51 protein-coding genes, 3 pseudogenes and 1 riboswitch (1 of these 55 running past the window's edge) are annotated in these 57,671 nt (G+C 39.7%); of the genes and pseudogenes, 10 read left to right on the top strand and 44 right to left on the bottom strand.

The window, feature by feature from the left end; translation table 11 throughout:
• The 25 genes from ACFQ19_RS10420 to ACFQ19_RS10300 all read right to left on the bottom strand — a co-directional run.
• Window positions 1–1,730: the 5' portion of a cation-translocating P-type ATPase gene (locus ACFQ19_RS10420; RefSeq protein ID WP_379592017.1), read on the bottom strand. Its footprint begins 919 nt before the window's first position; 1,730 of the gene's 2,649 nt are visible here — the first part of the coding sequence; its start codon is at window positions 1,728–1,730; the stop codon falls past the left edge of the window.
• Window positions 1,731–2,478: 748 nt separating this feature from the next.
• Window positions 2,479–3,093 (bottom strand): precorrin-2 dehydrogenase/sirohydrochlorin ferrochelatase family protein, encoded by a 615-nt coding sequence (locus ACFQ19_RS10415; RefSeq protein WP_379592016.1) that lies wholly within the window; start codon window positions 3,091–3,093, stop codon window positions 2,479–2,481.
• Complete coding sequence (locus ACFQ19_RS10410) at window positions 3,071–3,868, bottom strand: sirohydrochlorin chelatase (RefSeq protein ID WP_379592015.1); 798 nt, start codon at window positions 3,866–3,868, stop codon at window positions 3,071–3,073. Before ACFQ19_RS10410 ends, ACFQ19_RS10415 begins: the two co-directional genes overlap by 23 nt.
• An 89-nt stretch (window positions 3,869–3,957) precedes the next feature.
• Window positions 3,958–5,442 (bottom strand): uroporphyrinogen-III C-methyltransferase, encoded by a 1,485-nt coding sequence (gene cobA / locus ACFQ19_RS10405; protein ID WP_379592014.1) that lies wholly within the window; start codon window positions 5,440–5,442, stop codon window positions 3,958–3,960.
• 131 nt (window positions 5,443–5,573) lie between these two features.
• Entirely contained in the window at window positions 5,574–7,307 is a 1,734-nt protein-coding gene (cysI, locus tag ACFQ19_RS10400) for an assimilatory sulfite reductase (NADPH) hemoprotein subunit (protein WP_379592013.1), read from the bottom strand.
• Window positions 7,308–7,331: 24 nt separating this feature from the next.
• Window positions 7,332–9,161 carry an assimilatory sulfite reductase (NADPH) flavoprotein subunit gene (locus tag ACFQ19_RS10395; RefSeq protein WP_379592012.1) on the bottom strand — a complete coding sequence of 610 codons (1,830 nt, stop codon included), beginning with the start codon at window positions 9,159–9,161 and terminating at the stop codon, window positions 7,332–7,334.
• 109 nt (window positions 9,162–9,270) lie between these two features.
• Complete coding sequence (gene cysC, locus ACFQ19_RS10390; protein ID WP_379592011.1) at window positions 9,271–9,891, bottom strand: adenylyl-sulfate kinase; 621 nt, start codon at window positions 9,889–9,891, stop codon at window positions 9,271–9,273.
• Window positions 9,892–9,949: 58 nt separating this feature from the next.
• Window positions 9,950–11,026, bottom strand: coding sequence for an inorganic phosphate transporter (locus tag ACFQ19_RS10385; protein WP_379592080.1), 1,077 nt, complete (start codon window positions 11,024–11,026; stop codon window positions 9,950–9,952).
• Window positions 11,027–11,054: 28 nt separating this feature from the next.
• A complete protein-coding gene (gene sat / locus ACFQ19_RS10380) occupies window positions 11,055–12,200 on the bottom strand; it encodes a sulfate adenylyltransferase (RefSeq protein WP_379592010.1) in 1,146 nt (381 codons plus the stop codon).
• A gap of 48 nt (window positions 12,201–12,248) precedes the next feature.
• Window positions 12,249–12,962 (bottom strand): phosphoadenylyl-sulfate reductase, encoded by a 714-nt coding sequence (locus ACFQ19_RS10375; protein WP_379592009.1) that lies wholly within the window; start codon window positions 12,960–12,962, stop codon window positions 12,249–12,251.
• 116 nt (window positions 12,963–13,078) lie between these two features.
• A complete protein-coding gene (locus ACFQ19_RS10370) occupies window positions 13,079–13,222 on the bottom strand; it encodes a YezD family protein (RefSeq protein ID WP_379592008.1) in 144 nt (47 codons plus the stop codon).
• 319 nt (window positions 13,223–13,541) lie between these two features.
• The gene (locus ACFQ19_RS10365) at window positions 13,542–14,537 is read right to left on the bottom strand and encodes a TraB/GumN family protein (RefSeq protein WP_379592007.1); all 996 of its coding nucleotides are present in this window, start codon (window positions 14,535–14,537) and stop codon (window positions 13,542–13,544) included.
• Window positions 14,538–14,789: 252 nt separating this feature from the next.
• Complete coding sequence (gene sufB / locus ACFQ19_RS10360; RefSeq protein ID WP_379592006.1) at window positions 14,790–16,187, bottom strand: Fe-S cluster assembly protein SufB; 1,398 nt, start codon at window positions 16,185–16,187, stop codon at window positions 14,790–14,792.
• A 36-nt stretch (window positions 16,188–16,223) separates the two neighbouring features.
• Window positions 16,224–16,652, bottom strand: coding sequence for a Fe-S cluster assembly sulfur transfer protein SufU (gene sufU, locus ACFQ19_RS10355; protein WP_379592005.1), 429 nt, complete (start codon window positions 16,650–16,652; stop codon window positions 16,224–16,226).
• Window positions 16,639–17,862 (bottom strand): cysteine desulfurase, encoded by a 1,224-nt coding sequence (locus ACFQ19_RS10350; RefSeq protein ID WP_379592004.1) that lies wholly within the window; start codon window positions 17,860–17,862, stop codon window positions 16,639–16,641. Before ACFQ19_RS10350 ends, sufU begins: the two co-directional genes overlap by 14 nt.
• Window positions 17,862–19,172, bottom strand: coding sequence for a Fe-S cluster assembly protein SufD (gene sufD / locus ACFQ19_RS10345; protein ID WP_379592003.1), 1,311 nt, complete (start codon window positions 19,170–19,172; stop codon window positions 17,862–17,864). Before sufD ends, ACFQ19_RS10350 begins: the two co-directional genes overlap by 1 nt.
• 17 nt (window positions 19,173–19,189) lie before the next feature.
• Window positions 19,190–19,978, bottom strand: coding sequence for a Fe-S cluster assembly ATPase SufC (sufC, locus tag ACFQ19_RS10340; RefSeq protein ID WP_379592002.1), 789 nt, complete (start codon window positions 19,976–19,978; stop codon window positions 19,190–19,192).
• Between the two features lie 557 nt (window positions 19,979–20,535).
• Complete coding sequence (locus tag ACFQ19_RS10335) at window positions 20,536–21,357, bottom strand: MetQ/NlpA family ABC transporter substrate-binding protein (RefSeq protein ID WP_379592001.1); 822 nt, start codon at window positions 21,355–21,357, stop codon at window positions 20,536–20,538.
• Between the two features lie 67 nt (window positions 21,358–21,424).
• Window positions 21,425–22,093, bottom strand: coding sequence for a methionine ABC transporter permease (locus tag ACFQ19_RS10330; protein WP_379592000.1), 669 nt, complete (start codon window positions 22,091–22,093; stop codon window positions 21,425–21,427).
• Window positions 22,086–23,108 carry a methionine ABC transporter ATP-binding protein gene (locus ACFQ19_RS10325; RefSeq protein WP_379591999.1) on the bottom strand — a complete coding sequence of 341 codons (1,023 nt, stop codon included), beginning with the start codon at window positions 23,106–23,108 and terminating at the stop codon, window positions 22,086–22,088. The genes ACFQ19_RS10330 and ACFQ19_RS10325 overlap by 8 nt, the downstream gene beginning before the upstream one ends.
• A gap of 283 nt (window positions 23,109–23,391) precedes the next feature.
• A riboswitch (SAM riboswitch) is annotated at window positions 23,392–23,491 on the bottom strand.
• A gap of 108 nt (window positions 23,492–23,599) precedes the next feature.
• Window positions 23,600–23,920, bottom strand: a complete 321-nt coding sequence (locus ACFQ19_RS10320) for a thioredoxin family protein (protein WP_379591998.1) — start codon at window positions 23,918–23,920, stop codon at window positions 23,600–23,602.
• Window positions 23,921–24,061: 141 nt separating this feature from the next.
• Window positions 24,062–24,427 (bottom strand): toprim domain-containing protein, encoded by a 366-nt coding sequence (locus ACFQ19_RS10315; RefSeq protein WP_379591997.1) that lies wholly within the window; start codon window positions 24,425–24,427, stop codon window positions 24,062–24,064.
• Between the two features lie 202 nt (window positions 24,428–24,629).
• Window positions 24,630–25,010 (bottom strand): glycine cleavage system protein GcvH, encoded by a 381-nt coding sequence (gcvH, locus tag ACFQ19_RS10310; protein ID WP_379591996.1) that lies wholly within the window; start codon window positions 25,008–25,010, stop codon window positions 24,630–24,632.
• Between the two features lie 291 nt (window positions 25,011–25,301).
• Window positions 25,302–25,658, bottom strand: coding sequence for an arsenate reductase family protein (locus ACFQ19_RS10305; RefSeq protein ID WP_379591995.1), 357 nt, complete (start codon window positions 25,656–25,658; stop codon window positions 25,302–25,304).
• 16 nt (window positions 25,659–25,674) lie between these two features.
• Window positions 25,675–26,151: a DinB family protein gene (locus ACFQ19_RS10300; RefSeq protein ID WP_379591994.1), complete on the bottom strand. Its 477-nt coding sequence runs from the start codon at window positions 26,149–26,151 to the stop codon at window positions 25,675–25,677.
• Window positions 26,152–26,347: 196 nt separating this feature from the next.
• Between ACFQ19_RS10300 and ACFQ19_RS10295 the strand changes: the two genes are divergently transcribed.
• The gene (locus ACFQ19_RS10295; protein ID WP_379591993.1) at window positions 26,348–27,145 is read left to right on the top strand and encodes an ion transporter; all 798 of its coding nucleotides are present in this window, start codon (window positions 26,348–26,350) and stop codon (window positions 27,143–27,145) included.
• A 91-nt stretch (window positions 27,146–27,236) separates the two neighbouring features.
• Here ACFQ19_RS10295 and ACFQ19_RS10290 read toward each other — a convergent pair whose 3' ends face one another.
• The 3 genes from ACFQ19_RS10290 to ACFQ19_RS10280 all read right to left on the bottom strand — a co-directional run bounded on the left by ACFQ19_RS10290 (window position 27,237) and on the right by ACFQ19_RS10280 (window position 32,754).
• The gene (locus ACFQ19_RS10290) at window positions 27,237–29,021 is read right to left on the bottom strand and encodes an acyl-CoA dehydrogenase family protein (RefSeq protein ID WP_379591992.1); all 1,785 of its coding nucleotides are present in this window, start codon (window positions 29,019–29,021) and stop codon (window positions 27,237–27,239) included.
• 111 nt (window positions 29,022–29,132) lie between these two features.
• Window positions 29,133–30,308, bottom strand: coding sequence for an acetyl-CoA C-acetyltransferase (locus ACFQ19_RS10285; protein WP_379591991.1), 1,176 nt, complete (start codon window positions 30,306–30,308; stop codon window positions 29,133–29,135).
• A gap of 52 nt (window positions 30,309–30,360) precedes the next feature.
• Window positions 30,361–32,754: a 3-hydroxyacyl-CoA dehydrogenase/enoyl-CoA hydratase family protein gene (locus ACFQ19_RS10280; protein ID WP_379591990.1), complete on the bottom strand. Its 2,394-nt coding sequence runs from the start codon at window positions 32,752–32,754 to the stop codon at window positions 30,361–30,363.
• Window positions 32,755–33,350: 596 nt separating this feature from the next.
• Here ACFQ19_RS10280 and ACFQ19_RS10275 point away from each other — a divergent pair.
• From ACFQ19_RS10275 to ACFQ19_RS10260, 4 genes are all read left to right on the top strand, one after another.
• Window positions 33,351–34,100 (top strand): metal ABC transporter ATP-binding protein, encoded by a 750-nt coding sequence (locus tag ACFQ19_RS10275; RefSeq protein ID WP_379591989.1) that lies wholly within the window; start codon window positions 33,351–33,353, stop codon window positions 34,098–34,100.
• A 21-nt stretch (window positions 34,101–34,121) separates the two neighbouring features.
• The gene (locus ACFQ19_RS10270) at window positions 34,122–34,946 is read left to right on the top strand and encodes a metal ABC transporter permease (RefSeq protein WP_379591988.1); all 825 of its coding nucleotides are present in this window, start codon (window positions 34,122–34,124) and stop codon (window positions 34,944–34,946) included.
• A 14-nt stretch (window positions 34,947–34,960) separates the two neighbouring features.
• Window positions 34,961–35,374 carry a Fur family transcriptional regulator gene (locus tag ACFQ19_RS10265; protein WP_379591987.1) on the top strand — a complete coding sequence of 138 codons (414 nt, stop codon included), beginning with the start codon at window positions 34,961–34,963 and terminating at the stop codon, window positions 35,372–35,374.
• Between the two features lie 156 nt (window positions 35,375–35,530).
• The gene (locus ACFQ19_RS10260; protein WP_379591986.1) at window positions 35,531–35,989 is read left to right on the top strand and encodes an SH3 domain-containing protein; all 459 of its coding nucleotides are present in this window, start codon (window positions 35,531–35,533) and stop codon (window positions 35,987–35,989) included.
• A 162-nt stretch (window positions 35,990–36,151) separates the two neighbouring features.
• Here the strand turns inward: ACFQ19_RS10260 and ACFQ19_RS10255 are convergent, their stop codons facing one another.
• The 4 genes from ACFQ19_RS10255 to ACFQ19_RS10240 form a co-directional block, all read right to left on the bottom strand.
• Complete coding sequence (locus tag ACFQ19_RS10255) at window positions 36,152–36,958, bottom strand: VLRF1 family aeRF1-type release factor (RefSeq protein WP_379591985.1); 807 nt, start codon at window positions 36,956–36,958, stop codon at window positions 36,152–36,154.
• 147 nt (window positions 36,959–37,105) lie between these two features.
• Window positions 37,106–38,428, bottom strand: a complete 1,323-nt coding sequence (locus ACFQ19_RS10250; RefSeq protein WP_379591984.1) for a hemolysin family protein — start codon at window positions 38,426–38,428, stop codon at window positions 37,106–37,108.
• A gap of 303 nt (window positions 38,429–38,731) precedes the next feature.
• Complete coding sequence (locus ACFQ19_RS10245; RefSeq protein ID WP_379591983.1) at window positions 38,732–40,237, bottom strand: BCCT family transporter; 1,506 nt, start codon at window positions 40,235–40,237, stop codon at window positions 38,732–38,734.
• A 456-nt stretch (window positions 40,238–40,693) separates the two neighbouring features.
• Complete coding sequence (locus tag ACFQ19_RS10240; protein WP_379591982.1) at window positions 40,694–42,436, bottom strand: C40 family peptidase; 1,743 nt, start codon at window positions 42,434–42,436, stop codon at window positions 40,694–40,696.
• 411 nt (window positions 42,437–42,847) lie between these two features.
• Between ACFQ19_RS10240 and ACFQ19_RS10235 the strand changes: the two genes are divergently transcribed.
• Window positions 42,848–43,912 (top strand): aromatic acid exporter family protein, encoded by a 1,065-nt coding sequence (locus tag ACFQ19_RS10235; protein WP_379591981.1) that lies wholly within the window; start codon window positions 42,848–42,850, stop codon window positions 43,910–43,912.
• A 73-nt stretch (window positions 43,913–43,985) separates the two neighbouring features.
• Here ACFQ19_RS10235 and ACFQ19_RS10230 read toward each other — a convergent pair whose 3' ends face one another.
• The 4 genes from ACFQ19_RS10230 to ACFQ19_RS10215 form a co-directional block, all read right to left on the bottom strand.
• Window positions 43,986–44,378: a hypothetical protein gene (locus tag ACFQ19_RS10230; RefSeq protein WP_379591980.1), complete on the bottom strand. Its 393-nt coding sequence runs from the start codon at window positions 44,376–44,378 to the stop codon at window positions 43,986–43,988.
• Between the two features lie 118 nt (window positions 44,379–44,496).
• A complete protein-coding gene (locus tag ACFQ19_RS10225) occupies window positions 44,497–45,111 on the bottom strand; it encodes a DedA family protein (RefSeq protein ID WP_379591979.1) in 615 nt (204 codons plus the stop codon).
• A gap of 113 nt (window positions 45,112–45,224) precedes the next feature.
• Window positions 45,225–46,160, bottom strand: coding sequence for an MsnO8 family LLM class oxidoreductase (locus tag ACFQ19_RS10220; RefSeq protein ID WP_379591978.1), 936 nt, complete (start codon window positions 46,158–46,160; stop codon window positions 45,225–45,227).
• The gene (locus ACFQ19_RS10215; RefSeq protein WP_379591977.1) at window positions 46,157–46,735 is read right to left on the bottom strand and encodes a DUF1836 domain-containing protein; all 579 of its coding nucleotides are present in this window, start codon (window positions 46,733–46,735) and stop codon (window positions 46,157–46,159) included. The genes ACFQ19_RS10220 and ACFQ19_RS10215 overlap by 4 nt, the downstream gene beginning before the upstream one ends.
• A gap of 169 nt (window positions 46,736–46,904) precedes the next feature.
• Here ACFQ19_RS10215 and trhA point away from each other — a divergent pair, with 169 nt between their 5' ends.
• Window positions 46,905–47,549 carry a PAQR family membrane homeostasis protein TrhA gene (trhA, locus tag ACFQ19_RS10210; RefSeq protein WP_379591976.1) on the top strand — a complete coding sequence of 215 codons (645 nt, stop codon included), beginning with the start codon at window positions 46,905–46,907 and terminating at the stop codon, window positions 47,547–47,549.
• A gap of 62 nt (window positions 47,550–47,611) precedes the next feature.
• Here the strand turns inward: trhA and ACFQ19_RS10205 are convergent, their stop codons facing one another.
• Both ACFQ19_RS10205 and ACFQ19_RS10200 read right to left on the bottom strand, forming a co-directional pair.
• On the bottom strand, window positions 47,612–48,205 hold the full coding sequence (locus ACFQ19_RS10205) for a TetR/AcrR family transcriptional regulator (protein ID WP_379591975.1): 594 nt from the start codon (window positions 48,203–48,205) through the stop codon (window positions 47,612–47,614).
• Between the two features lie 12 nt (window positions 48,206–48,217).
• On the bottom strand, window positions 48,218–48,889 hold the full coding sequence (locus ACFQ19_RS10200) for a YqeB family protein (protein WP_379591974.1): 672 nt from the start codon (window positions 48,887–48,889) through the stop codon (window positions 48,218–48,220).
• 220 nt (window positions 48,890–49,109) lie between these two features.
• On the opposite strand from ACFQ19_RS10200, the gene ACFQ19_RS10195 reads away from it, so the two are divergent.
• A complete protein-coding gene (locus ACFQ19_RS10195) occupies window positions 49,110–49,265 on the top strand; it encodes a YfhE family protein (RefSeq protein ID WP_379591973.1) in 156 nt (51 codons plus the stop codon).
• Between the two features lie 306 nt (window positions 49,266–49,571).
• Here the strand turns inward: ACFQ19_RS10195 and ACFQ19_RS10190 are convergent, their stop codons facing one another.
• The 5 genes and pseudogenes from ACFQ19_RS10190 to ACFQ19_RS10170 form a co-directional block, all read right to left on the bottom strand.
• On the bottom strand, window positions 49,572–50,201 hold the full coding sequence (locus ACFQ19_RS10190) for a hypothetical protein (protein ID WP_379591972.1): 630 nt from the start codon (window positions 50,199–50,201) through the stop codon (window positions 49,572–49,574).
• A 578-nt stretch (window positions 50,202–50,779) separates the two neighbouring features.
• Window positions 50,780–51,890: pseudogene (locus ACFQ19_RS10185) on the bottom strand (IS3 family transposase).
• Between the two features lie 146 nt (window positions 51,891–52,036).
• Entirely contained in the window at window positions 52,037–52,543 is a 507-nt protein-coding gene (locus ACFQ19_RS10180) for a hypothetical protein (RefSeq protein WP_379591971.1), read from the bottom strand.
• Between the two features lie 195 nt (window positions 52,544–52,738).
• Window positions 52,739–53,558 (bottom strand): annotated as a pseudogene (locus tag ACFQ19_RS10175) (IS5/IS1182 family transposase); the annotation flags it as partial.
• 537 nt (window positions 53,559–54,095) lie between these two features.
• Window positions 54,096–54,548, bottom strand: coding sequence for a hypothetical protein (locus ACFQ19_RS10170; RefSeq protein ID WP_379591970.1), 453 nt, complete (start codon window positions 54,546–54,548; stop codon window positions 54,096–54,098).
• A gap of 338 nt (window positions 54,549–54,886) precedes the next feature.
• On the opposite strand from ACFQ19_RS10170, the pseudogene ACFQ19_RS10165 reads away from it, so the two are divergent.
• Together ACFQ19_RS10165 and ACFQ19_RS10160 are read left to right on the top strand one after the other, a co-directional pair.
• Window positions 54,887–55,924: pseudogene (locus ACFQ19_RS10165) on the top strand (IS630 family transposase).
• 145 nt (window positions 55,925–56,069) lie between these two features.
• Window positions 56,070–56,981, top strand: a complete 912-nt coding sequence (locus ACFQ19_RS10160) for a polyprenyl synthetase family protein (protein ID WP_379591969.1) — start codon at window positions 56,070–56,072, stop codon at window positions 56,979–56,981.
• Between the two features lie 108 nt (window positions 56,982–57,089).
• Here the strand turns inward: ACFQ19_RS10160 and ACFQ19_RS10155 are convergent, their stop codons facing one another.
• On the bottom strand, window positions 57,090–57,278 hold the full coding sequence (locus ACFQ19_RS10155; RefSeq protein ID WP_379591968.1) for a hypothetical protein: 189 nt from the start codon (window positions 57,276–57,278) through the stop codon (window positions 57,090–57,092).
• Window positions 57,279–57,671: the final 393 nt, after the last annotated feature.

Raw genomic sequence — 57,671 nt, 5'->3', positions numbered from 1 at the left:
TCTTTTCCGGTAATTGCAATATCCTCATCACCCATCAAACCGATATCTCGTCCGATAGCCTCTGCAGTGGTTTTATGATCTCCGGTAATCATAATAGGCCGTATTCCCGCTGCCTTCGCTTCTTCAATCGAACCATACACTGCTTCCCTTGGCGGATCCATCATGGCCGTCAGTCCGACTAATACAAAATCCTGTTCATCTTCATGCGTAATATCTGTCTGATTATCAGGCAGAGGCTTATACCCATAAGCCAATACACGTAAAGCCTGGTTAGAGAAATCTTCATTGGCTCCTTCAAACCGCTCTAATACATCATCGGTCAATGGCTGCACTTCTCCATCCAAGAGCACATGGCTTGCTCGATGAAACATCACATCCGGACCGCCTTTAACAAATAACAAGCGTTCTCCGTCAATATGATGAACAGTTGACATCAGTTTACGATCTGAATCAAACGGCAATTCTGCTTCCCTCGGATATTTTTCCCGTAATTCCTGATAGTCGTGAGCTTGTTTATTAGCAAATTGAATTAAAGCAATCTCTGTCGGATCCCCGATTTCTTGGTTCTCCTGGTTGATATACGAATCATTACAAAGCGCTGCAATATAAACCAGCAATTTCTCGGATTTGTCCCAATCATCCGGATTTTCCGGTAAACGTTCATTCGCATGAAAAGGTAAAAATTCATCCGTGACGGTCATTTTATTTTGTGTCAGCGTCCCTGTTTTGTCTGTACAGATAATACTGGTCGATCCTAGCGTCTCTACAGCCGGCAACTTACGAATAATCGCGTGCTGCTTCGCCATTTTGTTCGTACCGACAGATAGAACAATCGTAACGATTGATTGTAATGCCTCGGGGATAGCTGCCACAGCAATAGCCACCGAGAACATCAGTGCATTTAATAACGCTGTTGTTGTATCTGCTTCACCGCCGCCAAACCATATTCGCGCTGCTTGCACAGCAAAAATAGCAACACAAAGAATCAAAATGCCGATTCCGAGTTTCTTGCTGAAGCTGTTTAATTTCTGCTGTAACGGCGTTTCTTTTTGTTCTGCGGTAGAAAGCATATCGGCAATTTTACCGACTTCTGTTTGACTTCCGGTACCTGTCACAACAAAAGAGCCCCGTCCATAAACAACGAGCGAACTGCTATATACCATATTCAGCCGATCGCCTAAAGCAGCTTCCTCTTCAATAACATCTACGTTTTTTTCAACAGCTTCTGACTCACCGGTAAGCATGCCTTCATTTACCCGTAATGAACCGTTTTCCAGCAGACGCCCATCGGCCGGAACATAGTCCCCAGCCTCTAAGTAGACAATATCTCCGGGCACAAGCTCTTTTGCAGCAATGGTCTTTTCTGTTCCATCCCGCATCACATTTGCATCTGGCGCAGACATATCCTGTAACGCCTCCAGAGAGCTTTCCGCTTTTCTTGTCTGGACAACACTGATGACTGCATTGATTAACAGGACAAGGAAAATAATAATGGACTCGACCCATTCTCCAATTAATATTTGTACTGCGGCTGCTGCCAACAGAACAATAACCATGGGATCTTTGAAAGTCTCCAGGAATAATTTCCAAGTCGGTACTTTTTCTTTGTCCTCTATTTCATTATAGCCGTATTTCTTAAGCCTTGATGTTGCTTCTTGTGTTGTTAAGCCTTGTTGAGAAGTGTCAGCTGTTTCCAAAACTTCTTCCAGCTTTTTTTGATATGTTTCCATGTCTCAATCTCCCTGCTTGTTCTTTTTGCAGCTACATAATACTACCTGCACTTGACATCTTCAAGAAAGTGCTATTTATATCTGTTATTTTTAACGTTTTTGTACATATTAAACACTTTTCTCTTATGTGAGCTATTACCTATTTTCAACCAATTAAAACGCTATATAAATTGAATTAATAAACCTGTCTTTTGTGCTAAAAAATGAAGCCATTTATTTTAGAATTAAGCATCATAACTAGCGAAGGAAAAACACGGAGACTCCTATGGGAAAGCGTAGTGTGAAGACCCCGCAGAAAAAGCGGTCTTCTTTTTCTACCCGCGGGGCACGACGGATACGACGTCCTAGTATCGACGTTGGTCACAGGACGTGACCGTTCTTAGTCGATGAAAGCGCGACTTTGCTTCTGTCAGCGCCTGACTGCTTGCCAATCAGCAAGTCTTCTTTCTACCCGCGGGGCATAAGTGCGACTTTGCTTCTGTCAGCGCCTGACTGCTTGCCAATCAGCAAGTCTTCTTTAAAGGAGGTTGAGGACAAGCCCATGGAAAGCGTAGTGTTTTTCCGTAGCGAGTGTTAGGAAGGAAAATATTAATTTCAAGTTATATAGATAACCAGAAAAAGTATTCTTTACAAAATGATCATAGCTTCTTAGTACCTATCCACAACAAAAAAAGGAGTAAGCTTTACGCTCGCTCCCTATCATCAAATGCAATATGTCTATTTCGATAAGTATGTATACAGCTGTACATCATTCTTCAGCTTCTTCCAGCATTGCTTCAAACAGCTGCTGCCGGTTCTCCCGCCGCAAGAAATCCTCTGTCGTAATCTGCTGCAGCAGCTGTTTCTTTTGTTTTGCCGTCAATGGATAAGCCAGAATGCTTTTTCGTGCCTGATCAAGAAAAGCAAGGTCTTCTTCCACTTCTACAGGAAGATGCTCCTCCAACTGCTTCTTAAGCCGCTTTGCATATATCGGGCTGGCACCGTTTGTGGACAGTGCAATCGTTAATTGCCCCTTCTTCAACACAGCTGGAAAATGAAAATCACTTTTCTTCGCGTCATTTATTATATACACCAGCTGATCCGGCCGTTTATTTTCATAAAGAGATTGATTCAGTTCCGCTTTTTCCGTCATTAATAGGAGTATGGAACTGTCAAACTGCTCCCTTTCCTGTACCATTCTTTCCTTCCACTTTATTTCTCCATTTTCATACAATGCCTGCAAATCGGGATGAATTTCAGGTGCGATAAGCGTTATATCCGCGCCGGCTTCGAACAAAGGCTTGATTTTTTTTGCTGCAATCGCTCCTCCGCCTACAGCAATCACGGTTTTATTTTTTATCTCAAACAAAATTGGAATTCGCATCAGGAGACTGCCTCCCCAGTAAGGCATGCACTCGGTCAACCAGGACATCTACCAGCTGATCATCAAAACCCAGATACGGGCACAAAATAAATTGTTTATCTGTCCGTTCCGATAATTCATCCAGCTTTTGGCGTAATTCTCTCATTAACACACCGGAGAATAACAAATACGGAACAATAAATACACGGTCATAAGAACTGTTCACTTCCCGCTCCAGTCCTTCATTCAGTTTCGGATGCGTAGCAGCCAGATAACACGTATTTACTTCGCTAACCGGAGCCGCTTCCCACAATAAACGTGCAATTTTGGCAAGGTCACTATTCGCATCAGGGTCGCTACTTCCTCTGCCCACCAGCAGCACGGAAGCTGATTCACGTTCTTTATAAATAGGCTTTTGGCCTGTTTGCTCTAATCCGCCCATTTCCAGACGCTTGGTAAGTAAATCAATCATTGCGGGATCGACCCCCATTACATTTCCATAAGAAAACGTCACTTCCGGATAGCGCTCCTCCGCCTCTGCAATCTCGTTTGGAATATCCAGCTTTGCGTGACCGGCTGATAGCAGCAGCACCGGTACTACTGCAATTTGTGTGGCTCCTTGCCGCACACAGTTGTCAATTCCTGTTTGGATGGACGGCGAAGCAAGTTCTATAAAACAGGTTTCCTGAATCGCTACTTGCGGATTTTTCTTCTTCGCTTTGTCCACAAAAGCCAAGAGTTCTTCATTGCCTCGTTGCACCCGGCTTCCATGCCCGATATATAAAATGGCCTGCATCCTAAACTCACCTTCTTCCTGATTTCTATCTCCAGTCTATCAAATTTCTGTTGGCTAAACGATACACATTTTAAAACTTGTGTGAATAATTAAGATAATGCCGCAGCAAGCGGAAATTCTTTTTGCACCAGTGCTTCAAATAGCGCTTCTTCGCTCGGCTCCGATAATACCGTCGCAATAGAATAACCAGCCTTAACAGCAGCTTGCTTCGATTTTTCTCCAAAGCAAATCACATGAGCATATGCACTGATGCTTTCCGGCGATTCTCCACAGGCTTGAAAACCCTCCGTCACGGTCTGAACAGAACGCGCATTAGGAAAAATAATAGTTTCAATCCGTTCTTCTTCTTGCAGGCGGCTGAAAGTTTCAAGCGTTTGCGGCACACGGTTATAAGTGTGTGTAGCAATAAAATCATCACCAAATCCGATAGCATAACGTTGCTTTTCCCGGTCTATCCCTTCCGAATCTCCCAATATAACCAATGAAGAAGCATGCGAATCCCTTTCTGTCACTTCTTTTCCAACACAATGATAAGACGCTAAAGCTTTTATTGTTTTTGAAGACACGCCATAGAATTCCCCTTGTATATGACGGATATCTATTTTATTTGCCTGCAAGGATGCAAAGAAAACATCCACACTTGCGGGTGAAAGAAAAAGAAGATCTTTATCTGTCGGAATATCGGTTGCCTTCAACAGCTTCTTTTGCAGCTGCATGCGCGGAAATTCAAACACTTCCGCTCCTTGATCCCTTAAATGCTGTCCTATCGTACTTGACTCTTCGCTTGCCCGGCCAAACAGCACATGCTGACTGAACAGCGGCTTGCTTTCAAACCAGCTGGCTCCTTTTTTGATACCACTTACATCCCCTGCCAAAATAATCGCAGGATTTTTAAACTGTGCTGTTTTTGCCTTTTCTACAATGGTTGCAAGGCTTCCCTGCAACGTTCTCTGTTTCCCTGTTGTTCCCCATTGTATTAATAAGACTGGTGTGTCAGAGGCGCGTCCATGGGAGATAAGCCGCTCTGAAATATGAGGAAGATTCCCAACCCCCATATAAAACGCAATTGTATCGACTCCATTCGCAAGCGCATGCCAATCAATTAACGGTTCGCCTGAAGGTGATTTATCATGACCTGTAATAACAGCAAAGGAAAGGCTGTGTTCACGATGGGTAACGGGGACACCCGCATAAGCAGCAGCTCCGATTCCTGCCGTTATTCCTGGAACAATTTCATAAGGCACACCTGCCTGTTCTAGTGCTTCCGCTTCCTCCCCGACACGGCCAAAGACACTTGGATCCCCGCCTTTTAAACGGACAACCTTTTTTCCCTCCAAGCCGCGCTGTACCAATAAATCATTAATCGCTTCCTGACGCAGTATATGTTTCTTAGGCATCTTGCCGCAATAAATATATTCTGCTTGCGGGGAAGCATATTCCAGCAAGAGCGGATTAACCAGCCGATCGTATAAAACAACTTCCGCCTGCTGTAAATACCGATACCCTTTCGCTGTTACTAACCCAATATCACCCGGACCAGCTCCAACCAGATAAACACATCCTTGATTCCCCATCATTTCTCCCCCTCATTTCAACACTGATACGATCCACTGTCACATGAACCTTGTTATTGTAAGAAAGTAAAAGAAAAGCAGGGTGGCGCTGCAACCCTGACTTTTCTTAAACATTCGCATACCTGAAATCATCAATCATGAAAGTCTGTTCCCGAAATAACAGCTTTCACGTATTCTTGTCGGACGACAAAATCACCGAAGTGTTCTCCGTCCAGCCGTTCTTTGGCATAATGCTGAATCATCGGCTGCAGCGTTTCTAGAATTTCTTTTTCCCCAATACCCTCACGGTAAAGCTTACTTAAACGCTGCCCGGCGAAACCTGCTCCTAAATACATGTTATATTTCCCTGGAGCTTTGCCAATAAAGCCTATCTCTCCTAACGCGGCTCGTGAGCATCCATTCGGGCAGCCGGACATGCGGATGATTATTTCTTCATCCCGAAGTCCCTCATCTTCAAGCAACGCTTCCAATTTTTCAATCAAGGAAGGCAGATAACGTTCCGATTCAGCCATTGCCAACCCGCAAGTCGGAAAAGCAACACAAGCCATGGAATTCCGGCGTAATGCAGACTGCTGCTTTCCATCGGACAATCCATATTCCTCGATGAGGTCTATGATTTGCTTTTTCTTCTGGCTGGTAACATTTCCGATAACCAGGTTTTGATTCGCAGTTAAACGGAAATCTCCGGTATGAATCTTGGCAATTTCCCGCAATCCAGTCATCAGCTGATAATCCTCTTTATCCTGGATTCGTCCATTTTGAATAAAAAGCGTAAAATTCCAGCGATTATTTGTACCCTTGACCCAGCCATAACGGTCGCCATTATGGTCAAAATGAAAATCACGTTCCTCTTCCAGCTGCCACCCTAAACGTTCTGTCAATTCATTTTTAAGCCAGTCAATCCCTCTGGCATCAATGGTGTATTTAAAACGCGCATATTTTCGTTCGGAACGATTTCCATAATCGCGCTGAATCGTAATGATTTTTTCAGCGACATCTGTGATCTGCTCCGGCTTACAGAAACCGATAACTCTTCCCAGCTGCGGATACGTATTGGTATCCCCATGGGTCATCCCCATTCCGCCGCCTACCGATATATTGAAACCTTGAAGCTGCCCATCCTCCAGAATAGCTATAAAACCTAAATCCTGTGAAAAGATATCGACATCATTGGATGGCGGGACTGCCACGCCAATCTTGAACTTTCTTGGTAAATAAACTTCCCCGTACATCGGTTCCGTTTCATCACTTTCTTTGGTATCAACCACTTTTTCTTCATCCAGCCAAATTTCATGGTAAGCATTCGTGCGCGGCGATAAATAATCACTCAGGGTGCGGGACCATTGATGAACTTCGGCATGAACCTCCGATTGATCCGGGTTCGGGTTACACATCACATTCCTGTTCACATCTCCGCAGGCCGCAAGGGTATCCATCAATGCATCATTGATACCTTTCATACTGGCTTTCATATTCCATTTTAAAATGCCATGCATCTGAAACGCCTGTCTTGTCGTCAATTTAATTGTCTCGTTTCCATAGGTATTAGCCAAATCATCGATGACCAGCCATTGTTCCGGGGTTGCTACTCCTCCCGGAACACGGACCCGCACCATAAATTGATAAGCAGGTTCAAGCTTCTGACGCTGGCGTTCTGTACGTAAGTCCCGGTCATCCTGCAAATAACTGCCATGGAATTTCATTAACCGGTTATCTTCATCGGGAATCCCCGCACTTATCGGATTGTTTAAGGTTTCTACCAATGACCCGCGTAAATAATTACTCTCTTTTTTTATTCTTTCTACATCACTTGGCGGTCCGTCTTGAATATGAACCGGTTTATGAACTGTTTTATTATCTGTCATGCATTATTCTCCTTCCTCTGCTAACTAATAGACATCCCGCTGGTAACGTTTTTCCTGCTGCAAGGTAGTCAGGTAATTATGCGCCTGTTCTGAATCATAATTTCCTTCCTGTTCCAGAATTGTCATTAACGCATTATGGACATCATTTGCCATATTTTTCTCGTCCCCGCATACGTAAACTACTGCTCCTTCTTGCAGCCACTCATAAATCTCTTTGCTTTGCGCCAGCATACGATGCTGTACATAGACTTTCTCTGTTTTATCACGTGAGAAAGCAACATCCATTTTGGTTAGCGTACCGTCTTTTAACCAGCGCTGCCAGTCTGTCTGGTACAGAAAATCCGTTACAAAATGCTGGTCTCCGAAGAAAAGCCATGATTTCCCTTTCGCTTCCATCATTTCACGTTCTTCGATAAAAGACCGAAATGGAGCAATGCCTGTTCCCGGCCCGATCATAATAATAGGTTTATCCGGATCTTCAGGAAGTTTGAAATTCGGATTTTTATGCACATAGACAGATAGGGATTGCCCAGGTTCTCTGCGGTCAGCACACTGCACGGAGCAGACACCATTTCGATCTCTGCCATACGTTTGATAACGTACAGCGCCAACCGTTAAATGCACTTCGTCAGGGTTTGCTTTATAACTGCTTGCCACCGAATAAAGGCGAGGCGGCATTTTGCGCAGCAATCCGATAAATTCTTTCGCCGGCAAATCCTTTAGTTCATAATCGCGAATTAAATCTAATAAATCACGTCCATATACATATTCTTTAATCGCTTCATCATTTTCTTGAGCCATGAGCAGTTGTAATCCCGTATTTTGGGTGAACTCGGCAACCTTCTGCAACAATGGCTTCGTCAATACAGTGATTTCAAAAGTCTTCCGCAATGCTTCCAGTAAAGGAACTTCATCTCCTTTTTTATTCACAGGAATCAACTCATCCGGATTCCAACCTGTTTCTTTCATCAGCTCATCCACGATAACAGGATCATTTTCAGGATAAACGCCGATGCTGTCTCCTGGTTCATAATCAAGGTTCGATCCTTCCAGCGACAATTCCATATGATACGTTTCTTTATTGGAACCGCGGCCGTTCATTTTAAGATTTTCAAAGATTTCCGCCTCGAACGGATTGGTTCTGGAAAATGAAGATGCTTTGGTTTCTACGGTTGCAGCTGCTTCTGCGGCTGCCGGAACCGGAGTTGCTTCCTGCGATGCAACAAGTTCGTTCACCACATTTTCAAGCCATTCTTCCGCATCTTCATCATAATCCAAATCGCAATCCATCCGGTCTATGATTCGCTTTCCTCCCAATTCTGCCAACCTCTCATCAAACTGCTTGCCTGTTTCACAGAAAAATTCATAAGAGCTGTCCCCCAGTGCCAATACGGAATAATTCAACGATTCCAGTTTCGGCGCCCGGCGTCCATGCAGAAATTCATGAAACTGAATAGCAGTATCCGGCGGGTCTCCCTCCCCTTGTGTGCTAATAACAATCAGCAGATTTTCAAGGTTCTTCAATTTATTCGGCTTAAAATCTGCCGTAGAGACAAGCGTCACTTTCATTCCTTTTTCCTCTAGCTTGCTAGAAACTGTTGTTGCCACTTCTTGACAATTTCCTGTCTGTGATCCGAAAAGGACAGTAACCTCGACAGGGGAAGCTTCTGTTACAGCTGCAGCTGGTAAGTCAAGCGGTACTGCCGTATCTGCAGCAGCCGGGGCTGTACTTTGTAAAGCAGACAGATAGCCGCCCAGCCATATTTGTTGTGTCTCTGTCAGTGTTGGAAAAAGACGATTGAGCAAATCAACTTGCTCTTGATTAAATGGACTATTATTTACTTGAAATTGCAACGCTATCAACCTCACAAATTATATTTAGATAACTTACCTGATGACTCATGGAATTGCCTGCAATGTTTAAATGAATGACGACCTCTGCTTTCATTTCTGGAGGGGAAACTCATCTGATTGATTCTGCAGGCAATTGCTTTCTTTCTTGTAAAAATGCAATAATTTCATCAACACACGCATCAATGGATTGCTGATCAGTATCAACGATTAATTCCGGATCCAGCGGTTCCTCGTAAGGAGAGCTGATGCCGGTAAAATTACTGATCTCCCCGGTACGTGCTTTTTTATAAAGTCCCTTGGGATCACGGCCTTCACAAGCTTCCAGGGAGCATCGCACATAAATTTCAACAAATTCATCTTCTTGCACCAGCGCTCTCACACGATGACGATCTTCTGCAAAAGGAGATATAAAGGCTGTGCAGACAATAAGTCCAGCGTCTACAAACAGCTTGGCGACTTCCCCGATCCGCCGAATATTCTCTTTACGGTCCTCCTCATCAAAGCCAAGCCCTTTATTCAAACCATGCCGAACATTATCCCCATCCAGCACATAACTGTTTAATCCTTGTTCAAATAAGCGATGTTCTAAAGCATTGGCTAATGTGGACTTTCCAGCTCCGGAAAGTCCTGTGAACCACAAAATACAACTTCCATGCTGATTCCTCTGTTGCCGTTCTTCTTTCTGAACAGCTGTATCATGCCAAACAATATCTTTTGTTTCTTGTTTCAAATAAACATCCCCCTTCATTTAACCTTTTATTCTGATAAATTTACTTAGATTTAAGTCGTTAAATTCCTCCGCCTTCATCATAAGTCGAACGACGCTCTGCACGTGTGGACAAATAAAGGCTGTAAACACCTGCTGTCGCAATAAAAACGGAAAGAATGACAAAAAGTGTATAATAATCTGTTGTTTTAAATAAAAGAATAAGTCCATAGGATAATACTAATGAAATAACCGGTGAAACCACCCAGACTTTGATAATTTGCTTGACTATGCTCTGCCTCCACATTTTAAACCCTTTATCTGCTGTGCCAACACCAACGATGGCAGAAGTTGTTATTTGGGTAAGCGGCACCGGCAATCCAAAAATAGACGCTGTTATTACCAAGCTGCCCCCGGTGAAAGATACAGCACTGCCTTGTAATAAAGAAAGCTGCGTAATTTTTTTCCCGTTGGTTTCCAGCACCCGACCGCCCAGTAATACGGCTCCAAGGGATACGAACAGTCCACCAACCAATACAGCTGTTGTGACATCAAGCAGCCCGACACCAACTAAAGGACCGACCGCATTCGCTACATTATTCATCCCTGCAGCATACGCTTCAATACAACCGGCAGCGATGAGCAAAAAAGCCAATGGTCTTTTCCATTTACCAAGCTCCGTCAATTCTTTCCAACGATTCTCTGCATAGCGTATCCATTTTCCAAAAATAAGACCCATCAAAAATGCAGTAACAGGGGTAATAATCCAAAATGCCATGATAACAAGCAGCTGCTCAAATAGCAGTGCCTGGTAGGCAATACCTGCTCCAACAATCGCGCCGACAACGACTTCACTCGTAGATAATGGAATCCCTAACATATTGGCAAGGAATAAGCTGAGACATGCCGCTGCTAACACGATAATAACAACTTCAACATCCAGCACACCTGGAGGAATAATGCCATTTCCAATGGTTCGAACAACCTCGCCCCCGGATAATGCACCTAATAAAGCAAAAATAGCGACAATAATCATTGCAGTTCGCTTTTTAGAAATAGCACCGCTCCCATAAGCCGGACCCATCGAAGCGGCCGTTCCACTGGCTCCTATGTTCATCGCAAAAAAGAAAGCAATTATAAATGCAACAGCAACCAGCATAATCTCCAAACACCTCTCTCTATCTTACTTACACGCTTGCTTGCTGCTGCATCCCCCGAATAAGGACTTCTACCACTTCTTTCCGGCTGAATTCAGACGGCGGTGTCACGCCATTGGTTAACATCTCCCGTACCTTGGTTCCCGATAAAATCACATGATTTTCTTTGTCATGCGGGCATGTTTTTGTAGATGCCATATTGCCGCATGCTTTGCAATAAAAGCTATGTTCAAAAAATAACGGTGTGATTTCCAAATCTTCTTCTGTAAAGTTTTGAAAAATCAATTGCGCATCATAGGTTCCATAATAGTCACCCACTCCTGCATGATCCCTGCCAACTATAAAATGCGTGCAGCCATAATTTTTACGTACTAACGCATGAAAAATTGCTTCTCTCGGGCCTGCATAGCGCATCGCCGCTGGAAATACGGCGAGAAATACCCGGTCACGCGGATAATATTTGGACAGCAGAACTTCATAGCTTTCCATTCTAACATCTGCTGGAATATCATCTGCTTTCGTGTCTCCGACTAAAGGATTTAAGAATAACCCGTCAACAATTTCCAATGCTGCTTTCTGAATATATTCATGCGCCCGGTGAACCGGGTTTCTTGTTTGAAAACCAACGACCTTTTTCCAGCCCTGTTGTTCGAAGTGTGCTCTGGTATCTTTGGGATCAAGGTAATACGCTTGAAAACCATCGCGCTGCAATCGTTTGGTTAACGTAATAGGCCCTGCCACATAATAATCCGGCCGTTCAAATAATTTCTTTACTCCCGGATGTGCCTGATCCTCTGTTTGATAGACCAGCTTTGCTTCTTTCCATTTATTCGGTTCATATATTTCTGTAATATCGATTACACCGTACACTTCATTGTTAAAAGTCAGCTTTGCACGTTTGCCGATTTCCAGTGTATTTACGTCTTGCTCATTAACCGGCAAGGTAATGGGAATACTCCAAACCGTTCCGTCATCTAAACGCATATCGCTGACGACTGACTCATAATCTGCTTTTCCCAAAAAACCTGTCAACGGGCTGAATCCGCCAATCCCTATCAGTTCTAAATCGGATAATGCAAAGGAATCCAGTTTCACTTCCTGTGTGATTCCCTGCGTATCATATTCCGGATCATATTGCTGAATTAATGTTCCTCCATGTGGAGTAATGGTTGTCATAACGTTTACCTCCAATAATATGCATTGTCATTCTATCTGTATTGCTTCTTATTTTTGCTGATGCAAACCGCATTCTGTTTTATTGCTATTTGCCCATCTGCCGCTTCTTGCATCTTCCCCGTTTAAAACTGCTTTTGTGCAATGCTCGCAGCCGATGCTCGGATAATTCCTATCATGAAGTTCGTTATACGGCAATTGATGCAAACGGATATACATCCATATTTCTTCTTCTGTCCAATGGATCAAAGGGCAGATTTTAACCGATTCAAATCGTTTGTCTTGATTCACAAATTGCGTATTCGCTCTTGTCGGAGATTGCTCTCGCCGTAAACCGGATATCCATGCGGTATATTGATTTAATTGCCGCTCCAAAGGAATAAGCTTGCGAATACTGCAGCATAGATCCGGATTTACATTCCATAATTCTGCCCCGTGCGTTTCCGCTTGTTCTTCCGGAGTTAAATCCGGTTTCGTCATCTCAATCTTCAAAGTCGGATAGCGCGCTTTTACACGCTCAATTAATTCATACGTTTCTTTAAAATGAAAATCCGTGTCCAGAAAAACAATGGTGGCATCTTTTTTCACCTTATAAATCATATCAATCAGGACGATACCTTCCGCCCCGAAACTGCAGGCATAAACAAGTTCATCACCATATGTCTGGTAAGCCCATTTCAATATCTCCAGACTATCCTTTTTTTCCAGATTTTGATTCAGGACATTATAATCCGCTTCCGCTGCTTTTTGATAGGTTAATTGCATGCCTAAACCTTCTTTCTAAAAATGAATACTTGACTATAAATAAAGACGCCGCTCCTCCAGAATTTTTTCTGGCAAGAACGCCGCCTCTAGTTTTCTAGTCAGCAGTGTTGTTTGATTTACTTCAATCTTACTTTTTCATTTTTCTCCAATTGAATGACTTTCCCGTCTTGAACAACAATTGTCACCGTACCATAATTCAAATCATTCAATAATTCTTTTAATTTTAAATAAAAATCATCTTCATCATGTTCTATTGACATATTATCTTCCCCCTGTTCATTTTTATTGCTTGAGGAAGTTTAATTCCCTGTAATTTGATAAGATTTATTAGTTTAATAGTATTCTATCCATATTTTTGTCTTTTGTCAATCACTCCTATTAAATTTTTTCAATGAAATGAAAAATCGGAAACCCTGTTCGGAAAACTTCTTAGTTTGCAGCCTCTTCCTCTAAAAGTATTCCTATCTTAATGATATGATTTATCTTCTAAAAAAGACACAAAGAAATTGGCTATTCGTCTCTTTTTACGAATAGCCAACCCTTTACGCCTATAAATTACTCCAAGCGAACAGCTTGCTTTTAATAAACATGCTCCACTTCATAGCCCTTATCTTCTAATTCTGTCACAATGCTCGGTTCAACCGTGAAATGGGCAGTCCCTACAAAGACAAAATAAGCCTCGCCGCTATCTTCCTGTAAAATGTCATCCAGACTGTTCGCCATATCGATATTCCGGTTATCATTTAACTCTTCCATATACTCCGCATTGATTTCAGTTTCTGCATCTTCATTAGACAAATCTTCCATTGCTTCCATGTCACCCTCAAGCCAAGCTTCGGCAAGTGCTTCCATTTCCTCAGGAGCATCTTCATAGCCATCTATTGCTGCTTCCAATGTCTGTATTTGTGTTTCCATGGAATAACCGCTGAGTACCTCAAATTGTTCTTCTGCGCTTTCTAATGAAACAATTTCTTTTTCATCTTCTGTTGCTTTTTCCAAGAAATATAAATCAACAGCAGATTGAGAGTCTACCTCACTTTCCATTGTTACGAATTCAAGTAGCATCATCTCCACAAACCAAGGCTGAAATTCATTCATTGTTTCTAATTCCAGCCCATTTTCTTCCAAAATAGAAGCAAGATCTGCATAGGTGTCCTCGGGAAGTTCCTCCTCCAGCGTTGTATCATCCTTATATGTAGCATATGCCATCATTTCCTCCTGAGAAGGCATTTCTTCCAGCAAATTAACTTCCGGCATTACCACATCTGCCCGATCATAAGCATCTTCAATAGCCGGATCTAATGGATAAAAATCATCATTTCCTAAATGAATCGTTCCTTGTAAATACATTTCCGTATCACCGGATTCCGATTCCACCTTCCATAAGAATCCGCCGTTTCCTTCGCCGCTTTCCTCCTCTTCTTCTTCTTCCACTGCTTCTTCTGAATTCTGATCTTCTTCCGTTACAGGCTCTTCCTCTTCATTTTCTGTTTCAGATGCATCCTCGTCTCCGCTGCAAGCGCTCAGCACGCCGAGAAATAAAACAATCGATAACGCTAACAAAAATTTTTTCATGCAAAAAATCCTCCTATACTTTGTCAATCCTATGTAAATGAATTAGCAATAACTACATTTTAACAGAATAAAACAGATATGGAGCAAATATTTTAAAAATTATTTATATATGTAATCAAGCAGAGGGAAAAGCTAAATAGCTTTTCCCTCTTTCAATGCATTATATTTAATAAGCTATTCTTGATATGAAGTACACAAAAAAGCTGCTGCACAATGAAGTGATTCATTGTGCAGCAGCCCCTAAAGTTTTATTTAACCGATAGAACCTTCCATTTCGAAGCTGATAAGACGATTCATCTCAACAGCATATTCCATTGGAAGTTCTTTTGTAAATGGCTCAATGAAGCCCATTACAATCATTTCTGTTGCTTCTTCTTCTGTTAAACCGCGGCTCATCAGATAGAAGAGTTGTTCCTCAGATACTTTGGAAACTTTTGCTTCGTGCTCTAAGGAAATGTTATCGTTCAGGATTTCGTTGTATGGAATTGTATCCGATGTGGATTCATTATCCATAATCAGTGTATCACACTCAATGTTGGAACGAGCTCCTTCTGCTTTACGTCCAAAGTGTACTAAACCGCGGTAAGATACTTTCCCGCCTTTTTTAGAGATAGATTTGGACACAATGGTGGAAGAAGTGTTTGGCGCCAAGTGATGCATTTTCGCACCGGCATCCTGTAATTGCCCTTTTCCTGCTAAAGCGATAGAAAGGGTATTTCCGCGTGCGCCTTCACCTTTAAGAAGGATAGAAGGATATTTCATCGTTAATTTAGAACCGATATTTCCGTCAATCCATTCCATTGTTGCATTTGCGTCACATACTGCACGTTTTGTAACAAGGTTATACACATTATTTGCCCAGTTTTGGATAGTTGTATAACGGCAATAAGCGTCTTTCTTTACAATGATCTCTACTACCGCACTGTGAAGTGAATTTGTAGTATAAACTGGTGCTGTACAACCTTCTACATAGTGTACAGATGCGCCCTCATCTACAATAATCAGCGTACGTTCAAACTGTCCCATATTTTCAGAATTGATACGGAAGTAAGCTTGTAGCGGTGTGGTTGCCTCTACGCCTTTTGGTACATAGATAAAGGAACCGCCGGACCACACTGCAGAGTTTAGTGCAGCAAATTTATTGTCTGCATACGGAACAACTGTCCCGAAGTACTCTTTAAACAATTCTTCATTTTCTTTCAATGCTGTATCTGTATCTTTAAATACGATACCGAGCTCTTGAAGATCTTCTTTTAAGCTGTGATAAACAACTTCTGATTCATACTGTGCAGATACGCCGGCAAGATATTTTTGCTCTGCTTCCGGGATACCTAATTTATCAAATGTCTGTTTGATTTCTTCAGGCACTTCATCCCATGTTGTGCCTTGTTTCTCAGAAGGTTTTACATAATATACAATCTCATCGAAATCTAACTCGGTAAGGTCTCCGCCCCATTGCGGCATTGGACGGTTATAAAAATGTTCCAGTGCCTTCATACGATAGTCGAGCATCCACTCCGGTTCTTCCTTCATTTTCGAAATCTCTTTCACGATATTTGGCGTTAATCCTTTTTCAGTACGGAAAATAGACACGTCTTTATCGTGAAATCCATATTTGTACTCTTCTATTTCAGGTACATTTTTTGCCATTGTTGATAACCTCCCTCTGATTATTACAACTCTGCCTTATTCTTCGTGCACGCCCTTTTCCATGGCTTTCCAAGCAAGGGTGGCACATTTTATACGTGCAGGAAATTTGGAAACTCCCTGAAGTGCTTCAATATCTCCCATCTCTTCTGAGTCAACATCATGTCCTAACATCATTTCAGAAAAGTTTTCGGACATTTTTACCGCTGCTTCCACTTCCATTCCTTTAATCGCCTGTGTCATCATTGATGCGGATGCCATACTGATGGAACAACCTTCCCCTTGGAATTTCGCATTCTTTACAATTCCATCCTCGATGTCCAATTGTAATTGAATCCGATCTCCGCAAGTCGGGTTATTCATATCCACTGTAACAGAATCTTGTTCTAAAGCTCCTTTGTTACGCGGATTTTTGTAATGGTCCATAATAACTTGTCTGTAAAGTGTATCGAGGTTATTCAAAGCCATTCCCAAAATACTCCTTTGTCTTTACCAGCCCGGATACTAACTGATCAATATCCTCTTTTGTATTATAGAGATAGAAGCTGGCTCTTGCCGTTGCGACTACATCTAACCATTTCATTAAAGGCTGTGCACAATGATGACCCGCCCGTACAGCGACTCCTTCCATGTCAAGAACGGTTGCTGTATCATGTGGATGAACTTCATCCAGATTAAATGTAATCAATCCGGCCCGATTCTGCGGTCCATAAATTTGGATGCCATCTATTGTTTGCATCTGACCTAACGCATAGGTTGCCAGTTCTTTCTCATGGGCCAGTATTTCATCTTGACCAACTTCATTCAGAAAATCGATTGCTGCCGCAAGCCCAACTGCTCCGGCAATGATCGGAGTACCACCTTCAAATTTCCAGGGCAGCTCCTTCCATGTAGAATCATATAAATCTACAAAATCAATCATTTCCCCGCCAAATTCTATTGGTTCCATGTTTTCTAATAGTTCTTGTTTTCCATACAAAACACCGATTCCTGTTGGTCCACACATTTTATGACCAGAGAAAGCATAAAAATCACAATCGATATCCTGTACGTCTACTTTAACATGCGGAGCACCCTGTGCGCCATCCACGACCATTACAGCATGGTGCTGATGTGCAATTTCGGTTATTTCTTTTATTGGATTAATCGTTCCAAGCACATTGGAAACATGTGTTACAGCAACGATTTTTGTTTTATCATTTACTGTATTCTTTACATCATCTAATGCAATTGTACCATCTTCTTGTAACGGGAGATACACCAGCCGGGCACCTGTTGCTTTAGCTGCCTGCTGCCAAGGAATCAAATTACTGTGATGTTCCATTGGCGTGATAACGATTTCGTCATCTGGGCCGAGATTATCTCTGGCATAGCTGGATGCCACCAGGTTCAGCCCTGCTGTTGTTCCCCGGTTAAAGATTATTTCTTTGGAATACTTTGCATGGATGAATTCCCGAACCTTTTCACGTGCCCCTTCATATTGATCGGTTGCTCTTGAACCGAGCGTATGCACGCCGCGGTGAACATTGGAATTATTATATTTATAATAATCATTCACCGCTTCAATCACCTGTACCGGTTTTTGCGACGTTGCAGAAGAATCCAGGTACACCAAAGGATGTCCGTTCACTTCCTGTTGAAGAATTGGAAATTGTTCCTTAACGGCTTTTACGTCCATTAATAAACTTTCCTTTCAATAACTTGGATTAATTGTTTACGTACAGACTCAATTGGAAGTTGTTTAACCACTGGAGCTAAGAAACCATGAATTACCAGACGTTCTGCTTCTTCACGTTCAAGCCCTCTGCTCATAAGATAATACATCTGCAGCGGATCCACACGGCCTACAGAAGCAGCGTGACCTGCTGTTACATCATCTTCATCAATAAGAAGGATCGGGTTGGCATCGCCACGGGATTTTTCACTTAACATCAATACACGGGACTCCTGCTCGGAGTTTGCTTTTGTACCGCCATGTTCAATCTTGCCGATTGCGTTAAAAATGGTAGATGCAGCGCCCTTCATTACACCATGTTGCAATATATACCCTTCTGTTGCTTTACCGAACTGACGAATGCTGGAGGTAAAGTTTTGCGTCTGTTTACCACGTCCGACAGACACTGCTTTCGCGTCTGAACCTGCATTCTCTCCCATCAGATAGGTAATGTTTTCTGAAACAGTATTTCCGTCGTTCATTTGTCCAAGTGCCCAATCAATTCGTGCATCACGCTGTGCAACACCACGGCGGTTCACGTAAGTGGTAGTGCCGGCAGCAAAGTTATCCACTGCACCATAAGCAACTTGGGCATTATCATGGGCAAATACCTCTGTTACAAGGTTAGCAACATTTTCTTCTTCTTCATTATGAGAAATATAGTTTTCCACATAAGTGACAGAGCTGCCTTCCTCTGCTACGACAAGCACATGATTTAATAACGCGCTGTCTGCATCTTCCTGCCAGAAAACAGCTTGCAGCGGCTCTTCTATTTGCACATTTTTAGGAACGTAAACGAAAACTCCGCCGTTCATAAGTGCTGCATGAAGTGCTGTCAAACGATTCTGATCAACGGCAACTGCATCTTTCATATAATATTTTTCTACCAGTTCGCTATGCTCCCTGATTGCTGTGAAAATATCTGTGAAAATAACCCCTTTATCCTGAAGGTCTTGTGCAAGACTATTATATGCAGCTGTTTGATTACGCTGGATATATAAGTTTTGCAAATTAGCATCCTTATCAAAGTATGCTTTTAACGCTTCAGGCAGTTCATCAAGGGAAGCAATTGCAGCTGCTTGGTTATCTGCATGCTGGAAATCTGTTAAATTCCAGTTTGATATTTTTGTTTTATCCGGTTTTGGCATTTCTAATGAATCAGCCATTTCCAAAGCTTTGGAACGAAACGCAGCCATCCAGCCGGGTTCATTACGGTCTTTGGAAAATGCTTGAATATAATCTTGATTGAATGGAAGCTTTGTTTCTACAGTCATGATTACCCCTCCTTACATTACGCGTTTTGTTCTGCAGTTTCTTCGTCTTCAATTCCTAATTCTTCTTTAATCCATTCATAACCGTCTGCTTCAAGGCGTTTAGCAAGCTCAGGTCCGCCTGATTTTACAATACGGCCTTGCATCATAACATGTACGAAGTCAGGAGTAATGTAGTTTAAGAGACGTTGATAGTGTGTAATAATCAAGCATCCAAAATTATCGGAACGCATTTGGTTGATTCCTTTAGAAACAACTTTCAATGCATCAATATCCAGTCCGGAATCAATTTCGTCAAGGATAGCGATATTTGGCTGTAATTGCATTAATTGCAGGATTTCATTACGTTTTTTCTCCCCGCCGGAGAAACCTTCGTTCAGGTAACGTGTTGCCATATTTTGATCAATATCAAGATAGTCTAAATCTTTATCCAATTTTTTGATGAATTGCATTAATGGAATTTCGTCGCCTTCTTCGCGTTTTGCATTGATTGCAGAGCGCAAGAAGTCAGAAGTTGTTACCCCGCTGATTTCACTTGGATACTGCATTGCTAAAAACAGACCGGCACGGGCGCGTTCATTTACTTCCATTTCTAAAACGTCTTCTCCATCAAGCGTAACGGATCCTTCTGTTATCTCATAATGAGGATGGCCCATAATGGCAGATGCCAATGTGGATTTACCGGTACCATTCGGTCCCATTACAGCATGGAATTCGCCACCTTTAAGCGTTAGGTCCACTCCTTTTAATATCTCCTTGTCTTCAATGGTTACATGAAGATTTTTGATTTCTAATACTGAGCCTGACATAAATCATACCTCCAAAACTATATTTTAAATCAAATGAATAAAATATCCATTCTCAATTTATTCTCATTATAATCTTAAATCATTTCAAATTAATTCGCAACTGTTATCATCCGTCATTTAAAAGCTTTACATAGTGCTTTTAAGGTTGATTTTCACCCGGTTAGCATTTAAAAAGCTGATGCCCGTCGACATCAGCTTCTGTTATTTTTATCTAAAGTTGCCAGAATTTGCTTCTGATGAAACCATCTTTGCATTCTGGTACTCTTGTTCTCTTTCTTTTTCCACTTTCAATTTCTTATTCAAGCTTCGATTATACTCTTCGTAATTCATGTTTCTGGATTGCCCCATACCTTTTTCCATTTCCGAAGTGTAGCTTAAATCATTTTCAGTGGTAATAATAAATCATCCTTTCCATTTGTTTAACACATTCTATATGCTAACACAGGTATGATTCCCGCTCAAAATCGATTTAAACGTATATTTTCGGATAATTCATGAAAAAGATCTGGTATAGGTAAAATAAAACCCGTATGCTTTAAATTCTTCCCGAATACTCTTTATTCCGCATTTGTTGGTGTCGGGACAACTGCGCCGTCATAGTTTTCCAGCATGAAATCCTGAAGTTCCTCTGACTGCAGCACTTCCACTAATCTGTTTAACGCCTCATTATCAACATCTTCCGAACGTACAGCAATTACATTCAAATACTCGGAATCTTCATCTTCCATAAATAAAGCATCTTCCAGCGGATTTAATCCTGCTTCAATCGCATAGTTTGTATTAATAACAACCAATGCATCTTCTTCACTTTCATAATTCTCCGGCAAGAACGCTGGGTCCACATCTGGATGGAAAGATAAATTTAATGGATTTTCCACGATATCATCTATTGTAGCTGATGACTTTTCAACGTCCTCATCTAACGTAATCAATCCATTATTTTCAAATAACGTTAAAATCCTTCCTTGATCTGTAATGGAATTACTCAACACAACTTCTGTTCCCTCTGGAATATCATCAATGCTTTCAACATTTTGGGAGTAAATGCCAATTGGCTCCACATGAACATTACCAATAGATTCAATTTCGTATCCGGTATCTTCTACTGCTTGGTCAAGATACGGCTGGTGTTGAAAGAAATTTGCGTCCAATGTGCCATTCTCTAAATCATCATTCGGTAAAATATAATCCTGATACGTATCAATGTTTAAAGTGATACCTTCCTCTTCCAGGATAGGCTGTGCCTCCTCAAGAATCTCCGCATGCGGAACACTGGAAGCCCCTACTGTAATTTCCGATTCAGAAGCATCATCATCGCCTCCGCATGCAGCTAATAGAAGGATAAGACCAGCCGCAATCAAAAACATTAACTTCTTCATTTTGTACGCCCCTTTTTCTTTTTTATTATGTGAATCAAGTCAAACTTGAATACCATCTTTATCCCATTTAACGTTTATCCAATTTCCTTGTAATAGCATCCCCAATAAATTGGAAAATGAATACAATCACGACAATAATCACTGTACATACAAATACAACGTCCCAGCTTCTGCGCTGGAATCCGAAATAAAAAGCATAGTTTCCTAAACCGCCGGCACCAATGGCTCCTGCCATAGCTGTATAGCCGATTAACGCAATTGCTGTAACTGTCAGTCCGGATACGAGTGCAGGTTTGGATTCGGGAAGCAGTACTTTAAAGATAATGGTGCTTGCTTTTGCGCCCATTGCTTTGGCAGCTTCCACCACTCCTTTATCCACTTCCTTCAAAGCAATTTCAACCAGCCTTGCATAGAACGGAGCACTGCCCAAAATTAACGCCGGCAAAGCAGCAGTCGGTCCGCGTATGGTCCCTACCAATAAATCAGTAAACGGGAACAATAGCAGGATTAAAATAATGAAAGGAATGGCTCTGAAAATATTAACAAATGCAGCTACGATGGCATTAACCGGCTTATTAGCCCAAAAATTCCCTTTTGATGTTAGAAACAATAATAATCCCAAAAGCAGTCCGAGCAAGGTTGTCCCAACCATTGCAACAGCAGTCATATATATTGTTTCCTGTGATGCTTCAATTAAATCTTCCGCTACCAAGTTCGGAAATAATTCCTCAAGCATGCTGAATTACCTCCACTTCTATAACATCTTGTTCTTTCAGATATTGCATCGCCTCATCTTGTTGGGGCCCTAGCAGTTGAACGATTAACGTTCCATAGCTTCCGCCCTGTGTTTGCGTGATCTTTCCTTGCAAGATGTTCACATGGATATCAAACTGCTTTACAAGTTGGCTGATGATGGTCTGATTCGCACTTTCCCCCAAAAATTGGATGCGTAATAAGATACCTTCCTGGAATTTTTCTTTCAACTCTGTTACGTCTTCCTCTTCTTCATTTGAACCAGTCAGCTGTTCCACAAAGTTTTGTGTAACCTGCTGTTGCGGCTTGGTAAATACGTCGATAACATTTCCTTCTTCGACCACTTTGCCATGTTCCATCACAGCAACCCGGTTACATATTTTACGAATAACATGCATTTCGTGTGTAATTAGAATAATCGTTAATCCTAATTTTTCATTGATATCTTGCAACAAGCGCAGGATTTGGTTCGTTGTTTCCGGATCCAATGCAGAAGTCGCCTCGTCACAAAGTAAGACTCTAGGAGAGTTCGCCAGCGCTCTGGCAATACCGACCCGTTGTTTCTGCCCGCCGCTTAACTGGGCAGGATAAGCGTCCTCTCTTCCTGCCAAACCGACTAATTCAATCAATTCCAATACACGTTTTTCACGTTCCTGTTTCTCCACTCCAGAAATTTCAAGCGGAAAGGCGATGTTTTCTGCAACGGTACGGGACCATAGCAGGTTAAAATGCTGGAAGACCATGCCAATATCCTGTCTGGCAATTCGTAAATCCGATTTGGATAAAGAGGTAATCACCTTATCGCCGATTTTCACGGTTCCTTCTGATGGTTCTTCCAGTCTGTTGATTAAGCGGACAAAAGTACTTTTCCCTGCACCGCTGTAACCGACCACGCCATAAATATCTCCATCTTCCACGTGAAGATTTAAATTATCTACGGCGACAACATCTTTATTGTTTAAAGAAAATACTTTCTTCAGCCCTTCAATGGATATCACTTTTTTCACTCCTATATGTAAACAATCCTGTTTATCATGTATTCTTGTTTGTTATTTATCGCAGTGTAACTGGCTATAAGACTCCCGCTTCAAGAAATGAATGAAAACTATATTTCTAAGCGGGAGTTCCAACAGCCAGTAACAGCCCGATTCGTTCAACTAACTTTCAGCAGGGGGTGAATCCCCAGTTGAAAAAAGTTTCACTTTATACAAATCAATGAAAAAACGCCTTTCTGCAAGAGAACAGAAAGACGCTTAAATATACGTTGTATCGTCTGTTGTTCTCTTATCTGTACAAATGCTCGCAGGAGTTGGCACCTTTCCAATGATTGAAGGTTGCCGCGGTTTCTACGGGCCAGTCCCTCCACCGCTCTTGATAAGAGTTTTCTTTTTTAGGATAGTGTTGCTATCGTAGCACGTCATTTGTATTTTTGTCAACTAAATCCGTAGTTGACCACTTGGAATTAAACCTATTTCTTTTTTTCACATGTTTAGTTATTTATCGCTTGGAACAATTCGGCTTTATACTTCATCAAATACTGATAAATATTTGCTGTTGAATGAAAAGTGTACACTTTCTCCACGATTTCCCCGTCTTCCATAAAAGCAAGACACGGTACGCTCTCAATTTGATGATCCTGCATAAATGCAGGATGCACCGAAGCATTCATCTCCGTAAAAATATCTTCCTGATGCAATCTTTCTACGTTTTCCAGCATGGAACGCGCAACACTACATGTCCCGCAAAATGGAGTATAAATATATAATATGAGCCGATGATGGTTCATGTTTGCTTCATTAAAATGTTTCAAGTTTATTCTCCTCGATCCTTCGTTTTCAGCAAATGCTATACGCTTTTAAAAAGGGCAGCTTTTTAAATAAAAAAGTAACCACCTTCTTCATATTCCATCTTTTTTCCGATGAATAAATTCGTTCCCATCTTAACGTGTATGCTACCATTTGGCAAGGCAATTGAGATCTATTCCAATTCGCTTTCCTGCCAGGATGCTGGCCAGCATTTTCTTGGGAGTGGCGGCAACTTCACGGAATTCGCTGCTTACATAAATATGTTCTGCATGCGGAAGTTCCCCCGCCAGCTGTTTTCGGAGTTTTATTCCGGATTCATCTTCGTCCACCAGAATAAATACTTCTGTATCATCTAAATGATAATATTCTAACAGTTCTTCAAACTTCTCTACGCCAATGGTTCCATTTGTACAAACAATGGTGATGGTATTATCGTCAAGAATTTTTTCAAGATGCTTTTTATCAGATAACCCTTCAACGATTATGACTTTATTGTAATCATCTTCCATCATCGTTTTGCACTCCTTATCGTAGCAAATAGGTTGAACATTCTCTACCATGCTTTTTATATAGTATATGAAAAGAAAAGAGCTAACTATACACGAATGTGGAAAGTCAGCTCTTTTTTCACCGTTTTTTAGAGCCTTTTTTGAAATACGCAGGAATCTGTCCTGTTATTTCCATCACTTCTAAAATAGGTGCAATATGATTATATTATCCTTCTGTAAATGCACGGTATGCTTCCGCATCTAATAATTCATCTAATTCGTTTTCGTTCCCAACTTCAACAACGACCATCCAGGCTTTTTCATGCGGCGATTCATTGACGAGCTCCGGGCTGTCTTCCAGTTCTTCATTAACTTCTACCACTTTTCCGCTTACTGGAGCATACAATTCAGACACCGTTTTAACAGACTCCACACTTCCAAATGGCTCATCCAGTTCTAAAGAATCGCCGACTTCCGGTAATTCAACAAAGACAATATCGCCAAGCTCATCTTGTGCAAATGCTGTAATCCCGATACGGACGTTACCATTTTCTTTTTTTACCCATTCGTGCTCTTTTGAATACAAGTAATCATTTGGCAAGCTCATTTCGTATCCCTCCAACCATTCTTCTTTTCCCTTCAACTATACATGGAAGCCGGCTTTATTTCTAGTGTATGTTCAAAAAGTCCGATAAATAGGACCAAGCAGTTCCAGGCGACTGGATTTTTCCGAACGGACTTCTCGCGTGTTGCGGTGACTTCTACGTTGCCCACAGGACGTGGGCGTTCTTAGTAGAAGTTCCTCTATGCTTTAAAATACGTGAGCATCGGAAAAAATCCAGTCAACGCAGAAATTCGCCGTGTCATTTTTATTGGACTTTTTAAACTTCTTCTAGCACTATTTCCAGAAAGATTCATAAGTCTCTTCATTAAACCCGACAGTCACTTTACTACCGTCAGTCAAGACTGGTCTTTTAATAAGCATGCCGTCAGAAGCTAAAATATCTGCCATTTCCTGAGGAGATAAATCATTTATTCTTTCTTTTAAATTCAATTCACGATATTTTTTACCGCTTGTGTTAAAGAACTTCTTAGGCGGCAAATCACTTTTCTCCATCCAAGATAACAGCTGGTTCGCACTTGGAGGGTCATCTACAATCGAAATGGCCTGATAATCGATTTGATTCTCATCCAGCCATTGTTTTGCTTTTCGGCAAGTACCGCATTTCGGGTACCAATAAAAAGATAATGTCATGGGTTCTCCTCCAATTCTATTGTTGATCCTCTTTTGTCGGTCCCATAACACCTGGCACCTCTAATCCAGCTTGTCTAAGCAGAACAGTCATTTGACCGCGATGGTGAATTTGATGGCTGACTAACATACGTAACACATTTCCTTTTGGTGCAGATCCGCCAAAGTCAACCAGATCATTCACCAGCGCCTCATCAGAAAGTACTTCTTTCGATTTCTCTACCAAACGGTTGGATATATCTTCATAAGCTTCCACAATATCACTTGCTTTGGTTGGAACATTGTCCGGATCGTAAGGGGATTCTAGATCCACGCCGACTAAGCTCATAAAGAAAACAGGTGTATTCACCAAATGCCAGCCGAGCCAGCCGAGGCTATTATGTCCCTCTACAATGGACTGATCCAGTTTATCATCTTCCAAAGCGTTTAATACCGCTTTTGTACTGTCCGCAGACTGTGTCCATTCGGTTAAAAAGTCATTTAAATTTCTATACATGCTTGTCCCTCCCTGAAATATTCATTTCTTTTTACTAGCGTATCACGAAACTTCCGCTTTAATCCAATATATTGAATTGATTTATTGCGTACAGGAAGACTGTCAGAAATGACAAAACAAAAAAGTCTTCGTACAATAATAATTGGGAAATAAGACATATAATTCATGGATGCAGAAGAGAAAGGAAATACATATCATGCTCAAGAAATCTATCCAAGCAAAATGTGCTGCAATTACGGAAAATAAAATATTTACCAATACCATTATCGGATTGATTATCTTCAATGCGATTATTGTAGGTGCAGAAACATACCCTGCAGTCTACAATAATTTTGCTTCTGCTGTCTATTGGATAGATGCGTTATTATTAATTATATTTACAATTGAAATCATTATTAGATTAATAGGGAGCCCCTCGCTTATTTCCTTTTTCAAGCGCCCGTGGAATGTGTTTGATTTCGTTATTGTATTGGGAAGCATCGTATTTATCGGCTCCAGTTACATCACAGTATTACGTATCTTAAGAGTCCTTCGTGTATTAAGGGCTATTTCGATCATCCCGTCTTTAAGGAAGATAGTGAATGCATTACTGCTGACCATTCCTTCCATGGGGACGATCATGATTCTATTAGGGCTATTCTTCTATGTCTATGCAGTTATTGGAACGACACTTTTTGCTTCCATTTCACCAGAATACTTCGGCTCTTTACATCGCACCATGCTTACGCTGTTTCAGATAATTACATTAGATTCATGGGCGAGCAATGTGATGTATCCTATTTTAGAACAAGACCCCTCCTATTGGTGGTATTTTGTAACCTTTATTCTAATCGGAGCGTTTGTTATCGTGAATTTATTTGTCGGGGTTATTGTCAATAATGTAGAAGAAGCCAACCGGGAAGAGGAACCGTCTCCAACTGACCGGAAACTGGAAGAAATGGATAAAGAATTGAAAGAAATCAAAGCATTATTAAACGAAAGATCAGAGAAATAACGTAAGCTGTATTCTATAAAAAACAAAATTACGATTCCCAGAGCAGTCAAAAAGAGGCCGCCTAAGCCTCTTTTTGACCATCTATCTTTTATCACACGATATATTTTTCTTCTTCGATAACTTTCACAGCCATTTCCCGTTTCTTTTTAACCACATTAATCGATGTATGCCTGGTTAACTTACGCAAGGAGGACAACATCACGCGCAGATTATCTCCTTCTTCTACAGTAATCAATATTTCTTTTGCAGCTGCTTCCATTCGGTTGAATGCTTCCTGCGCGTAGACTTCTGTATATAATAATTTCTGCTGTGCCTTTTCCAGTCCGTCCTTGGCAATAGCTTTTTCTGTCCGGAGAATGGCTGATTCCATGTTAAATACTTCCGCTGTCATATCCGCTAACTTCACAAGAATTTCTTGTTCCGCTTCTACTTTTTTACCATATTTTTGTGCTGCTAAGCCTGCCCCCAGCAAAATTAACTTTTTCGCATTCTTTAATAAATGCTTTTCTTGATCTAATGCTTCCGTTCCTATTTCCTCTGGCATCATCATCATTAACTCTTCTTGCAGCCCTTGTGCCTTTTCCAATAGTGGCAATTCGCCCTTCATTGCTTTTTTCAATAATGTTCCCGGCACTAATAGGCGGTTAATTTCATTGGTTCCTTCAAAAATGCGATTAATTCGCGAATCGCGATAAATCCGTTCAACTTCATATTCTTGCATAAAACCATAGCCGCCATGCAGCTGTACAGCCTCATCTACTGCATAATCCAGTAATTCGGAAACACTAAATTTCGACATCGAACATTCTATTTGATACTCTGCAATTGCTCTGGCCACTTCACGTCCATCTTCCAATTGTTCATCCGTTAAGGCGCCCATTCGCTGTTCAAATAACCCTACGATACGATAGACCGCACTTTCATTGGCATAAAGTTTGGCAGCAATCGTTGCTAACTTTTCCTGCGTGAGCGAGAAGCTGGAAATCGGTGTTTGAAACTGTTTGCGCTCATTTGCATATTTTGCAGCTAATTCCAAGGTGCGCTTAGAAGCTCCGATACCTCCGACAGCCAGTTTATAACGGCCGACATTTAAAATGTTAAAAGCAATGATATGCCCCCGTCCTTTTTCTCCAAGCAGATTTTCCACCGGTACTTCCGCATCTTCTAAGACCAAGGTTCTGGTAGAGGAGCTTTTGATTCCCATTTTCTTTTCTTCCGGGCCAGTAGATACACCAGGATATTCTCTTTCTACAATGAAGGCACTGAAATGCTCGCCATCAATTTTAGCGTAAACAATGAAGACATCCGCGAATGCGGAGTTGGTAATCCATTGCTTTTCGCCATTTAAAATATAATGGGTGCCGGCGTCGTTTAATTTGGCAGTGGCTTTTGCGCCGAGTGCATCAGAACCGGAGCTTGGCTCTGTCAGTGCATAAGCGGCAATCAGTTCACCTGTTGCTAATTTAGGCAGATATTTTTCCTTTTGCGCATCATTTCCAAAGAAAACAATCGGCAGCGATCCGATTCCGACATGCGCACCATGTGTGATCGAGAATCCGCCTGCAGGGGACAGTTTCTCTGCAATTAAAGAGGAACTGATCTTATCTAATGCCAGACCGCCATATGCTTCTGGTATATCCGCTCCTAATAAACCTAAATCGCCAGCTTTTTTCAGCAGCTCCACGGAATGCTCAAATTCTTGATTTTCCAGCTTATCAATTTTCGGAATAACTTCTCCCGCGACAAAGTTTTCTGTGGTTTTTGCAATCATTTTATGCTCATCTGTAAAATCTTCTGGTGTAATGATGTCTTCTGGCGCAATATCCTCTACTAAAAATCCGCCGCCTTTCAATAACTTCTCTTTTGTTTCACTCATCGTCATTACCCCTTTTCCATTAGATTATAGTGCGTGTTCAAAAAATCCGATAAATAAGACCAAGCCGCAGAAGTTCGCCATGTCATTTTATTGGATCTTTTTAACTTCTTGTTATAGAAGTTCAAATACACCAGCAGCTCCCATACCGCCGCCAATACACATCGTTACAATGCCAAACTGTTCATTTCTCCGCTTCATCTCATGCATTAAACTGACCGTCAGTTTGGTTCCGGTACAACCAAGCGGGTGTCCTAATGCAATCGCGCCGCCATTCACATTCACTTTATCTGCATCCAAATCCAATGCCTGAATCACCCGGAGTGCCTGCGATGCAAAAGCTTCATTCAATTCAATTAACCCGATATCCGCTAAGTCGAGTCCTGCCATTTTCACGGCTTTCGGAATCGCTTCTACCGGACCGACACCCATAATTTCCGGTGCTACACCAGCTACGGCGAAGGAACGGAATTTTAAAATCGGTGTGAGCCCTTCCGCTTCTGCTTTCTCTTTTTCCATCAATAAAACAGAAGCTGCTCCATCACTCATTTGGGAAGCATTCCCGGCCGTAACACTTCCTTTTACATGGAAGGCCGGTCGCAAGGACCTGAGTGTTTCTATATTCGTACCTGCCCGGACTCCCTCATCCATGTCAAAAGTAAAAGCACGCTCTTCTATTTTATAGTTCTCCCCTACAAATCGCTCCTTGACTTCTACCGGAACGATTTCATCTTTAAACAAACCATTCTCTATAGCCTTTGCAGCACGCGCATGACTTTGCACTGCGAAAGCATCCTGATCCGTTCTTGAAATATCAAAACGATTGGCAACTTCTTCGGCCGTATGTCCCATGTTCATATAGTACTCCGGAGCATTTTCAACCAAATTCGGATTAGGTTTAATCACATGCCCGCCCATCGGAATCATTGTCATGGATTCGGCACCGCCGGCAATAATCGTATCTGCAGCACCGAGCATAATCCGTTCAGCGCCGTAAGCAATCGTTTGTAATCCCGAAGCACAGTAACGATTGATGGTAATACCCGGAACATCATGGCTTAATCCGGCCAGGCCTGCAATATTCCGCGCCATGTTCATCCCTTGTTCTGCTTCCGGCATGGCACAGCCAATAATCACATCATCTATCTGTCCCTGATAACCGCCGGCCCTATTTAATGTTTCCTTGATTGTCAGCGCTGCCAAGTCATCCGGTCTGGCATTCCGTAATGATCCTTTATTTGCTTTTCCTACTGGTGTTCTTGTACCAGCTACAATCACTGCTTCTTTCACGGAAGTATCCTCCTTTAAATGCGTGTTCCTTTTGACATATCTTTTTGAAAGATTAATTGCGCAACGGCTTTCCTTTCACAAGCATATGCTGCATTCTTTGCTGTGTCAGCGGTTCTGCAATCAGGCTTAAGAACGCCTCTCTTTCCAAATCAAGCATAACCTGTTCATCAATCTCTGCCCCTTCTTCAATTCTTCCACCAGATAAGACGTAGGCTAATTTTTTAGCAATTTTCAAATCATGTTCGGAAGCATAACCGCCATAATATAATGATTTGGCGCCCATAACCATCGCTGCATAGCCGGGTTCTCCGACAACAGGAATTTTTTCCCTGGCAGGTTTTTCATAGCCTGCATCAGATAAGGCTAATACACGCTTTTTCGCATCATAAAGCACATGATCCGGATTCCTGCTGATACGATCGTTTTTATTCAGATAACCGTTTTCCATTGCTTCTCTGGCAGAGGTCGAAACTGTTGCCATAGCTACTTTTTCAAATACATCATTGGCCACTTTGGATAAATTAACATTTACTCCCTCAGGAAGATGGCGTAATTCTTTTAAATAAAGCTCTTTTGTGCCTCCTCCCCCGGGAATCAGACCGACGCCAAATTCAACCAGACCCATATACGTTTCCGGAGAAGCCTGAATCGCAGCAGCCGGCAAGGACACTTCCGCACCGCCGCCTACTGTCATATTAAATGGCGCAACAACCACCGGTTTATCAGCATATTTAATATGCATCGTCATATTTTGAAACTGGCGGACTACCAGATCTAATTCAAAAATATTATCATCCTGTGCTTCCATCAGCATCATGGCCAGGTTAGCACCGACACAAAAATTCTTTCCCTGATTACCAATCACAAGCCCTTTGTAATTGGTATTCACTTCCTCTATAGATTCATTGATCATCTGGATAATATCCAGCCCGATTGCATTGCTTTTGGAATGAAATTCTAATAAAGCAACACCGTCCCCTATATCTATCAAACTGGCACCCGTATTTTTCTTAATAACTCCCTTTTGCTCCTTGATCGCTGCCAGAGAGATTTCTTTCGGATTGACTTCTTTTAGCTGGTAGGCATTTGCATGGAAAAAGTACGTATTTCCCTCTTGCTGTTGATAAAAGGATTTCTTTCCTTCCTCCAGTATATCCAGTACCCAGCTCGGCACAGATTCCCCTTCTGCTTGCATACGCTCCACGGAATGTCGTACCCCGATCGCGTCCCACGTTTCAAATGGGCCTAATTCCCAGCCGAACCCCCATTTCATCGCGTCATCAATAGATACAATATCATCGGCTATTTCTCCAACTAAATCAGCAGCATATAGCAGCACAGGCTTCATTATCGACCAGATAAATGCAGAAGCTTTGTCTTCTCCCGAATGTACAAGCGCTTTCATTTGTCTGCTTAATCCTTTTTCCTGTTTAGCAGATTCAGTCGCAGCCGTTTTTAATTTTTTTCTTTCCTGATATTCAAGTGTATTGGGATTTATTTCTACAATGCTTTTATCCTTCTTCTTTTCGTAAAACCCTTTCCCGCTCTTCGCACCAACCCAGCCTTTTTCCACCATCTGTTTGATAAAATCCGGTACTGTAAACACTTCTTTCTCTTTTGGATCAAATACATGATGGTAAACATTGTCCGCTACGTGATAGAATGTATCAATTCCCACGACATCAAGCGTGCGGAATGTTGCACTTTTAGGTCTGCCGATAAGCGGTCCGGTAATCGAATCTACTTCTCCGACGCTAAGTCCTTGTTTCTCCATTTCCTGTACCGTAACCAGAAGGCCATAAGTCCCTATTCTGTTGGCTATAAAATTTGGTGTGTCCTTCGCTTCGACTACACCTTTCCCCAACACGTTCTCGCCAAACGTTTTCATAAAGGAAAGTACTTCCGGTTTTGTTTTTTCTGTCGGAATAACTTCTAATAATTTCAGATAGCGCGGCGGATTAAAGAAGTGTGTCCCTAAAAAATGCGCCTGCATATCTTCTGATGTATCTGCAATCATAGCCTCCACTGAAATACCGGATGTATTGGAACTGACAAGGCTTCCCTCCCTGCGATGGGAATCCACCTTTTGAAAGAGTTCTTTTTTCGCTCCCAGATGTTCCACGATGACCTCAACAATCCAATCCGCTTCGGATAACAGTGCTATATCATCCTCTAAATTAGCAGTACGAATCAGCTCTAAACTTTTCTTAGACGTAATCGGTGACGGCGTTTGTTTCAGCAGCTTCTTTTTACTTTCGCTGACAATCCGATTCCTGACCTGTTTGTCTTCTAGCGTCAGCCCCGCTTTTTCTTCCTTGTCTGTTAAAGCATCCGGCACTCGGTCAAACATTGTTACCGATATACCCGCATTTGCCAAATGTGCGGCAATACCTGAACCCATTACTCCCGAACCTATTACAGCTACTTGTTTAATGGCATATGTCATGTCACAATCCTCCAGCCTTTCTTGAATGAATACTCATTCATTTTTAAGCCAAAAAATAAAGATATTGGCAATTTGCATATCTCATATTACTTATACTATAACGGATTATTTATTATTCCGCAATATATTTAGCGACATTTTTGTAAAGGGTTTCAAAAAAGAGGTATTCCTTACAGTCACGTCTTAAGAAGGACTGGTAGAACAACCATCCTTCCATATAGCTGTTATGGTTGGAAGGTAAAGTGTAAGGCGACCGCTGCGGCGGTTATACTAACCTGACAACATTGGTAACCGCAGTCCCAGGACGTCGGAAAGCGAAGGGCTTGGCCGGAGCGGTTGCTATACACCACATCTTATTACAAAAATAGAAGGATTATTAAACTTAACATGATAATAAAGAGCATATTCACCCTGAAACATCATGGTTTATATGCTTATTATAAGATGCGAAAATTGAACTTTTCATACGTCATTCTTTATAGCAATCTCAAATATCGTAATCATTCCTATTTACAAAAACGCATCCTTGCGATAAGATAGATAACGTACTCGAGGAAGTATGTTCGATTGCAATTTAATATGAATGGAGGAGTACGATGACAACACCTGTAGTGTCCATGTCTGAGATTAACTTCCATTATGAATCTCGTAAAGTGTTAGATAATATAAATTTTGAAATTCCCAAAGGTGCTTTTATGGGATTGGTCGGTCCAAATGGCGGCGGTAAAACCACATTAATCCGGCTGATTCTTGGCCTTGAAAAACCAGAAACGGGTGAAATAATGGTTTTTGGACAACCTATTCAAAAGCTGAAAAACAGAGAAAAAATCGGTTTTGTTTCTCAAAAAGCCGGGGCTTTTAATAAAGGTTTTCCTGCAACGGTTTATGAAGTAGTTGCTTCCGGCCTCACTGCCCAGCTTGGCTATTTGAAATTTTTAAGGAAGAAAGATAAACAAAAAATTCATGATGCCATTGCCCAGGTCGGCATGACAGAATATACGAAGCAAAATATCGGAAACTTATCCGGCGGTCAGCAGCAGCGAATTTTTATAGCACGCGCGCTTGTCAATGATCCTGAATTAATTATTCTGGACGAACCGACTGTCGGAATTGACTATGAAAATGTAAAGATATTTTACGAACTGCTTCATAAATTGAATACAGAATTCAAAAAAACATTATTACTGGTAACACATGATACAGGCACAATGACTGAGTATGCGACTGATATCGTTTGTTTAAATAAAAGCTTGCATTTTCACGGCAATCCAGCTGAATATGCATCTCTTACAGAAGCAGATTTTTCTCAAATTTACGGTCATCCAGTCAGCCTAGTTACGCATTAATTCATCGTTGGAGGAAAGACAATGCTTTTGGACTTTATAACGTACCCTTTTTTAAGATATACTTTTTTAACAGGTATCTTAATAGGAATAATCGCACCACTACTTGGCACTTTTATCGTTGTGAGGCGTCAATCACTAATTGCTGATGCACTCTCACACGTTACGTTAGCCGGGATATCATTCGGTTTGATGGCCGAAAAAAAATATGGATGGGTCGTCTCCCCCATATACAGCGGTATGGTTTTCTCTGTACTAGGCTCTATTTTTATTGAAAAACTGCGTACTGTCTATAAAGCCTATCAGGAAATTTCGATACCTATTATTCTTTCTGCCGGTGTCGGTTTGAGTGTCATTTTCATTTCTGTTGCAGATGGGTTTAACACGGACTTGTTCAACTATTTATTTGGATCTGTCTCTGCCGTCACAGCCAATGATTTTTATGTTATTTCCGGCGTTGCAGTTTTTGTTCTCTGTGTTATCTGGCTCTTCTTTAAAGAATTATTTACGATGTCCTTTGATGAAGAACAAGCTACCATTGCCGGATTGCATGTCAAATGGATCAATATGCTGTTTATCGTTTTGACTGCGCTTGTCATCGCAGCTTCTATCCGGATTGTCGGGGTATTACTGGTTTCTGCACTGATGACTTTACCAGTTGCAGCAAGTATGCGCTTGGCGAAAGGTTTTAAACAAATGATTTTTCTTTCCATTCTTTTTGGCGAGATTGCGGTTGTATTCGGGATTATCTCGGGTTATTATTTAGATATCCCGCCAGGAGGAACCATTGTTATGACATCGCTCGTTCTTCTGTTCATCGCGATTGGATTGAAAAAGCTACGAAAATAAACGGAGGTTTTTATATGAATCTTCAAGAAGCAATTGCTGTATTAAAAGAAAAAGGATATAAAACAACTGGAAAACGGAAAGACATCCTGGAATTCTTTTCTTCCGAAGATGGATACCGTTCTGCCAAAGATTTGATTGCCCATCTCGAAAAAAAAGACGGTGCAGTCAGTTTCGATACCATTTATCGTAACCTGCACTTGTATAATGATTTAGGGATATTAGAAAAAACAGACCTGGAAGGGGAAAAAAACTTCCGGCTAAGCTGCAGCCATCATCATCATCACCATTTTATCTGCACTGACTGCGGCAAGACAAAAGAAATTGAAGTCTGCCCCATGGACACGGCTTCTTCTGAACTTAAAGATTATGAAATAGATGATCATAAATTCGAGATTTATGGTAAATGCCCTGCCTGTGTTCATGCTTAAGAAATAATTTTTGAGAAAAACGATGGTTTCGCTAAAAAATGAGCGGCTCCGTCGTTTTTCTTATCTTTTAACAAACTTTTTTCGACATTCCTATTTCTTTATCCCCAAAAGTTTTGTATACTACTTTTAGAACAATTATATTAGGAGCAGAGTAGTATGCGTAAAAGTAGTAAATTTCGATTATTGTTATTATTCATCGCAGGAGTCGTATTTATTGCGTTTGTTTTGATTATGCAACGACAATTTAACAATCCGGATTTTGATTTTCAAAATGAAACAGCAGACGTCAGCACGACAGAAAGCGATGAAGAAACAGAGGAGACAGATACGGACATAGATACGACAGATACTTCTGAATCGGAGGAAGATGCGGGAGATGAAGCGGAGGCCTCTGAAGAAGAGACAGAGAGTGACGACGAAGAGGATCATCAGGTGACAGCGGAGCAATTAAATATCCGCAGCAGCCCCAGTGCAGACAGTGAGGTTGTAGCCACACTGACTACAGATGATGTTGTTCAAGTTATCGGGGAACAAGATGAGTATGAATGGATTGAGGTCGCTTTTGACGACGTCACCGGTTACGTAAATGCCGGTTACTTGGAACCCGTTGACTAATAAGACAGATACCTACCTATGATGCAAGAAATAGCAGATATCATTTATATTTTATACCTTCACAGAAAAACCGAACTGTTTTCCCTGCTCATATTTGATGAAAGGGGGGAAAACAGTTCGGTTTTTGAAGATTTTTTCATAAGGGAACGAACATTTTTCCGTTTAATCCAGCACCGTGTCTAGTACCTTACTTTCTTCATGATCCAGCATATTCTTTAAGATGACCTCTTCCACTTCTTTGTTCATTTCCGTTTCCAAGGTTTTGGAAGCAGGTGATTCACCGACTATAAAAATCCGCTTCCACTCCCGATCTTTTGCCTGCTTATCCAGCTTTGGCGCAACACTTTTATACCAGCGATACTGGTTCGCTTTATAACGGGCATTAAACAATTCTTTTTGTAAATTGCCAGAACCAAGCCCTGTTGTGGACCTTGGTTGACGGGGACCTTGTTTTATTTTCCAGGTGTCTTCTTCTACATCTAATTCATATTCTGCTGTATCTCTTACTTGATTTAAATTCGTATCAATTAATTTTACCTGGTTTTGTTGTACAAGGATAATACCTGTCTTCGGATATTTTTCGGATAGCGTTTTCAATTGCGCCAGCTCAGGTATCTCTTCCCATTGAAATTCATTTTCCACCTTCATCTGGACACGTTCAGCAAACCATACTTCCCCATCGGCAGAAGCAATAATAATAACCCCGCGTCTGAGATTTCTCCCTATTTCAGCCATATAATCTTTAACATACTTCTTTACTTTTTGGAAATTTTTTAATTCTTCTTGATCATCAGCTTCTCTTAAGTAATGCTCAAAATTATTTAATCCGTTTTTCAAGTGAATTTTCCACTCTCCACTTTGCTGTTCCGGATCACTTAAATCCGTATTCAAATACATTGTAAATATCTTATTGGCTCCGGTTCCTCTTACATTCTTCAAATCTTTGACAACATTTTGCAGATCTTCCATGGTAAGCCTCCTCCAAATAGATATATATTTCATATGTAACCGAAATCAAAGAAGATTAAACTTTCTCAGCGCTAAATCACTGCCACAGGTGTTTTTTACATAAAAAAGGAAAGAGGTATCCATCCGCTTCCCTTTTTTTATTGCTATTTATTCTTGTTCAGCTTGTTCTTCCGATGCACTTTTCGTGATTTTTACCCTTTTTATTTGATAGCCATCTTTTTCTGCAAGCGTAAATGTATATCCTTCAAATTCCATCACGGTTCCTACATCAGCTTCCAGATTATGCGTGAAGAACCAGCCTCCGATAGTATCTACCTCATCATCTTCCAAATGGATATCTAATTTTTGGTTAATATCGTCCAAGCTGACCCGACCAGCTACCAGATAAGTTGTGTCATCGACCGTTTCAAAATCAGGTACTTCATCTTCGTCAAACTCATCCCGGATATCCCCGACAATTTCCTCCAAGATATCCTCAACAGTAACCAGCCCTGCCGTACCGCCATATTCATCATTCACAATAGCCATGTGAATACGGTCTTTTTGCATCCTCAAAAGAAGTTGACGGATAGGTGTTGCTTCGGATATATGGATAATAGGCCGGATATAATCTTCAATGGTCGAAGGTTCATCATTATTTAATTTCCCAGTAAACACTTCTTTTAAATTCACCAGTCCGACAATATTATCCTTATCTTCATCGGCAACAGGATAACGCGTAAACTGCCCTTCACGAATAATCTCCATATTTTCCTCAAAACTATCCTCCAGAGAAAAGTAGATCATATCCGTTCTCGGCGTCATAATTTCTCTCGCTACCCGTTCATCAAAATCAAAGATATTATTTACATACATCATTTCAGATTGATTGATTTCACCGCTTTTATAGCTGTCAGCTAAAATTAAACGCAACTCCTCTTCCGTGTGCGTTTCTTCATGTCCGCTCATGGATTTTAAACCGATTGCTTTCGTTAACAACCTTGCAGCCCCGTTTAAAAACCAAATAAACGGAAACATAAGCCTATAAAACCACGTTAAAGGCATTGCTACCACTAACGTGACCTTTTCAGCTTTTTGAATGGCTAATGTTTTAGGAGCAAGTTCTCCAATAACAACATGCAAGAATGTAGCAATAAGAATGGAAATAATGATGGAAAGCGTCGTCACAAATCCCGCTCCCAAATTCACTGTTTCCAAAATGGGATGCAGCATCCTTTCAAAAGTCGGCTCTGCTAAACGCCCGATACCAAGTGCGGTAATGGTAATCCCCAGTTGGCAGGCAGATAGATACTCATCCAGATGCGTAACAATATTTTTTGCCATGCCAGCCGATTTTTTTCCGGCTGCGACATGCGGCTCCAGCTGTGTGCTTCGGATTTTCACGATAGCAAACTCTGACATAACAAAAAAAGCGGTTAAAGCGATTAAAGCAGCAACCGCAAGTAAATTAATTGTAATCGATATGTCCAATTAAGATCCTTGCGCAAATTCGCACAAGGATTTCACCTCCTGAAATTATAAAAATGAAATCATATGATAAGCTTTTTCCACACGCAGATGATCCAAATGAGCAGGATCAATGGATATCGCTGCAGTATGATTAAATTGAAAATGCCATATTACCTTCCCATCAAATCACCCTCTCTCTTACTCTACATTATAATGGATAAAGGTATAATATGTCTACTTGACTTTGAAAATGGCGCGGGAAATAACAACAAATAAACAAGCCGCTGTTTCTATAACAGCAAGCTTGTTTATTCATTAGTATCATTAATTTTTTATCTTGTCTTTTTCTTCCTTTTTCAATATTTTTATAAAAGAAATCATCAGAATTATAATAATAATCACAAACGGCAACGCGGATGTAAGAGAGGCTGTCTGTAATGCTTCTAATCCTCCGGCAACTAATAATACAACAGCAATAGCAGTAATCAAACCGCCCCATATAAACTTTGTAATCAACGCCGGGTTCAGACTCCCCTTGGACGTCATGCTCCCTAAAATATATGTTGCAGAGTCTGCTGAGGTCACAAGAAATGTGAAAATCAGAACAATTGCCATAAGTGAAGTAATGGTGCTTAACGGCAAAGTACCGAATGTCTCGAATAATGCTACAGCTAAATCATGATCCACCGCTTCCGCAATCATTGTTCCGTTTCTTAAATCACTATATAAGCCAGTTCCCCCAAAAACTGCAATCCATACACAAGCAATAGCAGGTGATGCTACAAGTACGCCAAAAATATACTGACGTATGGTGCGCCCTCGGGATACACGAGCTACAAATGCACCAACAAATGGTGACCACGATATTGCCCACGCCCAGTAGAAAATAGTCCAGTCCACCACCCAATCATCTCCTGTATACGGAGTTAAGCGCAAACTATATTCTACAAAGTTAGTTAAGTAATCTCCTAAACCTAAAACAAATGATTCTAAGATAAACACAGTCGGTCCTGTTATGAATACAAACACGAGCAGGATTAGACAAAAAGATAAATTAATCGAACTTAGCCATTTCATCCCGCGATTTAAACCACTGACAGAAGAGAGCAGATAAACAAGCAGCATCGCTAACGCTATGGAAATTTGCATCCAGACACCGTCAGGCAAACCAAAGACAGAGGATAAACCACCGCTCATTTGCATAATTCCCAATCCTAGTGAAGTAGCTACTCCCATAACAGTAGCAATGACCGCAAGTGAGTTAATAGAATTCATTGTTACTGGGTTTTTCCCGACAACAGGTTTAACAGCTGTCGAAATTAAACCATCTTTTCCCTTTCGAAATTGCAAATAGGCAATAACAAGTCCAACTAGTGCAAAAACAGCCCATTGACTGATGCCCCAGTTAAAGAAAGCATATCCCATAGCTACTCTTGCAGCTTCTTCTGTTTGCGGTTCCAAATCTGGAAAAGGAGTATCAAAAAAGTGACTCATTGGTTCAGCTACTCCCCAAAACACAAGACCAGATCCGAAACCTGTAGAAAACAGCATACCAATCCAAGGGAAAAAACCAAATTCAGGTTTGGTGTTTTTACTGCCTAACTTTAGCTTTCCATACCGGCTAATGCATATCCCGATTAAAAATATAACAAATGCAAAGACAGCTATAAGATATAGCCATCCGAAACTATGTGTTGTAAAACGAAATAACGTTGTTGCTACACTTTGAAATCCGGTTGGATTAACAGCACCGATAATAACCAACGCCAAAACAACCGAGGCTGATATAAAGAATACCGGATTTAAAAAACTTTTATTCTTTTTTTTCATGCATCCATCCTTTCTATGTTTATTTGCTGCAAAAATGGGATATATATTACTATTCCCATTACCCGTAATAGTAAACTAGGTTATTTGCGAAAAAAGGAAAACTTGTAAGAGTATGTTGTTTTTCGGGAAGATAAACGCTAATATATAATTTGAAATTAATATTTTCCTTCCTGACACTCGCTACGGAAAAACACTACGCTTTCCATGGGCTTGTCCTCAGCCTCCTCGAAAAAGAAGACCGCTTTTTCTGCGGGGTCTTCACACTACGCTTTCCCATAGGAGTCTCCGTGTTTTTCCTTCGCTAGTTATGGTGCTTAATTCTAAAATAAGTGGCTTCATTTTTTAGCACAAAAGACAGGTTTATTAATTCAATTTATATAGCTACATACTTTTTCCAATAAAAAAAGCCCTCACAAGAAGGACTTCTTCATGTAAGGACTTTGGATAACAGAGTTATTATTGTACACGACGTACTGTTCCGCTGAATTGATCAGACCAGTAACCGCTGCTCATATCTGCAACAGCAACACCAGTACTGCTTTGGGAACCAATAAATTGCCCGCCGCCAAGATAAATACCAACATGGCCGTTTGTACCATTTGTGTTAAAGAAGACTAAATCTCCTGCTTGCATATCACTCTCAGAAACAGAAGTTCCGACGTTCACTAATGCACCAGTGTAAGATGGAATAGAATAGCCTGCCTGTGCAAATGCCCATGATACAAATCCAGAGCAGTCAAATCCGGTGCTAGGGCTTTTTCCTCCCCAAACATAGTTGTTTTGATAGGTTTGACCTTTCGCAGCACTGATTACTCCGCTGATTCCAGAACCTGAAGTCGACTTGGAATCTCCTGAGCTATTATCACCTTGCGTATTGGAGTTATCCCCGCTATTAGAACTATCTGAACCACTGGAGCTGCCGCCGCTAGAGCTGCCAGAACCGCTGGATCCGCTGGAACTATTGGAACTGCTTGAACCACTGGAGCTATTAGAGTTGCTGGATTCATTAGAACTGCTTGAACTATTGGAGCTAGATCCATTGGAATTACTGCTGGAATCACTAGAACTGCTAGATCCGCTGGAATTACTAGAATTACTTGTGTTACTAGAATTGCTTGAACTGCTAGAGTTGCTTGCGCTGCTGGATTCACTATTGGAACTAGACGCATTGCTGTCAGAGCTTGATTCTTCCTCAGCAGAAGCATCACTGTCATTATTATCGTTATCATTATCATTGCTTTCGGTAGTTGAAGATGTATCTTCCTGCGCTTCATTTGAAGCTGTTTCTTCTTGTTCTGGTTCTTCTGCTGCTTCTTCAGAGTCGTTTCCAGTTTCTTCTTCTACTTCAGCTTCCTCTTCAGCTTCTTCATCACTGCTATCTTCTTCGGAACCGACGCTGGCACTTGCTACCAATGTTTCCGGTGCCGGAGCAGTTGCTACTTCCAGACGATCAGCTACATTATCTTCAATAGCAGCTAAACGGGAATCTTCAATTTCTAAATTATCAATTAGCGCTGTTAATTCATTTTCTTTATCTTTTAAAGAAGCTTCTTTATCTTCTGCAGCATCTTTTTGATCCGTAATTGTATTATTGATACCTGTTAAATCTGTTTTTAATTGGTTTAATTCATCCAGTTTTGACTCAACAGATTCTTGTTTTTCAGCTACTTCATTTTTATCTTCTTCCTGCTGCTCCAATAGAGCTAAATCAGAATCAGAAATTTTGTTCACTGCAGAGACACGGCTGACAAAGTCACTAAAATCCTGTGCTCCAAATACTACCTCAAGATAGCTGATATCTCCGCCATTTTGCTGCAGAGCTACTGCACGTTCTTTTAAAATATCGGTGCGTTTGTCAATCGCTTCCTCTAATTCTTCAATTTCTGCTTTCAATTCATCAACTTCATTTTCCCGCGTTGAAATGCCTTCTTCGGTTTCATCCAATTTTTCCTCGTTTTTATCAAGCGCCTCATTCAAATCGTCCATTTCGTTTTGTAAATCTTGTAATTCTACAAAAACATCTGCTACTTCATTTTCTGCATCTGATAGATTCGATTGTACAGAATCACGGTCATCCTGTACTTGAGATTGTCTCGTTTCCAAGTCTTCTACTGTTTCTGCTTTCACCGGCCCCGCAAAAAAAACACTGCTCAAGCCTACCACGGAAGCCGCAGTTAATGTCATTACTGTCTTTTTCAACTTGTATTCCCCGCTTTCGAAATTTTACACCGCAAATATATTATCTATGTATTTAGCTGGCACCGTAAATTTGCGATTGTTTATTTATATTATTTTTCTTACTTCTTCTAAATCATTTCTTCTTCTAATTTGTAACTTTGTAAAGCTTAACATAAGAAAATGTCATGCATATTATAGAAATGTTACATTTATATTTCATTAACGACGGAAATCGTTAAAGTTCGTCATATAAAAAAGCTCATTCCTGTCATATCAACGTTTTTGATTCTAGTATTTTTGTAGTGCCATCCCAAGACAAATTTACCAAATATTATTTTTGTTATTTCATTCTCTTCACAAAGATATGATACAATACAAATTATATATAATAGAAGAAAAATAGAAGGATTATTATAAAAAGTAGGGATGGACGTGAAGGTTCAAACGATTATTGGAAATAGAATTATCAAAACAGGGATTGCTGTATTTTTCACAGCACTTATTTGTAAATGGCTGGATTTTCCGCCGACATTTGCTGTCATTACTGCCATTGTTACGATTGAACCAACTGTGACAGATTCAATCAAGAAAGGGCTTGTCCGCTTTCCAGCTTCGGCAATTGGGGCAGCTTATGCGGTCTTATTTCTCGCGATATTTGGTCATTCACCGCTTACTTATATGCTTGCTGCTATATTAACCATTTTCACCTGTTTCCGGCTGCATCTTCACGCCGGATTACTGGTTGCAACGTTGACAGCTATCGCAATGATTGAAATTGTGGAAAACAGTTATCTTATCAGCTTTCTTATCCGGCTGGCAACAACCACAATCGGGCTGTCTGTATCTACACTGGTTAATATGTTTGTTTTCCCGCCCAATTATCATCATTCCTTGTATCAAAAAATTACGTCTATCCGTAAACAGTTGAGTAATCATATGAAACGCTGTTACTACGAATTAATTTTCGCAAAAACACCGCTGGATCATGGGGTAAATGAAAAGGTGGGAAATGTCTACAAAGAACTCGAACGTGCGACACTGCTCTCGCTCTATCAGAAGAAGGATTTAAAATACCATCATATTTTGGAAAAACACGAAGATGAATTAATCGAATTCAGACAACAGATTCATCACCTCCGTATGATCCAGTATCACGTAACCAATATTGCAGAACAGCCTGCAGTAAAAATAAATTGGGAAGTAGAGAAGCAAAAACAGGTATTTGATACAGTATGCTACTTTGCAAATGTGCTGGCAAATAAAATCGAATTTAGAAAAAATGAATGGGAAGACAGACGGGAACAGTTACACCAGTTATTTCAGGAAACGTTACAAACCACACAGATGAATGAAGGGGAAAAATTACCGATAGAACTCGTTGCAGTGTATGAATTAACTTCTATTGTTGAAATTGTAGAGGACCATTATACATGGGAATGGAACCAAAAAGAGAAAAACGCCCGTTTGAAAAAACATAAAACGCGTTCCGGTCTTTAGAAGCTGGCTGCAACACCCGTTTACCGGCTGTGCAGCCAGCCCTTTTGTTTATTACCCGAAAATCCTGACGTCTTTATTCCTCGTCTAACTCTTCCTGCAGAGCAGCCAATTCTTTATCCGATATGCCTGTTATATTCTTAATGGACAGGCTATCCATCCTCTGCTTTAATAAGTTACGGGCAACGACTTTTCCATAACGGATAATCAATTTGGCTGCATCTCGATTCGCAAGCGCTGCCCTTTCTTCTGCCTCCATTCTTTTCTCTCTTTCTTTCACAAGCTCTAATTTTTGTCGTTCATATTGTTTTTTTAACTGATTAAACTTCTGATCTATCTGTTCGCTTTCTTTCTGAATCATTTGACGATTTTCTTCAATGGATTCTTTATGAGAAATGGCATGCCGATACGCTTGTTCGTCTTCACCGATTTGAGAAGAAAATACGGTTATCCCCTGAGTGTAAATCATAAGAACACGTCCTTTTGTTTAATAGAGGACTTTACTTTGATGAAGGTCTACATACAGTTAACCAAACGTACGTTCCTTTGTCAACAAAAAGAATCTGCAGGAGCACTTTCTCCGTCTCCTACAGATTCTTTTTCTTCCTTTTCTTCATATACCAAATGCAAAAAAACAAGATTCCGACAAAGATAGCACCATACACAACGTTTGAATAAACATCCATAAACGCGGCAACACGGTACCAGTTATGACCCAAAACGGCTCCCACACCAATGAGAATACTATTCCAAATAATCGAACCGATAGCTGTTAATAAAATAAATATACCAATATTCATCCTTGCCATCCCGGCCGGTATAGAGATTAAACTTCTTAACAGCGGGACCATTCTGCAAAAGAAAACAGTCCAACCGCCATATTTTTCAAACCATGCATCTGCTTTATAAATATCCGTTCTTTTTAAACGCAGTATATGTCCATACCGGTCAACTATTTTCTCCAGCCGTCCGACATCTAACAGCATGCCCGCACAATACAGCAGCATTGCTCCAATAAGCGCTCCCAGCGTGGACGCCGTTAAAACGCCTAAATAGGTTAAGGCGCTGCCGGTCGTCATAAAACCTCCAAATGGAAGGATGATTTCCGATGGTATCGGCGGAAATAAGTTCTCTAATGTCATCATCAGGAAAATCCCTAGATAACCAAATTGCTCCATGATGGTTGTAACCCATTGTCCCATAAGCTCCTCCGTTTATGCCTGTCCTATTTCCTTAGAATATATTCTTTCACGCTGCAGTCTATGAGCTTCTTTTTCCAAAATACATGTTTCGTTCTTTTCCGAAGGCTTGTTTTTTACGTTGTTTGGTTCATAATTTCTGCCAGCTGACGGTAAGAAAAGGCCCTGGCTTCATAAGTTGGTGCCATTGTAAGAACCATGATTTCATCACATTGATAAGCTTCTTGCAATGTAGTAAGTTTTTCCTGGACAAGGGCTTTATCACCAATAATCTGTTTATCAGCAATGTTTGATTGCTCTTCCGCATTTGTCTGCGGAGAGGGATCCTGCTCTTCTCTTTGTCGTTTTGCTTCTTCTGCCAATTCCAGCGCTTCCCGCTCCGTTTCAGCGCAAAGAACGGATACAGCAACCATAGTAGATGGATTATCGGTTTTACTTTGATAATCAGCCACAATTTCCGGACCATTTTCAGCACCCATAAAATGGCCAAAAACATAAGGCAGTTTTTTCGTTGCAGCAAGCTTGGCACTGCGCCCGCTTGTTCCTAAAAGCCAAGGTTCCGGCTGAACAGGCGGTACAGGAGAAGCTGTTACTCGGGAATAAAGTTGCTCCGGAGCAAAATCATCTTGCAGAAAATGAAGTAATTCATCTAGATAATCAGGCATTTCTTTCACTTTCTCTAAAAAGTTCCCGGCAAGCGCAATCGAAACTTCTGCTGAACCGCCCGGCGCCCTCCCTAATCCTAAGTCTACCCGGCCCGGATAAAGAGTGGCGAGCATCCGGTAACGTTCAACAATATTATAGGGGCGGTAATTAGGCAACAGCACTGCTCCCGAACCAATTCGAATATGTTCTGTCTTGCTGCCGATAATTCCCAGTAATATATCCGGAGCAGGGCTTGCTAATCCATTCATACCATGATGTTCTGCGACCCAATAGCGTTCATACCCTAACTGTTCTGCCAAGACTGCCAGTTCCACACTGGCCTCAAGAGCCTGCTTTGCATCGGCATCGGCAAATAACGGAGATTGGTCTAAGATACTTAGTTTCATTCTTCTTGCTCTCCTTTCAATTCTAATTGATCCACCAGCTTTTCTGCTGCTCGCCGGTAAAAGTTACTCATTCCTGTCAAGCTAGTAATGAATAATACTTGTTGTAAATAGGTGTCATTGACAATATCTGTATCTAATTCCGTTTCAAATATTTTTTCCTGCTTGTCAATATATTCTTCAAAACCTGCCACATTTTTATCCATTAAATGCATATAATTAGCGTAGAATTTTTCCAGATCAACATCATCCTCTGCTATACGTTGGTTCGCCTTTGCAAATGTCTTCCCGATATCTTTAATCGATAAAACACTTTTCATCTGATAAATCATGCTGATCAGCATAAGATGATCCTTCGAGTACTTTTTATTTTCTATCGGAAAAAATAATTTCGCCTTGGCATAATTATTAATCATTGTTTTCGTCAATACCTTATCCTCTTCATATCGTTTGGAAGAAGCGTACTTATTTTCAAACAGCTGAATAACTTGATCCATATATAAATCCAAATCCGGTATTTCTTCCAGTTTCAATTGGTTTTCTAAATGAAGACCTTCTAATTGTTTTTTGATATCCATGCAATGACCTTCCTTTCTTCTTTCATTGGTCCAACGAAGGAATAACAACTTATCTAGTTTTCATTATAACTATCATTACGAAAAACTCAAACATTGACTACTTGATGGAATAGGTATATATTTATTACATAGTATTGAAAACTACATAATGGATCGGAGAGGTTAATTGTTGCATAAATTTATACGTGAACCAATGAATGCTTTTACCCACTTTATCGGGATTGTTTTATCTATTGCCGGGTTGATATTACTTGTTGTCAAAGCAGCCCGGGTTGGCACCCCTTTGGATGTTGGTGCTGTGGCCGTTTTTGGCGTCAGCCTCATTTTGTTATATACCGCTTCCACTGTTTATCATTCGGTCATCGCCGGACCGAAAACCATCGCTTTTTTTAGAAGACTGGACCATGCCATGATTTATGTATTGATTGCTGGTACATATATCCCGCTATGCCTGATTGCACTGCATGGAACGACCGGTTGGATACTATTCTGGGTTGTTACCGTACTTGCCGTTCTCGGTGTACTGTTTAAGTTAATCTGGTTTCATTCCCCAAGATGGCTTTCCACGCTGCTTTATGTATTGATGGGTTGGATTGCAGTATTTTACAGCGGCGCACTCGCTCCAATTATCGGTATTGGCGGACTTACCTACCTCATCGCTGGAGGAATCCTTTATACAATTGGAGCAGTTATTTACTGGTTGAAGCCAGAATTTTTGAAATCCCGTTATTTCGGCTACCATGAGATATTCCATATTTTTATCCTGCTGGGAAGTCTCGGCCACTTCTTATGTATTTACCTGTATGTTATCTAAGAAGAGTGGTAAAAGAAGCGTCTTCCCTAAATACGAAGACGCTTCTTTTATACCCTTAGCCTTTATTGAACGATTTTTGTTACCATTTTTATTAATTCCTGCTCATAATTTTGGACATCAAAGCTTTCACTCTGCAGCAGCATGCTCTCACTAGCTGCGCCATTAATAAGAACAGCTGTCGCTTTAGGCTGAAAATTAGATGAAAATACGTTTTTCTCCTGCCCCTCCGCTAATATATTTTCTAAGCGCAAATAAAACGGGTCCTCTTCATTTAGTAATTTATAGTAGGGAATATTATCCACTGTCCGCGCATTAAAAATAATTTCAATCAGCGCTACATTATTTTTAACGTATTCATATTGATACGCGAGGGTTGCTTTTATATAAGCCAGCAGCTGCTGATAAATATCTGTTTCCGCCTTTACCCGACTATCGATAAATTCGAGTTGTGCTCCGATTAAATAATTTAATGTATGATGAATCAGCTCTTCTTTATCCGCAAAATGATAGGAAATTAACCCCGTACTGATTTTCGCATGTTTTGCTATTTTAGCAAGACTTAATTTGACATAGCCAATATCATTCAACACATCAATGGTTGCTTTTAAAATCTGTTCTCTCCGTGCCTCTGAAATAAATGATTTCTCTTTCGTCACTTCATATCACCCTCAAATCATTCGAACGTACTGCCGTTTGTCCTCATCACGGATGACAGCTCCCTCGGCTGCTAAATCTTTCCGCAAAAAAGCTGCTTCTTTTTTGTCTTCTTCCTTTAATGCCTCTTCCCTTGCAGCAAGTAAGCTGTTAACAGAAGCTGAAAAATCGGGATGCTCTGGAACCCAGCGCTGGTAATCCGATTGATAAGGATCCTCAGACTTCCAAGGAAACCGGAGTTCCAAAAAAGCTGCTTCTATTTTCGGTTGCTTTACATCCGTATATGAACGGTACATTTCCTCTCCTTTTTGTCCTAGAACAACAATATCTTTTCTATCCATATAAATGGCTGAAATATCTCTTTTTTGCAGTTGTACTTCTTTATCATACCTTTTCATTGTAACTGCTTGATCGGTAATCGTCATTTTTAATGATTCACTGAAGGCATACAGTACAAAAAGAATTCCTGCAATCAAACCGACAATTACCCCGATAATAGATACCCAGGAACTATTCCAGGTTGCAATCCATTCAAAGAACGGTCCAAACGGTACAAAAGGAATCTTCGTAAGCCAGCTCAAGATAATCTGAATAAACCAGCCAATAATCGCTCCAAGAAGCGGACCGCCTATAATAATAATCGCTTTATCCAGTTTTGATAATCCAAGTACAGTTTCATTTTGCATATATTATATTCTCCTCTGACATATCATCATAATCGTTTTTTTGATTACATAATCAAATTTTAACATAACCAATTAATTTATTCTATATAGATCGAGAATACAGTGCCTTAGAAAATCATATCGGGGCAAGAGCTATTTTTAATTGAAAAAATATGTTTTAAATCACAGAAACCGGGAAAATATATAGTAGAACGAACCTTAATGGAAAGGATGATTATTCATGAGAAACACACAATATCAGCCAGCACAAAAGAAAGAGATTTCTGATGCACAAGAGGTTCATTACGCTAAAGAATTTAAGCAGGCAGATATTGCTGGCGGCTATCGGAAACCTCAAGTTAAAGAGGCAAAATCCGAAAACCCTAATTTAAAATAATAACTATGGACTGCTTAAAAAATGCATACACACCAAAATCATGGAAAATCGACTAATGAACACAGTGTTTTCCTGTCGATTATCAACGATCGCTAGATAGTTTATCGATTGTTGATTTTGGTGTTGGTTCTTATAAAACTTTGAAGAGGGGATGTTGCACCATCGGTTATGGATGGTGCAACATCCCCTTGAATTTTATTGATCAATAATTATTGCGAACATTTTTTCACTATAAAAGATCAAAGGTGCCTCATCTGATACGCTTTGATGTTAGTCGTTCAAAGTAACTACAGTATGTTCAACCTTTTAGCTATCTTCTTCTAAATGATTTAACAAGTTAATAAACTTCTGTTTGTCCAAAACCTGTTCATCTGTTGCCATTTTCAATTCCTCTGTGGATATATTAAGTTCGTTCACATTGTCTGATTCTGCCTCTTTTAATTCTGGAATGGAATGAACTAATTTTACAACAGTATCATCATCAAGTACTTGGAAGAATCCAGTTTCTTCTCCGATTATCCAGTAATCGGAGTTACTTTCACTTGTTTCATTTAAAAAGAAAATATACTCCTCTCCCGGTTCAAAAAATGCATTATTATTTATAGGCCATTCGCTATCTCCAAGCTGTTTAATAGTTACTGTCTCGCTACTTGGCTCCCCTTCAATAGATTCTGCTACTTCAGCACGAAACACAGTATAAGGTACTGGTTCTGCATGAACTTCATCCACCTTTTCTAAAATAGTTACTTGAGCAATTAAATCTGCATCTTCTGTAGCATCCGCTAAATGAAAAGGTTTAATCTCTGCTTCGATTCCTCCAGATACTATGTCATCTGTATCATCTGATTCAGAAACACTCGGATTGCCGGACTCATCTTGCTGGTTGCAAGCAACTAATAAAAATAAAATAGTGCAAAATAATAGTAAGTTTCTCACCGACCATCTCCCTTTCTTATCATTTACAGGTTGAGAGCAGCAGTACAGAATTTAGAACTAACGTATTATTGATTGGAGGATTCCATTTTTAATTTTATTAAAACACTCCCAATAATTATATGCTTCCATATTAGCATGAAATTGATCAAACTTTCCCCTAAAATTTTGTTGCGGTATCCCGAAAAATGACAAAATTTATCATTATCTATAATCAGTAAATATGTACCAACCTTAGGTTCGTATGTTTCCGAAAATACTTATTTTGAAGATAACAGTAATGAAAATGTCTCTGGACACGTATCACATTAAAATAAAAATTAAAAGGTGAACACTAGGTCAAATCAATTGAAAAATATCGATTATAATACTATTTGTGTTTGGTGTTCTTAACATCCTTTTTAATGTTTGCAGAAAATTAACTTAAGCATGTTCAAAAGATGTTTGGATCTATGTCAATAAATTGGACAATAGAAATAGTGAATTTTTTAAGTTCCTACCGCGCTCCGCTTGCTTCCCTCTGTGATAAAGGAAGAGGAGAGTCCGCCCCTTCCTTTATCACAGAGGCTAATAACGTCCTTCTATGAAGCTATCTTACACAGATACATTTTTTCATACCCTATTGGTGACATATATCCAATCGTTGAGTGAATTCGCTTGGAATTATAAAACGTCATGATGTAAGAAAAGATACTACGCTTTGCTTCTTCCCTAGTTTGATAATTTTCATGAAAGATTCATTCTTTCTTAATCACACTATGAAACGATTCGATACATGCATTGTCATAACAGTTGCCTTTCCGGCTCATGCTTGTGGTGATATGATGTTTTCTTAATAGTGCTTGATACTCCTTCGCTGCATATTGGCTGCCTCTATCGGAATGATGAATTAATCCTTTCTGCGGTGCTTGCTGGTTAATCGCTCTCTTTAACGCTGTCAATGTTAATTCTTTGGTCATTCGATGACCCATGGCCCAACCAATAATCCTTCTGGAGAATAAATCCATTACGGTCGCTAAGTACAGCCATCCTTCTTTGGTCCAAATGTACGTGATCTCACTTACCCATACTTGTCCTGGTTCATCTGCCTGAAAATCTTGGTTTAGTAAATTCGGATAGACAGGGTGCGAATGCTTGGAATTCGTTGTCGCTTTATATTTCTTCACTGTTTTCGAACGTAAGCCATTTTCTTTCATGATACGAGACACTTTTTTTTGGGAAACAGGAGTTCCTTCGCGACGTAAAACCTGCGTGATTTTAGGGCTCCCATATCTTTTTTTGACTCTATAAATATACGTTTTATTCGGGCGGTCAGTTTTTGTTTACGGTTGGCTCAATCGCTGACAGGACGATTTCTCCACTCATAATAGCCGCTCTTGGAAACACCTAATACCTGGCACATCTTCTCTACACGAAATTCATGGCGGTGTTCTTGGATAAATGCATAGATTACCTCTACTTTTTGGCGAAGGTGCCCATTGCCTTTTTTAAGATAGCTTCCTCCTCTTCCAAATCACGGACTCACTTATCTTTTTCATATTCCTCTTGATCTTTGGGACTCCGGTTCCTACTTCCTACAATACTATCCTCTTATTCTTCCTTGTATCTAGCTACCCATTTGTGTAGCGTCTGGGGTACTAAGTCTAATTCTCTTGCCACTTCGGTTGCTTTTCTTCCATCTTCCACTACCAATTTTACTGCATATACTTTAAATTCTTTATCATATCGTTATGCCAGTTTAGACACTCCTAGAGATTATTATATTTAGTATAATAATCCCCATTTGGTATGTCCAATTATTAGACTATCACCAGTTAGTATCATTAACGAATTTTAATTTAATTAATGTTTTTTTGTTTGTTCTGGTAATAATTTATTACCAAATCTAGTAAATATAGAAAGATTGTAAAGCTAATAGTAAAAATCACATTTGTGCGAAAATCAATTAACAAAAAGCTTCCAATTGTAAATAAGAATAAACCTCTAATAATGCTTACATTCAAAAAGTATGAAGTTCTTGAATTCCCAAAGTAGAATAACAATATTTTCATTAAAATATCTTCAATAAATATACAAAAAATAACATACCATAATATCAAGTAAATAATTTGTTTCTGATTTAAAGATAAGTCTAATACACCATTTATTATATTTAAAGAACCGCTTAAAAATAAAATAATGAGCAGTACTATAATTGATACTATCAATCCAAATACTGTGGAAATACCAAAAGCTATTAAGAAAGCATATTTTTTGTATTCTTTTTTTTCATCCCTATAAACAAAATAAAAGAAAACTGCGAAAACAATAGCGAATATAGTTAAGCATATATAAACTAAATACAAAATACTCCTCCTCATGTAAATTTCGACGAACTTTACGTCATTAAATTTATTCCTTAGTTACTATGAATGGATTTCATAATTGCTCTTTTAAAAAATACAAAGACGAACCGAATTTTCGAAAGTGTATTTTTAAGGCAAAAGTTATACAGCTTGTTGTTGCTGAACAAACTCCGCGTTGATACGGTCTGAAGCTAGTTAAGAAGCATTATAAATCAAAGCGACCATGTCAAAATGAAATTTCGCACGCTTTCCAGTGCGATAACGAACATTATTTAACTGATAAAAATCTTTCAGATAAACATTGACACATTCAACTGCTGTACGTTATTTGAAGATATTTTTTCATGCTTTTGATCCGCGTGCGGGTGTGTAGTATAACGTCATAAATCGGTGGTTATCTTGACTTTATACACTTTTTGACAGATACCTTCGTTCGTAAGCGGGCAATCACTGCATTCTCTTGGTGTCGTATACTTCAAGATTTCATATTGGAGATCAAATCTGTCATATAAGCTACCAAATGAAAATAAGGATTGCAGAATATACTGGCTTGAGGCGCCAACTGCGATATGCCCTTTGTAGTCAAACCAAAATTCGTTTTTACCGTCTGTATTCTTTTTCATATCCCATTTGGGGACTAGTGGTACTTCTGCACGCAATATGTCTAACGGAACGTCTAACTATGCTTCGATTTTCTTTTCATATAATGGCAGGTTCGCTTCTTTTTCTGCTTGTTCTTGAAGATATTAGTCACGCTCTTCCTTCTATTTGCGCCCGCGCTTTTTTGGTGCAGCTTCCGATTTTTCTTCTTTTAGGCAGGCGCTTTGTCTCGTGCTTCATAATGGGCGGCATCGATGACAATGACTTCATCAGAGATAAACCCTTCTTTGATAGCTGCAAGTGTTACGTTTTCGAAGGATTTTTCTAAAATCTCCAATTCACTTAATTTGGCAACCAGACGGGAATAGGTAACCTCTGATGATGTAGCGTGAGAAACTAGAAATCCGCAGTTCATTTAAAAATAAATACGATCTAAATCAATCGCTAAAATAATCGCTTCATACTTCTGAATTCTTGGATGCCAAACAGACTTGGTTATTGTATAATGATTACAAGAAGTACTCCTCCAGTCTTTTTATATTTTTCTAAGCAACTACTATTATACAATATTTGGGGAGGTGCTTCTTTTTTTATGTCCTAGATCCATAAGGGGACAAGGGCTAAGAATTATGAAATTCACTCTATAGTTAAATTTATCTAAATTTCCATACCTATTTCGATTTAGAACTTCATGAAGCTCAATTATTTTCTAAAACTATCACCGTATTTTGGACTTGAAGGACAAGCAGTTATTACTGTAACTGATAGGTGTTTATTCTTAAGTAGTAAGCCATTCAGTATTTGGTAGTAAAAAGGATTAGAAGGCTTATACATATTAAATGCAATGTTGGAAGTTATCTTATAATATCAATAAACAGAAAAAGCACTTCTTCAGTCTTAATGTACCTTGGAGAAGTGCTTTTTTTATTATTGAATTATAAAGTTTGCTTCGCTAGATAAAAAAAGCTATAAACTTAGCCATTACTATTGCGTCTGCTGGTGGAATACCAGTACTTATTAGTGCTAATTCAATACTGGACTGAGACCAATCATCAACTTTTTCTATTGCATTTGCTGCTTTGTTTCCCCATCTTCCAAATGCATCTCCAGCTTTATCAGCCCACTTATAAGGTACTTTTTTTACTAGATTACCAAGAGCTGTGCCGCCATATCTAATACCATTTATAAGAACTTTTTTTGTCACCCAAGCAATGCCTTGGTCTTCAACTTCATCATTATCTGGGGTACTCTCTGCCACTTTTTCATTTGTAATAATTTCCTCAGTTGATTCTGCTGTCTTATTTGTTTTAAGACCTTCATGGGCACTAGCTAGTGAAGGACTTATGCTTCCAAACGCTACCAACATAGCTAAACTAGCTAAAAACAATTTACTTATTTTTTTCAAATAATCTTCTCCTTTTCACTTAAATATATTTTTTATCTCTTATGTATCGAGATAGTAACAAGATAATAAAGAGTGCGCTCCTTTATTAACCTTATTTGAATTGTATCATTAATCCATCTAGTGTTTTCCGCAAAAAATCCCTAAAAATTTTTCAGGGAAATCCGCAATTATTCCTCGAAATTTAGGAATAAGAAACTTCTAGAACTAATTAGAGTAACATCAAATCACACCGAATTACTTTTAAGTAAAGATTTTTTACTAAATAAATTGAATTAAAGGTTCCAACTTCACTAAAATATGATATAGATTATAAAATACCTTGAAAAGGTTTGAGAGCTATGAACCTTCAAAATCAGATAGAAGAACTGAAAGAAGCGATGAAAGCAGCTACAGATTCTTGTCACTATGAACGGTATCAAGCTGTGTACCTATACCTAAGCGGTTATAAGATGAAAGAGATTGCTAACAGCTAACATTATCCACCGCCGTCGTGAAACCATTGGTGCTTATGTGTCCATGTACAGAAATAACTCTCTTGAGGGTTAGAAACTTGGTTATTCACCAGGGAAACCCTCCAAACTATCAAAAGAAAAACAAGCTATTCTTTTGGAAACTGTTTCTACTATAGTTCCGTCAGATGTTAGTTTTATTGCTAAATATAATTGGACACTTTCCCTTATTACACAATTTGTTTAAAACGAATGGGGCTTTAACTATAGTTTGCGTGGGATGACACGTCTTTACATTCGCTTGGATTAAGCTACATCCGTCCAACTTATACGTTAGAAAAAGAAGATTCCGAAAAACAAAAAGAATTTACAGACACAACCTTTCCGCTTTTAAAAATATGATAAATGAAGAGATACATCATATTCTCTTTGAAGATGAATCGATGATACGAGACTACCAGGCAATACAGTGCACATGGTTTTTAAAGGGAAAGCAGCGAATCATCCCGACGCATGGGCAACACAAGGGTGTAAACTGTTTGGCACATTGAACTATGAAACAGGTGAATATGCTGCATCGAAGAGGAAAAGTTTGATACAGCTGCTTTTCTAAAGTTTTTAACAGCGACGCTCAAACATTATCCTGCCGGTGAAATCGTTATGATATTAGACAATGCCCAGATTCACCACGCAAAACTCCTTCGCCTTTTTTGGATGAAAACAAGGGGCGGCTGGAACTTGTGTACTTACCGCCCTATAGCCCAGATCTAAATCTTATTGAAGGGTTATGGAAATGGCTGAAAGAATCTATCATTAACAATGTTTTTTCCAGATGTCCGGAAGATTGCGCTCAAGGTCAGAGAATTTATTGTTGATATCAATCAGTGCAAGGATATGGTTATCGATCGGCTTTGTGTCAGAACATAGGTTAGAATCATAAATTCAACTTATAAAGTACATATTAATGAAATATTTCTTTTTTGCTAACCACAATAAAATTACATTTTTATATTATTATTTAAGAACGACTAATGTGCCAATTTATGTTATATTTAAGTGAGGAGGAATATTTATGATAAAAAGTCAATTAATAAGTATGGCAAATGCGTTTGTAAATGAAGAATTTCTTGAAAAAAACATAAAAGAATATACAAGTAGTTATATTGATTACAAATTCAATCTTTCTATTGAGTTTGCAAAAATAACCTGCATACATTTTGATATTTTTAGAAGCAACCAGGATAAGACATATAAAATTAAAGCTATGACGATTATTGAATTAATTATTTTAGCCTCAGATATTTTAGATGATTTACAAGATAAAGATACTCCAAAAGACACTCCTTGGTATAAAGTAGATGATGGCCAAAACCAAAATATCATTATTGGTCTATTACTTATTTGTTTAAAAAAAGCAGATGATATTGGTCATGAGAAAGATACAAAAATAATTAAAAAATATATAAATAACTATTTATTGAAATCAATTGGTGGTCAACAAATGGACTTGAGTAATGATCTACAAAATGAAAATGATTATATTTATATGAGCTATATGAAATCTGGTTCTTTAATAACAATTGCCTGTTTTTTGGGTGCTGGCGGAAATATAGATAAGCAAATAAGTGAAAAAATTGATAAATATGCCAACTATTTAGGTCTCATTTATCAATTGAGAAATGACCTTGTTGATATGAAAAATGGATTTATTAAAAGTGATTTATTATTTAAAAAAAGAACATTACCTATTTTATATTATTTAAACACTGATGATGAAGCGTATAGAGATATTCAAGATTATTACTTAAATAACTCTTCAGATTTTGATGCTTCTATGATTCATAAAGATTTATTACAAGAGGACGCTTTACTTTATTGTTCTATTGTAGAAAGAATATTCATTCGAAAATATCAAGAAACCATAGATCAAATAGATCTGTCAAAAAAGAAAAAAAATATATTATTTGATTTGCTTTCAAATTAACAAACGCTTATTAAGAATAAAAAACTGCTTGATAGTTTTTTTATTTCTATCAAGCAGAAAACCCATATGTACGTCAAATAATATTGCTATCGAATTTTTGAATACAGTTTAAGTGTCTCCTTTCCAAAGTTTAGGGTCTAAACGTTGGAGAAATGTACTGATGTTGTTACTATTTATCATATCATAAATAATAGATAAGTCTTCTGATGAGAGATCTAATTTAATATCTCCATCATTGCTAGAAATGGTAGGTTTTGATGTTTTTTGCATTTGTTGATGAACAAGCTCCATTATCATTATAAGCACCTCCTTTCTAGTCAAGATAATGAAAAAAGGGGCAAGGAACTATGAGCAAGTATAAAACAATTAAAACTATATATTACCTACTGCATGTCTTATTACTTCTACAAATTTTCTCTAAGTACCCTGATGCTTGGGATGATTTATACTTACCAATGTTATTTTCAGTAACTGCTTCTTTCATTACCTATATTATAAACACACAAAGCAGTTTAAAATCTAGCTTTTTTTTAATTTATTTTTTACTATCAGGTTCTTTAGCTGTAAGCGTCAAATAATCCCCACCTACAAGTTATAAACCACGCATGAGATAATCTCCATAGAAAATCATACGGAGGTTATGCGATGACAAATGCAGAAAAAAGAACAGAATGGAAAGCAAGATATGAT

The sequence above is a fragment of the Oceanobacillus locisalsi genome (assembly GCF_042675985.1).
Classification (GTDB): Bacteria; Bacillota; Bacilli; order Bacillales; family Amphibacillaceae; genus Oceanobacillus; species Oceanobacillus locisalsi.
The sequence above is the reverse complement of the archived record's forward strand: the minus strand, read 5'-3'. Positions and strand labels throughout refer to the sequence as shown.

Excerpts from the sequence above, each read along its gene's own strand:
- ACFQ19_RS10415 (WP_379592016.1), bottom strand. The coding sequence starts at position 3,093 with ATGCGAATTCCAATTTTGTTTGAGATAAAAAATAAAACCGTGATTGCT.
- ACFQ19_RS10410 (WP_379592015.1), bottom strand. The coding sequence starts at position 3,868 with ATGCAGGCCATTTTATATATCGGGCATGGAAGCCGGGTGCAACGAGGC.
- cobA (WP_379592014.1), bottom strand. The coding sequence starts at position 5,442 with ATGGGGAATCAAGGATGTGTTTATCTGGTTGGAGCTGGTCCGGGTGAT.
- cysI (WP_379592013.1), bottom strand. The coding sequence starts at position 7,307 with ATGACAGATAATAAAACAGTTCATAAACCGGTTCATATTCAAGACGGA.
- ACFQ19_RS10385 (WP_379592080.1), bottom strand. The coding sequence starts at position 11,026 with ATGCTGGTTGCTGTTGCATTTATAATTGCTTTCTTTTTTGCGATGAAC.
- sat (WP_379592010.1), bottom strand. The coding sequence starts at position 12,200 with ATGACAACCATTACTCCACATGGAGGAACATTAATTCAGCAATATGAT.
- ACFQ19_RS10375 (WP_379592009.1), bottom strand. The coding sequence starts at position 12,962 with ATGCAATTAACCTATCAAAAAGCAGCGGAAGCGGATTATAATGTCCTG.
- ACFQ19_RS10370 (WP_379592008.1), bottom strand. The coding sequence starts at position 13,222 with ATGTCAATAGAACATGATGAAGATGATTTTTATTTAAAATTAAAAGAA.
- ACFQ19_RS10365 (WP_379592007.1), bottom strand. The coding sequence starts at position 14,537 with ATGAAAAAATTTTTGTTAGCGTTATCGATTGTTTTATTTCTCGGCGTG.
- sufB (WP_379592006.1), bottom strand. The coding sequence starts at position 16,187 with ATGGCAAAAAATGTACCTGAAATAGAAGAGTACAAATATGGATTTCAC.
- sufU (WP_379592005.1), bottom strand. The coding sequence starts at position 16,652 with ATGGCTTTGAATAACCTCGATACACTTTACAGACAAGTTATTATGGAC.
- ACFQ19_RS10350 (WP_379592004.1), bottom strand. The coding sequence starts at position 17,862 with ATGGACGTAAAAGCCGTTAAGGAACAATTTCCAATTCTTCAACAGGAA.
- sufD (WP_379592003.1), bottom strand. The coding sequence starts at position 19,172 with ATGACTGTAGAAACAAAGCTTCCATTCAATCAAGATTATATTCAAGCA.
- sufC (WP_379592002.1), bottom strand. The coding sequence starts at position 19,978 with ATGTCAGGCTCAGTATTAGAAATCAAAAATCTTCATGTAACCATTGAA.
- ACFQ19_RS10335 (WP_379592001.1), bottom strand. The coding sequence starts at position 21,357 with ATGAAGAAGTTAATGTTTTTGATTGCGGCTGGTCTTATCCTTCTATTA.
- ACFQ19_RS10330 (WP_379592000.1), bottom strand. The coding sequence starts at position 22,093 with ATGCTTGAGGAATTATTTCCGAACTTGGTAGCGGAAGATTTAATTGAA.
- ACFQ19_RS10315 (WP_379591997.1), bottom strand. The coding sequence starts at position 24,427 with ATGATGGAAGATGATTACAATAAAGTCATAATCGTTGAAGGGTTATCT.
- gcvH (WP_379591996.1), bottom strand. The coding sequence starts at position 25,010 with ATGAGCTTGCCAAATGATTACTTGTATTCAAAAGAGCACGAATGGGTA.
- ACFQ19_RS10305 (WP_379591995.1), bottom strand. The coding sequence starts at position 25,658 with ATGACATTATCTTTTTATTGGTACCCGAAATGCGGTACTTGCCGAAAA.
- ACFQ19_RS10300 (WP_379591994.1), bottom strand. The coding sequence starts at position 26,151 with ATGTATAGAAATTTAAATGACTTTTTAACCGAATGGACACAGTCTGCG.
- ACFQ19_RS10295 (WP_379591993.1), top strand. The coding sequence starts at position 26,348 with ATGCTCAAGAAATCTATCCAAGCAAAATGTGCTGCAATTACGGAAAAT.
- ACFQ19_RS10290 (WP_379591992.1), bottom strand. The coding sequence starts at position 29,021 with ATGAGTGAAACAAAAGAGAAGTTATTGAAAGGCGGCGGATTTTTAGTA.
- ACFQ19_RS10280 (WP_379591990.1), bottom strand. The coding sequence starts at position 32,754 with ATGACATATGCCATTAAACAAGTAGCTGTAATAGGTTCGGGAGTAATG.
- ACFQ19_RS10275 (WP_379591989.1), top strand. The coding sequence starts at position 33,351 with ATGACAACACCTGTAGTGTCCATGTCTGAGATTAACTTCCATTATGAA.
- ACFQ19_RS10270 (WP_379591988.1), top strand. The coding sequence starts at position 34,122 with ATGCTTTTGGACTTTATAACGTACCCTTTTTTAAGATATACTTTTTTA.
- ACFQ19_RS10265 (WP_379591987.1), top strand. The coding sequence starts at position 34,961 with ATGAATCTTCAAGAAGCAATTGCTGTATTAAAAGAAAAAGGATATAAA.
- ACFQ19_RS10260 (WP_379591986.1), top strand. The coding sequence starts at position 35,531 with ATGCGTAAAAGTAGTAAATTTCGATTATTGTTATTATTCATCGCAGGA.
- ACFQ19_RS10255 (WP_379591985.1), bottom strand. The coding sequence starts at position 36,958 with ATGGAAGATCTGCAAAATGTTGTCAAAGATTTGAAGAATGTAAGAGGA.
- ACFQ19_RS10245 (WP_379591983.1), bottom strand. The coding sequence starts at position 40,237 with ATGAAAAAAAAGAATAAAAGTTTTTTAAATCCGGTATTCTTTATATCA.
- ACFQ19_RS10230 (WP_379591980.1), bottom strand. The coding sequence starts at position 44,378 with ATGATTTACACTCAGGGGATAACCGTATTTTCTTCTCAAATCGGTGAA.
- ACFQ19_RS10225 (WP_379591979.1), bottom strand. The coding sequence starts at position 45,111 with ATGGGACAATGGGTTACAACCATCATGGAGCAATTTGGTTATCTAGGG.
- ACFQ19_RS10220 (WP_379591978.1), bottom strand. The coding sequence starts at position 46,160 with ATGAAACTAAGTATCTTAGACCAATCTCCGTTATTTGCCGATGCCGAT.
- ACFQ19_RS10215 (WP_379591977.1), bottom strand. The coding sequence starts at position 46,735 with ATGGATATCAAAAAACAATTAGAAGGTCTTCATTTAGAAAACCAATTG.
- ACFQ19_RS10200 (WP_379591974.1), bottom strand. The coding sequence starts at position 48,889 with ATGCAAAATGAAACTGTACTTGGATTATCAAAACTGGATAAAGCGATT.
- ACFQ19_RS10195 (WP_379591973.1), top strand. The coding sequence starts at position 49,110 with ATGAGAAACACACAATATCAGCCAGCACAAAAGAAAGAGATTTCTGAT.
- ACFQ19_RS10160 (WP_379591969.1), top strand. The coding sequence starts at position 56,070 with ATGATAAAAAGTCAATTAATAAGTATGGCAAATGCGTTTGTAAATGAA.
- ACFQ19_RS10155 (WP_379591968.1), bottom strand. The coding sequence starts at position 57,278 with ATGATAATGGAGCTTGTTCATCAACAAATGCAAAAAACATCAAAACCT.